The sequence below is a fragment of the Alcanivorax sp. IL2 genome (genome assembly GCF_047495475.1).
Lineage (GTDB): Bacteria > Pseudomonadota > Gammaproteobacteria > Pseudomonadales > Alcanivoracaceae > Alcanivorax.
This window is the reverse complement of sequence record NZ_CP179932.1, coordinates 2108482-2165177: the sequence shown is the minus strand read 5'-3', so window position 1 is coordinate 2165177 and position 56696 is coordinate 2108482. Positions and strand designations below refer to the sequence as shown.

Genomic DNA, 56696 nt, shown 5'->3' with positions numbered 1-56696 from the left:
GTAGAAGCAGAAAAAGTCCCCACCGCTACCCAACGCATCGAGACGCTGGTGGTGGACCAACCGGTACGATCCGGCCAGCAGGTCTACAGCCGTGGCGATTTGATCGTGCTGGCCCCGGTGAGCACCGGCGCCGAGCTGATGGCGGAAGGCAACATCCATGTCTACAGCAAACTGCGTGGCCGCGCCTTGGCCGGCGTCCGCGGGGACTGCAGCGCACGTATTTTCTGCCAGCAACTGAATGCCGAACTGGTATCCATTGCCGGCCATTACCGGGTAGCCGAAGATCTGCCCGAAGCGCACCGCAACCGGGCTGTCTATCTGTCCCTGGAAGGTGACGCCATGCAATTTACCGCGCTGAGCTAGCGCCACAGAAAGACGAAGGTAAGGAGAAAGAGCGTGACGAAGATTGTGGTCGTGACATCCGGCAAGGGTGGCGTCGGCAAAACCACCACCAGTGCAGCGCTGGCCACCGGCCTTGCCCTGCGCGGTTTCAAAACCACTGTCATTGATTTCGATGTGGGCCTGCGCAACCTGGACCTGATCATGGGTTGTGAACGCCGCGTGGTTTATGACCTGGTGAACGTGATCAGTGGCGATGCCAACATCAAACAGGCGCTGATCAAGGACAAGAAGGTGGACAACCTGTTCATCCTTCCCGCGTCCCAGACCCGTGACAAGGACGCCCTGACCACCGAAGGTGTGGAAGGCGTGCTCAACGCCCTGCGCGATGACATGAAGATGGACTACATCATCTGCGACAGCCCGGCCGGCATCGAGAAAGGCGCCCTGATGGCCGCCTACTTCGCCGACGAAGCCGTGGTAGTGACCAACCCGGAAGTCTCCAGTGTGCGTGACTCCGACCGCATCATCGGCATTCTGGCCAGCAAGACCCGCCATGCCGAACAAGGTGACGGGGATATCCCCGCCCGCCTGCTGCTCACCCGCTACTCTCCGGAGCGCGTGGAGAACGGCCAGATGCTGTCCGTGGAGGATGTGCAGGAAATTCTCGCCATCGAATTGCTCGGCGTGATTCCCGAATCCCAGGCGGTACTGAACGCCAGTAACGCCGGCAGCCCGGTAATTCTGGATATCGATTCCGATGCCGGTCAGGCGTACAGCGATGCGGTAGCCCGCTTCCTGGGCGACCAGCTGCCCCATCGTTTCGTCAACGTTAACAAGAAAGGTCTGTTCGGCCGTCTTTTTGGAGGCTAAGGGATGAGCATCTTCAGTTACCTGCTTCCCAAGAAGCAGAGCTCCGCATCAGTGGCCAAGGAACGCCTGCAGATCATTGTGGCCCGCGAACGCTCCACGCGTGGCGGTCCGGATTATCTGCCGCAGCTGCAGCAAGAGCTGCTGATGGTAGTACGCAAGTATGTTCCCGTGGGGGAAGACGCCGTGAATGTGCAGGTGGATCGTGATTCCGGCTGCGAAATTCTCGAGCTGAACATCACCCTGCCGGAAGAAGAAGCCCAGCAGCAGTACTGAGCTGGCACCAGGAGCCGCCGCCGGGCGGCTCTTTTCTTTCCATTCCCCGGAAAATCTACGAACGTCCCGCTGCTGCGCGATCCGTGACATCAACAAAGCCGCTGTAAACGTGCGGGGTGACGAGCTACAGCAGCCAGCCTATTCCGGCAGCACCTGCCATTCCGGTTCATCAAACTCCCCGATCACCGTCACCTCGCATACCTTGGCATGCTTGGCCAGGATCGCTTTCACCTTTTCACTGCGGCTGTCGTCCTTGGCATCCCGGTGGGCCTTGCTATCCCAGTGGGCAATGGCCAGCACCTTGTCCGGTTCGCCGATCTTGCGGTGCAGGTAGGTGCCCCGGGCGCCCGGCGTCTGCTGAATGATTTCACTGGCTTCCACCCAGCCCTGAGCATATTCCTCTACGGTAAAGCCCGGCTTCACCCGCACTTCGAAGATAAATTTCATGGCTGTTCTCCCTGTCGGTAAAACTGCGCCAGCAGCCGGTACAGATCCGGCCAGTCCCGGTGCAACGATTCTGGCGCCTCAAAAAAGGCTTCGCTGCAAACCGCAAAGAACTCACCCGGCCCGGTCAGTGCATAGGGATCAATAGACAAGGGCCTGTGCTGCTCATAATCATCGAACAGCCGATCCCAGGCCGCCGTGAAGGTCTCGTGCCACTGGCGCGGATTCATACCTGGATGCAGCGGCGGTGCGCCATTGGCACCGTTGCGTCGCATATCGAGTTTGTGGCTCATCTCGTGGATCACCACGTTACTGCCCTGCCCGGCTTCAAGCACCGATTCCCATGACAGTATTACCGGGCCCTGATGCCACGCCTCACCAGCCAGCACCGGACTGCTGGCATGCACCACGCCATCCTCAGTCTGCCAGGGCCGATTGGGAATGAAATCGCCCTCATAGAGAATTACCGTATACCAGCCGTCATACCAGTCCAGCCCCAGTTCCAGAATTGGCACACAGGCCATAGTGGCGATACGCAGACACATGGCGTCGGTAATGGCGAAGCTGTTCCCCGGCGCCACACTCTTGCGCGCCAGAAAGCGAAAGCTCAGATCCCGCAGGCGGGCGCGTTCGTCACCCTGGTACCGCTGCAACACCGGCCAGTCGCCCACCGCCGCATCCCACTCTGCTTCGGTATACCCCATCTTCTTGACCCGGCGCGTGTCACGCCAGTTTCGCCAGGCTGCAAACATTGTTACCTCAATTCATAAAGCCACACCCTGTTCGAGCGGCCAGGTATATCACCATCGTTCTCGTACTTGGCAATCTTCAAGTCGCGAGTAACGAGTCGAAAGTAGCGAAAAGATCAGAGCCCGCATTGTTATATGCCTTTCGCTCCTTTCAACCTGCGACTCGTAACTTGCTAATCCGTGTCCACTTTGACCTGATAGATGTCGCCTGAACAGTCGTTACCCGGCACAGGCCCTGTGCTACCATCGCCAGCTCTTTTGCCAAGCGAATCCTGTTCAGTGCCTGTTAGCCAAGCTCACAAAGCCGATCTGCTGCTTCTGGTGGTCACCCTGCTGGCCGCCATCAGCTGGATGTTCTCGCGGGAGGCGGTGTTGGCGATGCCACCACTGCTGTTCATGTCCCTGCGCTTCCTGCTGGCCGCAAGCCTTCTGGCCATGGTCGCCCACCGCCAGCTACGTCGGCTCAGCGCCCGGCAACTATTCCGTTGCGTCCGGGTAGGCGCCGTATTCGGCATCGCCATGAGCTGCTGGGTCATGGGGCTGGCCATGGCCGAACATGTGGGCGAAGGAGCCTTTCTCACCAGCCTGGGCGTGGTTCTGGTACCCGTGATTGCCCGGCTGATCTTTGCCGAACCAGTACCCGGCAGTACCTGGCTGGCTTTACCGGTGGCGGCTGCGGGCCTGGCCTTGCTGTCCCTGGAGCAAGGACTGCATCTGGAGGCGGGACAGCTGTTCTTCGTGGCAGCCGCCACCATCTTCGCGCTCTATTTCAACCTTAACACCCGGGCCGCCAATACCATTTCCACCACTGACCGCAACGGCAACCCCATTGAGCACCCGCGCATCCCCGCCCTGGCCCTGACCACGGTGGTGCTGGCGGTGGTCGGTGTGCTGACGGGCAGCCTGTCCGCCCTCTTCGAGCCCTGGGGCGAGGCCGCGGCAAACGCCACCTTCGAGTTGGCAATCTGGGTCATCCTCAGCGCCACCGTGGGTACCGCCCTGCGCTTTCTTGTGCAAACCTATGCGCAAAGCCTGTCACTGCACAGCCACGGCGTTGTCATCATGGTCCTCGAACCCATGTGGACCGCCCTGATGGCGGCCGCCTGGTTCGGCGAGCAGATGACGCTGATGCAGCTGGCCGGTTGCGCCCTGATTTTCCTGTCACTGCTGGTCAATCGCTGGCGGGCAGTGAGAAGCCTGCTCAAACAGGCTCTGTCACGCGTTTCCACTCACCATTAAGTTGCTCACTCCCGACGAAAAGGATGTCTTATGGGACCCGATATTCTCTCCCTGATCCCGGCCATTGCCCCCGGCACTCTGGTGGCCATTACCGCCTTTGTGCTCGCCGGAATATTCATGCAGCGTGCCCGCACTGCGGCCATGCTCGTGATGATCGCCGGCCTGCTCACCCTGCTGCAGAATGGCTGGATCATCTTCAACCAGACCGTGTTGCTGGAATGGATGTTTGATGACGTGATCAGCTCGGATACCTACTCACTCATCGCAACCGCCGCCTACAACCTGTTCTATCTTGTCATCAGCGCCCTGCTGCTGTTTGCTGCCTTTGCCGGTCGCCAGTCTCTCGGCGCACCCGCATCCACCGCTCCTCAGGCCGAGCCCCGTCCCGAAGGTAATCTCCCGGCCCATCGAGGCGGGCTGGTGCTGACCTTCGGCCTGCTAGGCATCCTGCTGTTTGCGCCGCTGGGCATCGTCGCCTGGATACTGGGCAACAAGGATCTCCACGCCATGGGCAGCGGGCACATGGACCCGTCAGGGGAAGGCATGACCACCGCCGGCAAGGTGCTTGGCATCATTGCCACTGTCCTGATGGCGGTGGGTTTGCTGGTGGCCATGGCTGTGATCAGCATTATTGCCGTCAACTTCCGGGCCTTCTGATTCCTGCCGCCCGGGCCTTGCCCGTAAGGCCCAGGCAAAACGCTCGGGTCGGTTTCCATAAACCATCGCGGTAATGCCTCTGCCATACGCCGTATGCACATTTGTGTATCGCGCTGTGACCCAGTTCCTTCTCTCCATCCCCAGTTGGCGCACCATTTGTTTCTGGCAGGAAATCACCGTTTATCATTTGCACTGCCATCGCAATACCGGTTACTGGTATTGCCTGAGCGTTCAGCCCTGATAACCAATAACAAAACGATGGGACAATGAGAGCAATCAACCAGGCTGTTTTCTGCCTTCTAGGCACACTGCTAATCCCCAGTCTGCAGGCGGCACCTGCTGACTGCCGGGCAGATTCGTCACGCCCCCTGGTTCTCTCCAGCCAGGACCAGCAATTGCTGGAGATACTGGGAGGACATGCCAGTAACAGCCACACCCCTACCCTGATCCGCTACAACGACCAGACTCCTGGCATCAACCAGCCAATTCTGGGCAACTATGCCCGTCTGCGCCTGGCAGCCATGGCTCTGCGCGATGGCGATACCGAATTCGCCCGGCAGCAATTGAATCAGGTGGAACAGAACAGCCCCGCAGCGGTGGATGCGGCACTGCTATTGGCGGAAAGCTATCGACGGGACGGGGACCGCGAACGGGCAAGGACCTGGTTCGTGCGCATTGCCGCGCGTTTCCCCGGTAACCCCAGAGCCGTCTCCGGGCTGGTACTGGCCGGCGATGACTGGCGCAAGCAAGGGGCTGTTGAGCAAGCCCTGCCAGTCTACAACCTGGCCCTGAACAAGGTGGCGGAAAACATGAAGGCGCTGCAAACCCTGGCCGACGACCCGGATCGCCTTTACCGCTCGCTGACCAACAGTGTTGCCGGCAACAGCACCACCGTGATGGACCAGCTGGTACTGGCTATGATCCGCGACCGCGACAGCCAGGTTCTGGATGCCACCGGCAAGCTGATCAATGCCAGCAATGTGCGCAAATGCCTTCGTGAGGAGGAAAAAACCTTACATAACGCCATCCAGCACGCCACCGCCCGGGACCTCTCAAATGGCGCCTTTCGCACTGCCGCCAACATGGAAAAAGCCGCTACCGAACAGGAAATTGCGGACCTGCAGCGGGTTCTGGCCAATGCCCCGGATGCGGAAGACTTCCGGGCCCGTCTGACGGACGCCCGGGATCGACTGAAACGTATTGAAGACCGCCTGGAAAGACTGGGCAGCACGGCCCTGCCGCCGGCACTGGAAAAACGAAAGAAACAGATGCAGGAGGACAAACAGCGGGTAGAAACGGAGATTGAGGATGCCAGGCAGCAGGTGCGCCAGGCCTTGAAAGCCCAGCTACCTGAGCTACAACGGTTTTACCGCAACCTGGCCGGGGAAGCGCAGCTGGGCAAGGCCCAACTGCTGCAGGCAAGGGGGTGAATCATCAGCCCGGAATGCGGTTTTAGCCCTTGTGGCTTTTCAGCAGGCTGTCCACCTTGTCGATGTACTTCTGCTTGGCGTCGTCCGCAGACATGCCCTTGAGCTTGGCCCAGGCGTCATACTTGGCCCGGCCCACCATATCCAGCATGCCCGGACGTTTGCCACTCACATCGCCAGCACTACCCTGTTTGAAGTGGGCATACAGAAACAACAGATCATCGTTGCCGGGCTTGCGATCCAGGGTTTTCACATCTTTTTGGGCTTGTTCAAAACGGGCAGTATCGGTCATGATGCTTCCTGTTGGTTGTGATCATTATTGAATATCGCGACAGGCTTTATTCGCGATCAGGCTGTCAAAATACTGCGCTGTCACAGCCTGCGAATCAAGGAGCCTCTGGATAACTCCTTGCATGCTCAGTCTTTCAGGCTGGCCTGCAATCTAGGCGCAATGTTGAAGGTGTGTGTCGACCCATCAAGACATTGCAACAACGAGTGCGGGCCAGCCTGGGAGACCCGAAGGGCGCGGCTTGAAGGGCCCATCTGCTGCGCTTTGTCGCTAGGAAAGGGAACCCACCCTGCCCGTCGCGACAAAACACAACAGCTGCACCCTTCAGGCCACGCTGAGCACGCAAGGAGTTATTCAGAGGCTCCTCAAACGGAATAATAATCAGGTAACGCCATGCCCGCAGCATCGGAAGCAGCGATCAGCAAAAACCAGGAAGGCGTCCTGCGCAACGCGCTCGACAGCCTTCTGGTCACCTTTGATGGAGAATTGGAAGCCCGCTACCGGGAACATGCTCATCGGCGCGCCCGGGACCTGATAAGCCATTCGGTCTATCTTCTCGGGCTGTTGTACCTGGTGGTGGTGCTGCCGGTAATGCTGCTGGTAGATACCGCTGAGATGGTCGCCTGGCGCAATTACGGGGTCTATCCCATCGCGGTGTCACTGCTGGCTCTGTGGTGCAGCACCCGGCTGTCCTGGCTCACAGCCCACACCATCGGCGTCATGTATCTGGCCCTCGGCATTGCCCTGGCCGGCACTCTGCTCGGCGCCATCCGCTTTCACGATCTTTTTCCCGGGCAGATTTCCGCCTTTGAAACCATCTATATCCTGATTATCGGTTTTTCCATCTTGCGCTTGCCGCCGCGGCAGACGCTCATCAGTTGCCTTTGTGCCCTGGCGGTAACCCTGCTTGCTGCCCTGTTTCAACAACTGCCTCTGCCTCTGCTATCCATGCTGCTGTACTTCGTCATTCCGCTGATTATCTGTGCGCTCAATGGCTACATTCTGGATATCAGTGCCCGCCGCAATTTTGCCAACAATCTGCTGCTGGAAAGTGAATCCTCGCAGCTGGCCCGCTGGCGGGAACAGGCAGAAAAGGACACCCTGCGCCAACAGCAGCTCAACCTGTTTCTGGAACGGATTGCCGGCAACCTGACACCGGCGCAGCTTCTCGAGCGGGTGCTCGGTTATCTAATCGAACAGATCGGCGCGAAAGCCGGCGCCGCCTACACCCTGGAAGAGCAGGAACTGGTCCGGCAGGCTGGCTGGGGGCTCAATGCCAGCGCCTCGGAACGCCGCAAAGTCCCCCAGGATGAAACCCTGCTCGGCGCAGCCCTGAACCAGAAACTGCTGATACAACAGCATAGTGTCCCGGCAGGCTATCTGGATCTGGAAGTCGGCGAAGGCAAACGCAAACCCGCCACCCTGCTACTGTGGCCAATACATCAGGGAGAGTTTGCGTTGGGTATCGTGGAAGTGGCCGGCTCTCAGCCGTTTTCGACCGCCGACGAGGCCCTGCTCAACGAGTTGCACCGCCCACTGGCCTTTGCCTTGCAATCGGCCCAGCGCCGCCAACAGTTTCTCAGCCGCCTGGACGAGCAGGACAACGTCGCTCAGGCCTGATTTTTTTGCCGAAGCTCCCGCAACGGGGCGGACAAGCGCTCCGGGCGGCGCGGCACGATATCCGCCAGTGCCTGCACAATCCTGGCCATGTCCTGCTCCATGTCTCCGCTGGGCATGAAGCTGCCAACAATGCGAACCTGACGCCGCTGGTAACAGAAACCGATCACCACAATGGGGATCTGCATCTGTTCGGCTATCCGGTAAAAGCCGGTTTTCCAGCGCTCGGCACCCTCCCGCGTGCCCTCTGGCGCGAGACCCAACCAGAAAGGTTTGTCGCGCATCACCGTCGTCGTTTGGTCCACCACATCGTCCGCGCTGTCACGGTTAACCGGTATTCCGCCCAACCAGACCATCAAGCGTCCCAGACGACCTTCGAACAGGGTGTGTTTCGCCATGAACTTCACATGGATTCGCAGGCACTGAATCGCACTGATACCCACCACACCATCCATATTGGAGGTGTGCGGCGCTACCGCCAGAACCGCGCGCTCCACATTGGGCAGCGTGCCGACGATCCGCCATCCCATGGCCGAAAGAATCACCCGGCCCAGGCCGGCCAGCAGCCAGTGCCCACGCCGTGGCACTCTTTCACCCAGGGTTCTTGCCTTGATCGGCGGTAGTTCTGTTTTCATGCAAATACCGTAAATGTCTGGCGGCTCAGCGCCACCGCTTTGCCTTCCCCATCCCAGATTGTCGCCTGACTCTGGCCGTAACCGTCACTACTCTGGTCCGTCTTTACCCGATACTGCCACAGGGTATCCGCAGGGCGCGACAGCGGATCGTCAAGCAGCTCCATGGTCCAGGTCAATGAGCTGGCCGGGGCCGGCTTCTTCAACATGGGGAGCACCGATGGCGGCCAGGTATCGACCAGCGCGATCAACGCCGCCGTGCTCATGGCCTGCGGTGGCGAGCGAAAGCCCATATAGCCACTGAAATCGGGCACTTCGCTACCACTGAAAGGGGGCATACCATCGGCATAACGCATCTGGAAGTGCTGCAGAAAATCCGGCGTCAGACCGGCAATGAAGGGCAGCTCGATACAACGGTCCGGCGCTGGCATGGCCGGTGCTGCCGGCGGCGCCACGATCACCCGGGACTCCCGGGCCGCACCCAGGCTCACCAGCATGGCGGCCACCACCTGCCCTTCCTGGCGAGCTGACACGATGGCCTGCATCACCGATTTTCCTTCCCGGAACACCTCACTGTGTAGACTGATCGGCCCCGGCGCCATGGGCGCCACAAAGGACAGGGAAAAACTGCGCAACGTTCTGCCCGCGGCGACGGTTTTCTGCAGGTGATCAAACAACACGGCACCTACCAGCCCACCAAACAGGGCACGACCCTGGCCCCAACCTTCCGGCATCATGCCATTCCCTTGGCCATCCACCGTGGCCAGGATCTCGTCAAAATTCATTTCCGTCTCCCGTCAGCGAATGCCTTTAATAACACTGCAACCGCATGGGTGAAAGCCATTAACCCGTCATTGGCCAAGCCGGCTACGACATCCTGCTGGAATTTGTCCAAATAACCGGCAAAAGTGGTGATTTGGCCATGCGCGAACTGGCCCTTCCCGGTAGCATAGGCGCCTGTTTTTTCAGTTCCGCCAGTACGGAGTAATCGGCATGACCTGGTTGAAATCCCGACGTCTGCACTATCTGTTGGCCATGACAGCGCTCTTCTTCAGCCTGATGGTCATCCTGCGGGCTATTTTCTATTTTGGCTTCTCCGAGGTACCGGGTAACCCGGATTATGAAACCGGCGCCATTCTCAGCGCCCTGGGTATCGGCCTGCGCTTTGATCTGCGTCTGGCCCTGCTGATGATGCTTCCTCTGGCTGCACTGGCCTATCTGCCACGCTTCAATCTGCTTAACAGCCGCCTGATGCGTCTCCTTGCCCATGGCTATCTGATCGTTGCGCTGGCGCTGCTTGGTCTCACCTATATTCTCGACTTTGGCCACTACGCCTATCTCGGTGAACGGCTGAACGTTACCGCCCTGCGCTTCCTGCAAGACACCCGGGATTCCACCCTGATGGTATGGGAAAGCTACCCGGTGATCTGGATTACCCTTGGCCTGGTTGCCGGCGTGGCCGGCAGTTACTGGCTCGCTCGTATCGCCGAACGCAAACTGCTGCAACGGACGGCTGCCGGCATCTCCGGATTCCAGGCCACCGTCGGTTTTCTGATCTGCTTCACCCTGTTCTTCTTTGCCATTCTTGGCCGGGTCAGCAACATCAATATCCTTAACCCCATTCCGCTGCGCTGGAGTGAAGCCTTTGTGTCCGGCGACCGGGCCATCGGCGCCCTGGGTTTGAACCCGGTCCTCTACTTTCGCGACACCCTGCTGATTCCCGTGTCCCCTTTCGACAAGGAACAGGTCGCCGAGTATTACCCGCTCATTGCTGATCATCTCGGCATTCCCGAGGATCAGCGTCAGGATCTCAATTTCGTACGAACGGTGGAGGTGCAGAGTCACAAGCTTGACCATGAGCGCCCGCCGAATGTGGTCTTTGTGATGCTGGAATCTCTGGGTGCAAGCCGTGTCAGCAGCTACGGCTTACCGGTGGAAAGCAGCCCCAATCTGGACCAGCTGGGACGTGATGGCTGGCGCTTCGAAAATTTCTATGTGCCCGTGACTGGCACCGCCAAGACGATCTGGGCCACCTTTACCGGCATCCCTGATGTGGCTCCCACCGAAAGCGCCAGCCGCAACCCGCTGACCAGCCACCAACGCACGGTGCTGAATGAATTCGAGGGCTACCGGAATTTCTATTTCATTGGCGGCAATGCCGGCTGGGCCAACCTGGACGGTCTGGTGCAACAAACCATCGATGGCTTGGAGCTGTATCAGGAAGGTGACTGGCAATCGCCGGACGTGGACGTATGGGGCATTTCCGATCTGAACCTGTTCCGCGAATCCAACCAGATTCTCGCCGACCTGCCGGATGATCAGCCGTTCTTTGCCTTCATCCAGACCGCCGGTAACCACCGGCCTTTCACCATCCCGGACAATAACGGTGATTTCCAGCCACGCACGGACCTGTCCGATGAGGAGTTGGCCGAATACGGCTTCCGCAGCGCCGCCCAGTTCAACGCGGTACGGCTGCTGGATTACAACGTGGGCGAGTACATGAAATGGGCTCGGGAAAGCGATTATTTCGACAACACCATCTTTGTGTTCTTTGGTGATCACAGCAACCGCATCACCACCCTGCCCCACATGCCGGCCATGGATCAGCTGGGGCTGGAAAGTAACCATGTGCCGCACATCATTTATGCACCCCGCTACCTGAAACCCAGAGTGATTGATGAATCGGTCGGCCTGGTCGATGTGCTACCCACCGTTGCCGGTATGCTGGGACTCAACTACCGCAACACCACCCTGGGCCGGGATTTCCAGATTCCTGCCCCGGAAGGGGATCGCGCCAGTTTTGTGGTGCTGCGAGAAGGGCCTACCCCCATCTACGGCATGGTCACGAAAAACTTTCTGGTGCGAATCAATGCCAATGGCAACAACGCCACCCTGCATGATCTGCACAGCGACACCCCCAAACAAGACGTGGCTGCAGAGCACCCGGAAGTCTTCGAACGGCTGCTCAAACTGGCTCGCGGGCAATACGAAACCGCTCGCTACATGTTCTACGACAACGTGGACGAGTAATCCGCAGGCCCTTGTCCGCTACCCATAACGCCCTCAGACTGAGGGCGTTATCATTTATGGGCTAAACCGAGTGCAACCACGGGAAACCACCGACACCGTCATCATCGGCGCTGGCGTCATTGGCCTGGCCATCGCCCGTGAACTTGCACCCTCCAGATCTGTTGTGCTGCTCGAGCAGGAAAGCCGTTTTGGCGAACATCTTTCTTCCCGCAACAGCGAAGTCATCCACGCCGGTCTCTACTATCCGCCAGATTCCCTGAAAGCTCGCCTGTGCCTGCGTGGCAACGCCCTGCTGTACCAGTACTGCCAGGAACAACAGATTCCCTATCAACAGTGCGGCAAGCTGATCGTCGCCTCACAGGGCCAGCAAGAGGCGCTGGACAATCTGTACCGTAACGCGATGGAGAGTGGCGCCACAGGACTGCATCGGTGCAACCCGTCATGGCTGCGTCAGCAGGAGCCATGGTTACAGGCCAGTGAAGCCCTGCTCAGCGAGCACAGCGGCATCCTTAATAGCCACGCCTTCCTTTCAAGACTGGCTCAGGAAGCGGAGGGCCAGCATGCCCTGCTCTGTTATCGGCACCGGGTGCAGCGGATTGACTGTGGGCCAGGGGATTTCCTGCTGCAGGTAGAAAGTGACGACACAACCTTTGAACTCCGTTGCCAGCACTTGATCAATGCCGCAGGCCTCCATGCCGTTCCCTTGCTGAAAGACTGCAACGGCTTTCCCGCAGAAAAGATTCCCGAACAGCGGCTGGCCCGAGGCAACTATTTTTCCCTCAGCGGGGGCAGCCCCACCCGGAGGCTGATCTACCCGCTACCGGAAGCAGACGGATTGGGTATTCACCTCACCGTGGACCTGGCCGGCCATGCCCGCTTCGGCCCGGATGTGGAATGGATCAAGCACAGGGATTACCAGGTCAATACCGCCCGGCTACCGCAATTCGAAGAAGCGATACGACGCTACTGGCCAAGCCTGAATACAGACAGACTCACCCCTGCCTACGCCGGCATCCGCCCCAAGCTGTTTATGGAAGGAGAGCCCTATCGGGATTTTCTGATACAGGGAGAGAAGGAGCACGGCATCAAAGGGATGATCAACCTGCTGGGCATTGAATCTCCGGGGCTGACAGCGGCACTGGCCATTGCGGAAGATATCGCCAACCACGGTTAAGTTTACGTAGGGTGCCACTGAGCCCAAGCGAACGGCACCATTCAAACGCCGGATCGGTGCAGTTCGCCTTGGGCTCAGTAGCACCCTACGCTCACTTTGAACTTTTAACTTCTTCTACCGATGACGCCCCATTACCCTTCCCGCCAAACGTGTCACCCAGCTAGCAGGTAATACCCGCACCAAAGAGACCATGATTCGATACAAGGCACCGGGAACCACCACCGCTTTCCCACTGGCCAGCGCCTTCAGCCCGACCGCTGCCACTACGTCCGCGGGCATCATCGCTTTTTCCAGATCCGGATCCATCCGCTCACGGGCGATGGACGAAAACTCGGTGCGGGTGCCGCCGGGGCACAGTGCCGTCACCACAATGCCCGCTGGCTTGAGTTCTTCGTGGAGAGCACGACTCAGATGCAGCACACAGGCCTTGCTGGCTGCATAGGTGGCCATGCCCGGGATCGGAAACCAGGCAGACACCGAGCTCACATTGAGCACCCAACCCTGGCCCCGTTGCGCCATGGGCGCGGCAAACCGCTGAGTCAGCGCCAGCAGGCTTCGTACGTTTACATCGACCATGCCCAGCTGATCCGCTACCGGCAGCGACAACAGCGGCTTCTGGAAACCAAAACCCGCATTGTTGATGAGAATATCCACCTGCCGCCCGGCTGCCTGCGTCTGGGCATACACCGCCTCGGCCGCTTGCGGCTCAGCCAGATCGGCGGTGATCACATCAACGGTGACCGCCGCCAACTCCCCGGCAAGGGAATCGAGTCGCTCGGTGCGCCGCGCCACCAGAATCAGGTTGCAGCCCACGGCAGCCAGTTGCCTCGCCATCTGTTCGCCGATGCCACTGGAGGCGCCGGTAATTAACGCGGTTTTTCCCGAAAACATTATTTGCTCCAGCTTTCAGCTTTGGTCGTCCTGATGAGGTTCAAGGCACCTGCAGGAACGTAGCGTAGCGGAGTAACGCCCGCCAGGGCGGCCCGCAGGGTGAGCGCAGCGAATAATTCCCTTCCAGGGGACGAACCTCGCGAAGCGAGGCGACCGAAGGGAGTGATTTCCAATTCCCGAGTGACAGAGACAGATACGTTTTTGGTATCTGAACCGTTTTCCTCGCTGTCGCTCGGTTCGTCCCTCAAGAGGAACTCCTACAGCGGCTTCGTAGGAATTCATCATTTCGCGGAACGTTTGGGTCTTCCCCACGCCATTAAGCGTAGTTTGTACCCCAAAAACAAAAAACCCGGCACAAGGCCGGGTTTTTTGTTGGTGCGGGAAGCAGGCTTTTTACAGCTTGCCGTCCAGCTCCGGTACTGCTTCGAACAGGTCAGCCACCAGGCCGTAGTCCGCCACCTGGAAGATGGGGGCTTCTTCGTCCTTGTTGATAGCAACGATGACCTTGGAGTCTTTCATGCCGGCCAGATGCTGAATGGCACCGGAGATGCCCACAGCAACGTACAGGTTCGGCGCAACGATTTTACCGGTCTGACCGACCTGCATGTCGTTGGGTACGAAACCTGCGTCAACGGCAGCACGGGATGCACCCACGCCAGCGCCCAGCTTGTCAGCCAGCTTGTACAGGATTTCAAAGTTCTCACCGTTACCCATGCCACGACCACCGGAGATAACGATCTCGGCAGAGGTCAGCTCGGGACGATCAGACTTGGCCAGCTCTTCACCCACGAAGGAGGAAATGCCAGCGTCTTTGACAACGTCCAGGCTCTCAACAGAAGCGGAACCGCCTTCTGCTGCAACGCCATCGAAGGAAGTACCACGTACGGTGATGACTTTCTTCGCATCGCCACACTTAACGGTGGCAATGGCGTTACCGGCGTAGATCGGACGCTTGAAGGTATCAGCGTCAACCACGTCGGAGATTTCGGAAATCTGGGCCACGTCCAGCAGAGCCGCCGCGCGGGGCGCGAAGTTCTTGCCGGTGGTGGTGGCAGCAGCCAGGATGTGGCTGTAATCGGCACCAACTTCGGCAACCAGATCGCCAATGTTTTCGGCCAGCTGATGCTCGTAAGCATCGTTGTCAGCGCACAGTACCTTGGAAACGCCATCAATCTTGGCAGCTTCTTCAGCAACAGCGCCACAGCCTTTACCGGCTACCAGCACAGTGATGTCGCCGCCGATCTCTTTGGCAGCAGCAACCACACTCAGGGTGACCTTGTTGAGCGCGGCGTTATCGTGTTCGGCGTAAACTAATACACTCATCAGATCACCTTCGCTTCGTTCTTCAGTTTCTCGACCAGCTCGTCAACGGAGCCAACGATGATGCCAGCCTGACGCTCGGCCGGGGCTTCCACACTGACAGTGGTCACACGCGGAGTCAGGTCAACGCCCAGATCAGCGGCTGTTTTGGTATCCAGCGGCTTCTTCTTGGCTTTCATGATATTTGGCAGAGACGCGTAACGCGGCTCGTTCAGGCGCAGGTCAGTGGTAACCACTGCCGGCAGGTTCAGCTCAACGGTCTGCAGGCCGCCGTCGATTTCACGGGTAACCTTCACTTTACCGTCGGCCACGTCCACTTCAGACGCGAAAGTGCCCTGCGGCATGCCGGTCAACGCAGCCAGCATCTGGCCGGTCTGGTTGTTGTCGCCGTCGATAGCCTGCTTGCCCAGAATAACCAGCTCAGGCTTCTCTTCGTCAACGATGGCTTTCAGCGCTTTGGCGATGCCCAGCGGCTGAACGTCTTCGTCGGTTTCTACCAGGATAGAGCGGTCAGCGCCCAGAGCCATGGCAGTACGCAGTTGTTCCTGAGCGGTCTTGGGACCGATGGAAACAGCAACGATTTCGGTAACCACACCCTTCTCTTTCAGACGTACCGCTTCTTCTACAGCGATTTCACAAAAGGGGTTCATGGCCATTTTGACATTGGCGAGATCAACACCAGTGTTGTCAGCCTTCACGCGAACCTTGACGTTGTAATCAACGACTCGCTTGATGGGTACAAGAACCTTCATAGGATCCTCGGAATGTTCCATTGGGTGACATGTAGAAGGAGGCGATAATTGACGCCGTTGCCGGGTCCACCCCCGCGAAAGAGCCGCTATCTTGAACGCTCGGCCAAAGCAGGTCAATAGGCCGAAAATCTGTAAGCGAATGATTTTGCTGCAAATAGAACAAATAAGGTGTCCACTTTTCGTGACTTTGCAGTCGGCCATTTCCTTGTAAATCAACCAGCTAGCAAGGGATAATCCGAACACCTGTTTGAAATGGTTGCAGTGCGCCGCCCCGCCGGATCAACACCCGGTAACAATGCAGCGGGCGTTGCGGCCAACCCAGGCAGTGGTGCGGTTTCGCCTATCTCTATATACTCCGCGCCACCCCAAGGCTGGCCCCAGGTGGCTGCTGAGAAAGGTTTTTCTGTGGCAGAGTGTTTCAGAACCCCTTTCTCAGTGGCTTCAGGGCCGAACACGCAATCGATAGCGAGGAGACAGGCTGTGGAACGCGAATCTATGGAAGTCGATGTAGTCATCGTCGGCGCCGGTCCTTCCGGTCTGGCAACCGCCTGCCGTCTGGGCCAGATCGCCCAGGAAACCGGTCAGGAAATCAGTGTGGTCGTGGTAGAGAAAGGCTCCGAAGTCGGTGCCCATATTCTCTCCGGTGCGGTGCTTGAGCCGCGCGCCCTGAACGAGCTGTTTCCCAACTGGCAGGAAATGGGCGCTCCGGTGAACACCAAGGTCACCGGCGACGAGATCTACTACCTCACCGGCCCGGAAAAGGCACAGAAAGTGCCGAACCTGTTCGTACCCAAGACCATGCACAACGAAGGGAACTACATCATTTCCCTGGGTAACCTGTGCCGCTGGCTGGCAGAACAGGCCGAAGGTCTGGGCATCGAGATCTTCCCCGGCTTTGCCGCCAGCGAAGTCCTCTACAACGAAGATGGTTCGGTGAAAGGTATCGCCACCGGCGATTCCGGCATCGGCCACGACGGCGAGCACAAGCCCAGCTATACCCCCGGCATGGAGCTTCACGCCAAGTACACCATCTTCTCTGAAGGTTGCCGTGGTCACCTGGGCAAACAGCTGCAGGAAAAATTCAACCTGCGCGAAGGTACCGACCCACAGCATTACGGGCTCGGCATCAAGGAACTGTGGGACATCGATCCGGCCAAGCACCAGGAAGGTCTGGTGGTTCACACCGCCGGCTGGCCGCTCACCGAGTCCGGCTCCCCGGGTGGTGCGTTCCTGTACCACATCGAGAACAACCAGGTTGCCCTGGGTCTGATCACCGACCTGGCCTACTCCAACCCGCATGTGTCTCCGTTCGACGAGATGCAGCGCTGGAAGACCAACCCGGAAATCAGCAAGCACCTGGAAGGCGGCAAGCGTGTGTCCTACGGCGCCCGTGCCATTTCCAAAGGTGGCCTGCAGTCTCTGCCGAGAATGACCTTCCCCGGTGGTCTGCTGGTGGGCTGTAACGCTGGCACCTTGAACTTCGCCAAGATCAAGGGCACCCACACCGCCATGAAGTCCGGCATGATTGCCGCCGAAATCCTGGCAGAAGCGTTGAAAGGCGGCCGTGGCAGCGACGAGCTGACCGAGTACAAGGACGCCTTCGACAAGAGCTGGGTACACGAAGAACTGCACGCTCAGCGCAACTTCGGCCCGGCCCAGCACAAGTTCGGTAACTTCATCGGCTCTGCCTTTGCCTTCGTGGACATCAACCTGTTCAACGGCAAACTGCCAATCACCATGCGTGACACCACTCCGGATCACGCCACGTTGAAGCCGGCAGATCAGAGCAAGAAGATCGACTACCCGAAACCGGACGGCAAGATCACCTTCGCCAAGCTGGACAGCGTATTCCTGTCCAACACCAACCACGAAGAAGATCAGCCGTGTCACCTGACGCTGAAAGACCCGAACGTACCGCTTGAGGTGAACCTGCCCAAGTGGGACGAGCCGGCCCAGCGTTACTGCCCGGCGGGTGTGTACGAAGTGGTTGAGGACGAGAACACTGGCGACAAGCGTTTCCAGATCAACGCCCAGAACTGCGTGCACTGCAAGACCTGCGACATCAAGGACCCAACCCAGAACATCAACTGGGTGGCTCCGGAAGGCACCGGCGGCCCCAATTACCCGAACATGTAATTGGCCGCACGGCTTCCGTGTTGCAAACAAAAAAGGCGCCTTCTCAGGCGCCTTTTTTGTGGATGGCAGGCAGGTAATTGAACCTTGTGGGCTTGAGGGAAGCGATGTTTCACATCGCGAAAGACCAGAGGCTGGGCAGCCCCTGGTCATACAAGCCCCACAAGGCACTGCCTACGAGTGGCAGACTCAGACCGGACGCTGCAGCCGCTGGATCACCCGGGCTCGCCGCTCCGCGCGATTCTTGCGCAGGCGATACCAGGCCAGACGAATGCGATAGTCCAGCTCATCCATCAATGCCAGCGACGGGATCGGCGGCATCGAAAGATCCGGCTTGCGGGACTGAATCCGCTGGGGAGCTTCCAGTGTCTGGGGGTCATTGCGTTTCATGGTCTCCTCCCTGTTCGAGAACGTTGTGGAGTGGCTGGGCTGTGATTGGCCTCCATGATGCAATCGGGTTTACTATCAGTAAATCGAAAAGATCTTTACCTATCGTTCAATTTTTCTGAAAGGTGAAACATGCCACCGGACAGCCCACTTCAGCCCCTGCTGGACACGGAAATCCTGCGCAGCTTCGTGGCCATCGCCGAGACCGAAAGCTTCACCCAGGCCGCCGCCGAAGTGTTCCGCACCCCCTCTGCCCTGAGCATGCAGATCAAGCGACTGGAACAACAGGTAGGCCAGCGTCTGTTCCTGCGCGAAGCCCGCCGGGTGAGTCTCACGGCCGAGGGCGAAGCCATGCTCGGCTATGCCCGACGCCTGCTGAAACTGAACCAGGAGGCCATCAGCCATTTCACCGCTCCGGAGCTGGAAGGCACGGTACGACTGGGTACCCCGGACGATATCGGCACCCGTATCCTGCCCCAGGTACTGACCCAGTTTTCCCGCTCCCATCCGGCGGTACAGGTGAATGTGATTGTCGGTCGCAGCGCCGACATGCTCAAGCAGCTGGATGCCGGCAAGCTGGATCTGATTATGGTCACCACCGGTAAGCAGGCCCGTCCGGCACGGGGGGAAGTAGTGCATAGCGAACCGCTGGTGTGGGCCGGCGCCCAGGGCGGCATCGCCGTCAGCCAGACTCCCCTGCCCCTGGCGCTGGCCAGCCAGGGCTGCCCCTGGCGCAAGGTGGCCCTGGAAGCCCTGGACCGCAGCGATCACCGCTACCGGGTTGCTTACACCAGCGAACACTGCGCCGGGCAGGAAGCCGCCATGCAGGCGGACCTGGCCATCGGCCCCTTCCCCCTCAGCCTGATCCAGCCTCCCCTGCAGCAACTGGGCGATGAATACCAGTTACCCGAACTGGGCGATTACCAGATCGCCATGCTTTATCGGGGTGAAGAAGGCTCTGCCACCCATGTGCTCGCCGGCCATGTGCGAGCGGTTTTTCGAGCACTACGGCTATAGCCGGTCAGAAAAAGCCACAATGATACAAATAATTAATTTTGTCTCATTGTTTGATGGCGCACTCCTCGCTAGCATGAAATGAAACAAGCGTATGAACCACCACGCTGACTGCGAGGACAGAAAAACAATGACAGCTCAAGCCAATCTGGAAAGCCGCCAGGCCCGACTGGAACACGACTGGCCCACTCCCCTCACCGCCAGGGAACTGGACCAGCAATTCCCCGGTATCTTCGATGGCGCGATGCTGTTGGCCGGTGGCGCCAACATCATCCTGCAACTGGCCCTGCCTGCGGTGGGCTATGGGGTGGCGGAAAGCCGGGTGGAAAGTGGCTCGATACTGCATCATCCGATCAAGCGCTCACGCACCACCTTCACCTACCTGGCCGTCGCCATGATGGGCACCAGTGAAGAGAAGCTGGCCTACCGCAGGGCAGTGAATCGCTCCCATGCCCAGGTACACTCCACCGAAGACTCACCGGTGAAATACAACGCCTTCGATGAAAACCTGCAGATGTGGGTCGCCGCCTGTCTCTACTGGGGTTTCGTGGACACTCACCAGAAACTGCATGGGCCAATGAGCCAGCAGGAACAGGAAACCTTTTACCAGCTGGCCCACCCGCTGGGGACCACGCTGCAAGTGCGGCAGGATACCTGGCCGAAAGACCTTGAGGCGTTTGACGCCTACTGGCAGGAAGGTCTGCAGAAGCTGCACATCGACGAGCGCATCCGCCAGTATCTGATGATGATTGCCGACCTGTCATTCCTCAGCTCGCCAACCCGGTTTCTGTTGGGGCATTTCAACCGGTTTGTGACCACCGGTTTCCTGCCAGCCGAGATTCGTGAGCAAATGCAGCTGGAATGGAATGACAAAAAACAGCGGCGTTTCGAGCGTACCGTGCGCACCATTGGCCGCATCAGTCTGCTGCTTCCGCGTGTGATCCGGCAGGCCCCCTACAACCTGGTGCTGTGGGATTTCCGCCGGCGCCTGAAGAAAGGCAAGCCGCTGGTTTAAGGGGCTTCGCGGATTAGAATGAAAGAGACCGCAAACCCCCACGGCTTTCCAAAACGTAGGGTGCACTGAGCCTAAGGCGAACTGCACCGGACCGGCGTTTGGTGGTGCAGTTCGCCTTAGGCTCAGTGCACCCTACGCAATCTGTGGCGCCGATCCCTTATGAAAAAATCGAGGAAACCTTTAGCGCCGTAAGCTCACGCCATTCACCCGGTTTCAAGGTGTCATCCAGCACCAGATTACCAATCGCCAGCCGATGCAGCGTCAGCACCTTGTTATCAAACCGCCCGAACATGCGCTTGATCTGATGATAGCGGCCTTCGCACAGCCACACGTCAGCCTCGAAACGGCTGCGGATCTTCAGCGTAGCCGGGCGCGTCGTAATGCCCTCGTACTCGAACCACATACCCTCGGCGAACGCAGCCACGTACTCTTCGGCTAACGGCTTCTCCACCGTCACCCGATAATGCTTACTCACCTGATTCTCCGGCAGACTCAACTGCCGGGACCAGTCGCCATCATTGGTCAGCAGCACCAGGCCGGTGGAATTGAAATCCAGCCGCCCGGCCAGATGCAGCCCTTCACGCTGATCCTCCGACAGCAGCTCCAGCACCGTAGGGTGATGATCATCACGGGTAGCGCTGACCACCGCGGCAGGCTTGTTGATCATCAGATAACGAGGCCGGTTTGCCTGCAGAATCTCACCATCGCAAACCACCACATCAAACGGGCCGATCCGTCGCTGTCGGTCACGCTCCACCTTGCCATTAACCTGCACGCGCCCGGCCGCCAGCGACAGCCGCAGATTACTGCGGCTGATTTGCAGGCGGTTGCTGAGAAAACGGTCCAGGCGGTGGTATCGGGAAGTCATGGCGGAATCATAGAGCGCGGCGCAGAGAATACAATCTCCCGCCCGCAGGAGTGGAAAGCCACATCGGCAAGCTACTGAAAGGTTTTGCCATCATGTTTCAGCCAGCCATCCACGTGGCGCCCTTGCGGATCATCGTGGGTCCAGTGGATCACCCCACCCCGCTCATTCCACTCGTACTCGCCGAAGAAGCTGACGCTCTCGCCCTCACGCAAGTCTGGAATCCGTGGCGCCAGATCGATGTTATGGGCGATCAGAAGGGTCTGGCCAGAGGCGAGCTCAAGAATGAATTTCTGGTGGCGGCTGCCTTCGTTATCATCCGGCAGTACCTTGACCACCCGACCGGCGCCTTCCACCTGGACATCGCTTTGCCGGTTTTCATAGGCCGCCTGAATAACCTGATCACCGGCAACCGCGGCCGATGTCGTTTGTGGCGCCTGAGTGGGAGCCTGGCTGACGGCGCTGTCGTCACGAAGGTTATCCAGCCCGTACAGTGCCAGCACTGTCACGGCTGCAGCGATAACCGGGACCATTTTTTTCATCGACTTCTCTCTGACCTGTTTATTCCCCCCTTTTTTACCACAAGCCATCCGCAATGCCAGACACCCCATACACAAAAAAAGGGGCAGCCCAGGCTGCCCCTTCCTTTTAGCCATCCACTCAACACACCGTCAGGCTTCCACGGTTTCCTCGGCATTCGCACACACAAAGTCATAATCCGTGGAGCGCACGTTGCGGGTTTCCAGCCAGTAGCGCCAGGTGGAGCCCGGCCACAGGGCGAAGTTCTTGCCATCGTCCTGTTGGTACCAGCTGGTGCAACCAGAGGTCCAGGTGGTGCCCTGCAGACGGCGCTGCACGTTGGCATTAAAGGCTTCCTGGGCTTTCGGTTTCACATCCAGATAATCCGCGCCTTCCTCACGCAGCAGCGCCATGCATTGCAGGATGTATTTCACCTGACACTCGATCATGAACAGAATCGAATTATGGCCCAGGCCCGTGTTCGGCCCCACCAGCATGTACAGGTTCGGGTAGCCACTCACGGTAACCCCGTAATGCGCTTCCGCGGACTTGGCCCAGTCCTTGTGCAGGTCATGGCCCGGCAAACCGGTGAGCGGGAAATCTTTCATGTAGATGCGCGGGTCCACCACAAAGCCGGTACCGAGAATGATGCAATCCGCGTCATGTTCTACCCCGTCGTCGGTGACCACGCTGTTGGCTTTCACCTCGCGGATCCCGGCGGTAACCAGCTCCACATTGTCGCGGTTGAACATGGGGTACCACTTGTTGGAAATCAGCACCCGCTTGCAGCCGAAGGTGTAATCCGGCGTCAGCTTTTTCACCAGGGCCTTGTCTTTCACTTGCAGGCGGATGAATTGCTTGCACAAGGCACCCAGCAGTTGCGCGGCCTTCGGGCTGGAGGCCGGTGCCACCCGTGATTCATTGCTCCAGTACAGCCGCGCCCGGTGCAGTTTGCGTAGTGCCGGGAAGCGCTTGAACAGGCGTTGTTGAATCCCCCAGTAACCGCGCTCATCCCGGGGAATTACCCAGGCTGCGCTGCGCTGGAACACGGACAATTTTTTCACCTTGGGCGCAATTTCCGGGCAGTACTGAATGGCGCTGCCACCGGTGCCGATGGACACCACCTTCTTGCCCACCAGATCATAGCCATGATCCCACTCGGCGGAATGCATCACCTTGCCCTTGAAGCGCTTGAGCCCTTTGATGTTGGGCACGTTCGGCACATGCAACGGGCCGGAGGCCAGCACAAAGTGGCGGCAATCGATGGTCATGCCCGAGGCGGTGCGTATCGTCCAACGCCCGGTGGTCTCATCGAAATGGGCTTCGTTCACTTCCTGGTTGAACTGGATAAAAGGCCGCAGCTTGTATTGCTCCACGGTATCGAGAATGTAGTTCTCGATTTCATCCCGGGGCGCATAACGTTTGCTCCAGTCCGCCTTGCCGGCGAACGAAAAGGAATACAGGTGCGACTGCACATCGCAGGCCGCCCCCGGATAGCCATTGAAGTACCAGGCCCCGCCCACTTCCGCAGCCTTTTCCAGGATCACAAAATCCTCGTTGCCCGCTTCACGCAATTTAATCGCCATGCAAAGCCCGCCTAAACCGGCGCCCACGATGGCCACATCCACGGAAATCGTCTTTGCTGAAATCTTCGCTTTACTGGTCATGTCCCTGTCCTCCTCAGGCGGCTTTCAGCCGGTTCACATCGAAGGCCGCCACTTCGTCCATCAGTGCCTCGGCCTGGTCCAGGAATTCCCGGTTGTCATGCATCCAGGGGTGAAAGCCGGGGCGGAAGAAATCCAGCCAGTCCGGCAGTGCCCGGCGCAGCACGCCCGGGCGCCCCACCGTCAGGTTCAAAACTTTCCACCAGCCCTTCAGGTTCAGCAGGCCGCCGCCCTTCGCCACCATCACCGTGTAGAACGGCAGGTACAGGCTCCAGAACAACGCATTGGCCAACAGAAAGGCGCCCACACGCAGGCCATAGGCCTTGATGCCCTTGCCCACCACCTGCTCGAAGGCATCGAAGCACACCGCCTTGTGCTCGGTTTCCTCAATGGCATGCCAGCGCCAGATCGCCGAGTAATGCGGGTCCACCCCTTCCATCAATTCGGTATTGCGCAGCAGCATGTCCCCCAGCACGGCGGTCAGATGCTCCAGTGCCACCGTGGCAGCCAGTTGCAAGGAACGCGGCGCCTTCTTCACCAGCTCCAGCAACCGCACCACCACCGCATCCATGGCCTCGATAGGCATACCCTCGGCCACCAGTGCTTCGTTGTATTCCTCATGCTCGCGGGTGTGGAAACCCTCCTGGCCGATAAAGGCCGAGACTTGTTCCTTCAGGTGCGGGTCGGTGATTTCCTGGCGATAGTTGCGCACGCTCTGGATAAAGAAGCGCTCCCCCGCCGGAAAGAAAATCGACAGGGTGTTATAGAACTGGGAGATATGCAGCCCGCCCGGATTCCAGCTCAATGCCTTACCGGCGGGCAGCCCGAATTTGAGATTCCGGCGTACCGGATCAACCTGAATTGTCATTGTCATGCCCCTTGAACAGATCGGATTGATCGGATGCTAGGGCCAGGTGGATGACAGGCTCAATGGTTACATTGGTTAATGTTATGGTTTGTTGATATGGGTCAAATCAGGCGGGCCGAAGAATACAAAGCAGCAAATACCGTCTACTTAACGACAGGAAAAATATCGCATACATCACCTCAATCAGACCGCATACCCGCAGCGTATTGACCCTTCGCTCCCAGGCTGAGATCGTCGAGGCCACACCAAACCATCAGGAAAACAACAACATGCGTTTGATTGGATTACTGCTGGCCCTGCTCGCTGTGGGCTGGCTGGTCATGACTCAACTGAAAAGCACACCGACCCCAACCGTCGACGGTGCCGGCACCACCGTCAAGGCACCTCGAAATGCGGAAGAGCTGAAGGCCTTCGAAGACCAGGTGAATCGCTTGTCGGATAAGCAGAACGCCAAGACCCGGGAGGCGCTGGAGCAGATCCAGTAGGAGCGCCGCTTGAGGCGCGAACCGACAAGCCCTACGGCAACGTCTGCATCCGATAAAACGCCAACCCTGAATCTGATCAGCCGTTGGACCGTTGCGAAAGGAACACCCAGCCAAAGAACAGCATGAAGGCCAGATCATTGAGCCCGTAGATGCTGTAGAAAACCCCGGCAAACAGATCCTGCTCATACACCGCGCCAAGGCTATGGTTCGACATCCACAGCCCCCACACCACCACATACACCAGCTTCTCGATGGCAAAGGCCGCTGCCAGCCAGCGGATATTGCCCTGGATAAACGCCGCCCCCAGATAGGCCAGCCCCCACACCATGATCATCAGCAACCCGAAGTTGGACATGACCACCGGATCAGCCTGATTGATGGCGTCATTGGTGAAGGCTCGGGAGAAAAGCAGGACGCCGCCGATATTCATCAATGCGGCGGCGATAAAACCGTTTCTGACCAGGTTGGTGTTCATTGTCTCTCCACTGTTTTTGAGGATTATTCTGATTTCATTGGAATTGACCGACGAACAATAAAATCTCATTTATGCGTCAGCTTGGGAAGCTGCTGTAGGAGCGCCTCTCGAGGCGCGAACAGCCTGACCGCCAAGAGTCGATGGGCTCTGTGAAATGCACTGGCAAGACCTTACTGTCTAGCTGCCAATGTCCACTGCAACGAAATGTTGAGCCTCATGACTTCAGCCCGGCAATTGGTTTAATCGACACTGCCAATTCGTATTCCGCCAATGCAACATCTGGCAAGCCCGCACAGGCGAGCCGAAGATCTTCACTAATGTTCTTTGCGACGATCACGCCTCTGACGCTCTGACCTTCGTCAGCTTGATTGATCTTGATCCAGTTCACGTAGCGAAGGAGCTGGCCGACTACCCGATCATAGCCCTTCGATACCTTGAGCTCGATCACGACGTAATTCCCAGATGAATCAACAGCTAGTAGATCGATGAAACGGCCGCCGACTGGAAATTCCACACCAGTGATACCTTCATCGGTGTACAGAGTAAGGCCTGGCTCAAGAAGTTGAAGATTCCTAGCAAGGAAATCTCGAAGGTCGTGCTCATAAGCAAACTGACCAGTTCCCTCTGAAGTGGCTTCAGCTGGCTCTTCACTGGCCGGGGTGGATTCTGAGATCGGCGTTGGGTCTCTTCCTAGTTCGTATAGGCGAAAAGTGCTGCTATCGATCTTGAAGAAATGATCATCCGACCCATCTGGCCGAACGCTATATTGCAGTCTGGTCGGCACATTGGTCGAGAGACGGACCAAGTGTGCAGCGACAGTGCCCTGTTTAATCTTTGGATAATTTTCAGCGAACCATTGGACAGCTTGTTCCCGGGTGAAAGTATCACCTGGAGAAAGCTTAAGGGCGGGGATCATTTCCTGCATGAGAATTCGGACAGGCTTGTCGTACATCGCTGGCATTTAATTCTCTCCTTATGACGCCCAACCCAACGTCACCATGCACGCGCTATTCGCATGCATGGTCTTGTTACGTAGTTGCACCGAACAAGGCCGCATAGACTTCGTCGACATATTCAAATTTTCTGAATTTACCCTTTGGAAGGACTCTGATATTCGGCCTTTCAGCCTTAAATCCGTCCTGATCGCCCTTGCTATGCTTTGCGACTTTGAGCCCGTCAAGGGCTGGAAGTCGTTCGCCTGGCTGTGCCCCAAAGAAGAGGAATGGACCAAGCTCTAACGTATCTTCGTTAAAGTAAACCCAGAGAACACACCCAGATGGCTTATCAGAAAGTCTTGTATGGACTTTCTGGTTAGCTGTTCTACCGCCAATGTATGAGGCTTTTAGTTGTATATGCCTTACTATTCCATTGTCTTCTGCTATTACATCGTAGCCAGCATTATCGACTTCTGGGCTGGCCACCTCTAGCGTGCAATTAGAACTCTTCCAAGAGAGCTTTAGTAGCTCCCCAATAAAAAGATGCTCTATGAGCTTTTCTCGAAATGATGAGTTCTCAGTGTGATTCATTTACTCTTTCCATGTAACGCCCGCCATAAACGGCTGAGTAAAACGAGATCCGGCGACCGCAGGGAGCATATTTGATGGCTTTGTTAGCTACTCTTTCGGGTCCAGACGCAAATACCAGATACAACTTCATGGCTTTCATCCTCATAGAACGCGCTGTGTCCTTCCAGCTTTGTACCGTTGTTCTTAAGCATTAGCGTGTATGTGCCCCTATCAAGGCTTCTCCTGTCTACGGAGTGATAGTTTGCGGTTAGAATTAAATTTTTAAAGCTTCCGGAAATTTCGTAAGTTTTTCCTTGATCAGGCCCTTCAACGATAGCTACAACGCCGTCGACCCTATGCGCGACTCTTTTCAGAGTAATTATTTCTTTTAGCTCCAGTCCGGGGTATACGCCTTCCCAGACACCCTCTAGCTTGGCGTCTTTGTATATGCGTTCTTCATACCAAGGTTCTATCGCGCTGACCCAAATCTTTTGGATTACTACGACAATAAACGTGGTAAATAGGCCCGATATTATGCCTATTGCTACCGCTTCTAGTGGCAATGCTATTCCTCCATGTAGCTAACAGGTACTAGGAAGCCGGCTGGAATATCCAATAAACACGCCGGCTTCATATCACATTTATCAAATTTATATACCGACCGATAAAAGCAGAAATCTCAGCGGGTTACAACGGCGGTCTTTTCGGGCAATTGTGATATGAGGAAGGCGGTATTTTCTGGTAGGCGCTGGGAGTAATTTTTTCCCACCTGTTTAAGCACAGCTGACTGACGTGAGTACGATTTTGGCGGGGGTGTTCGCGGCTCAAGCGCCGCTCCTACGGTGCGCGTAGGCGCGAAGGCAGGCAGGGCTAGTGGCCCTGCCCTGGTGGGTATCAGCCTTTATTCTTCCAATCCAGGCTATACAGGTCGTGGCGGCGATCGCGCAGGTTGGTCACCGACCCTTCCCGGTGCAGCAGTTTCAGTTTTTCCAGGTCCACGTCCGCAAACATCAGCATTTCGGTATTGGGTACCGACTCACTGATGATGGCATCGTGGGGGAAGTAGAAATCGCTGGGGGAAAACACCGAGGACTGGGCGTACTGGATGTCCACGGCATCGACCCGTGGCAGGTTGCCCACGGAGCCGGCGATGGCCACGTAGCATTCGTTTTCGATGGCGCGGGCCTGGGCGCAGTGGCGCACGCGCAGGTAGCCGTTTTTGGTGTCGGTCCAGAATGGGACGAAGAGGATGTCCATCTTCTCGTCGGCCAGGACGCGGCCCAGTTCGGGGAATTCCACGTCGTAGCAGATCAGGATGCCCACGCGGCCGGCATCGGTGTCGAATACCTGCAGCTTGTTGCCACCCTGGATGACCCAGTCGCGACGTTCGTGGGGGGTGATGTGGATCTTGTATTGGGCTTCCACGGAGCCGTCGCGGCGCATCAGGTAGGCCACGTTGTAGACTTTTTCGTCTTCGATGACGGGCATGGAGCCGCCAACGATGTTGATGTTGTAGCTCACCGCCATGTCGGCCAGGGCATCGCGCACTTCGTCGGTGAAGCTGGCCAGGAAGCGCACCGCTTCCACGGAGTTCAGTTCCGGGCGTAGGCCCATGAGGGGGGCGCTGAAGAACTCCGGTAGCACGGCGAAGTCGGCGCGATAATCCGATAGCGCATCGATGAAGAATTCCACCTGGTTGAGCAGGTCCTGCACGTCGCGGGCGGCGCGCATGCGGCGCTGCACCACGCCCACGCGCACCACGGTACGGCGCGGCCATTCGGCGTCGTCGTCCTCTGGTTCGTAGAGGATGTTGTCCCACTCCAGCAGGGTGGCGTAGCCGTGGGAGTCTTCGTCTTCCGGCAGGTAGGCTTTCATGAGACGTTTCACGTCGAAGCCGTTGGAGAGCTGGAACGACAGGATAGGATCGTAGATGGCGCGGGCTTCTACCTGCTCGATGTATTCGGTGACCGGCATCTGGTCGGAATAGTTGGTATAGCCGGGCAGTCGGCCACCGGCAAGGATGGCGCGCAGGTTTTCCTCGCGGCACAGTTCCTTGCGGGCTTCATAGAGCCGACGGCCCAGGCGGTAGCCCCGGTATTCCTTGTCCACGAACACATCCAGACCGTAGAGCGCATCGCCCTTCTTGTCGTGGGACTGCACCTTGTCGTCGGTGATCAGGTCTTCGTAGCGATGCGGGTTGGAGAACCGGTCGTATTTCACCTTGATGGTCAGCGCGGTGGCCACCAGCTCGCCGTTGTCTTCGATCACCAACTGCCCGTCCGGGAAAATGCGGATCAGGGTCTTGATGGTCTCTTCCGGCCAGGCACCGCCGATGTCGTGGTAGACCTGGTTCATGAGAAGCGCCAGCGCGGGGTAATCCTCTTCGGTGAGGGTGCGCAGACGCAGGCGAGTGGTTTCTTCTGCCATAACAGCTCCTTGATATATACGGCGCAGCTTATTGGTTCCCGAAGGAAAAGGAAGCATTGTCCGGGCATCTGCGAACCCGAAAGCTTGTCGCACCCTTATTCGCTTCGCTCACCCTACGGGCCAGCCTGCGGCTGTTCTGCGCTTCGCTGGTCCCTGTCCCTCTCCCCTCAAGGGAGAGGGGACCTGTCTTAAAGTTTTTGAGCCAGTATCAGCGCAGTGTATGCGGATAGACCTGTTTCTGTCTTACGCATTAAGCGGCGGAAAGGGAATCAGCCAGCTCATGTCCCGATTCTGCAACGCATGCATGCCGCTGGGATAGAGCGCCACGCCGTCCGGACGGATAAATATCACGCCACCGCCGTTGAGACCCACATAGCCGGATTGATGCTCGTTCACAAAGCCGCAGTCATCCTGCCAGTCCGGTTGCAGGGAGGGTGGAATGGTTTCATAGCCGATGACACCATTGGCCAGGGGGTCGTCGATGGCCACGCGGTCGCGGTACAGGCCCACGGCATCCTCCCCCACCAGCAGTACCATGCCCTGGTGAAAATGCAGCAGTGTGACATTGCCGCGCCGGGGCAACGGGAGGTTTTCCTGTAGGTCGATAATGGTATCCATGAAACAAATAATCCTGACTAATCGGACGGATAAATGGCTGAAAACATTGTAGTACTTACCGGCGCGGGAATCTCGGCGGAATCCGGTATCAAGACATTCCGCGCCGCAGACGGGCTGTGGGAGAACCACCGGGTGGAAGATGTGGCCACGCCAGAGGCGTTTTTGCGCGATGCCACCCTGGTGCAGACCTTCTACAACAAACGCCGTGAACAGCTGCTCAGCGGCGCGATCAAGCCCAATGCGGCCCATCAGGCGCTGGCGAAGCTGGAACAGGCCTTTCCCGCCGGCCAGGTGCTGCTGGTGACCCAGAACATCGACAACCTGCACGAACGGGCCGGCAGCCGCAACCTGATTCACATGCACGGCGAATTGCTCAAGGGCCGCTGCCAGGCCTCCGGCGGCCTGGTGGAGGTGACCGGCGAGCTGACCCCGACCCTGCCCTGCCCGCTCTGCGGCGCCAAGGGCTGCCTGCGCCCCCATGTGGTGTGGTTCGGGGAAATGCCCCTGGAAATGGAGCGCATCTACCAGGCCCTGGCCCGCTGCGACCGCTTTATCAGCATCGGCACCAGCGGCAATGTGTACCCGGCAGCGGGCTTTGTGGAAGAAGCTAACCGCCACGGGGCGCATACGGTGGAGCTGAACCTGGAGCCTTCGCAACGGCTCACCGCCTTTGCCGAGCACAAGCATGGGCTGGCCACGGAGCTGGTGCCTGCGTATGTGGAAGCGTTGATCAAAACATTATAGCTACGAGCTGCTAGCTTCTAGCTGCGAGAACAACCCGTTCACTGCCAGGCATGGGGGCTCGGCCTGAACGCGGGCACTGACTATGCATAACCCAGGCGCTACCTCGCGCCTAGTCGCTAGCAGCTCGTAGCTAGTAGCTGGTGGTCGTCCTTCATTGCCCCACCCTATGACACAGACAGGCCCCGTGATATTTCTATAACCGCCTGATTGGGCTAGACTGCTTCACCTCTACAAAAGGAGTGTCAGCCAGAGCCGCCCGCCATAGAACGGGGCCCGGGGCCTCCAGCAACGACAGGTAGTAAAGACCATCATGACCGATAAACAGGTAGACGATCTCAATATCGCTTCACAGGAAGTGTTGATCACCCCCAATGCGCTGAAGGCAGAGCTGCCGCTTTCCGACAATGCCCTGCAGACCGTGATTGAGGGCCGCGAGACGATCCGTAATATCCTCGACCGCAAGGACCACCGTCTGTTCGTGGTGATTGGCCCCTGCTCTATCCATGACACCAAGGCGGCCATGGAGTACGCGCAGAAGCTGAAGGCGCTGGCCGAGGAAGTGAAGGACACCATCTACCTGGTGCTGCGCGTCTATTTTGAAAAGCCCCGTACCACGGTGGGCTGGAAGGGGCTGATCAATGACCCCTACATGAACGATTCCTTCAAGGTGCAGGACGGCCTGCACATTGCCCGCAAACTGCTGCTGGATGTGGCCGAGCTGGGCCTGCCAAGCGCCACTGAGGCGCTGGACCCCACCACCCCACAGTACGTGCAGGACTTGATCGCCTGGAACGCCATCGGCGCCCGTACCACCGAGAGCCAGACCCACCGGGAAATGTCCTCCGGTCTGTCCAGCCCGGTGGGCTTCAAGAACGGCACCGACGGCAGCCTGGATGTGGCGGTGAATGCCATGCTCAGCGTGAAGCACCCGCACCGTTTCCTGGGCATCGATCCGGAAGGCCGCGTGGCGCTGACCACCACCAAGGGCAACCAGTACGGCCACGTGGTTCTGCGTGGCGGCGGCGGCAAGCCGAACTATGATTCCGTTTCCGTGGCGCTGGCTGAGCAAGCGCTGGAGAAAGCCGGCGTCTCCACCAACATCATGGTGGATTGCTCCCATTCCAACTCCAACAAGGACCCGAGCCTGCAGCCGCTGGTGATGGAGAACATTTCCAACCAGATTCTGGAAGGCAACCAGTCCATTGTTGGCTTGATGGTGGAATCGCATCTGAAATTCGGTAACCAGAAGCTCCCGGCGAATCTGGACGACCTGGAATACGGCGTGTCGATTACCGATGGCTGTATCGCCTGGGACACTACCGAGAAAGCCATTCGCGACATGGCCGACAAGCTGCGCGACGTACTGCCCAAGCGCAACGGCTGATCGCTGGTTGATACGAAAAAGCCGCCTTGATGGCGGCTTTTTTTGTGTCCAGGGTTTTGATCCTCTGTAGGAGCCAGCCTGCTGGCGATCTGCTGGTGTTGCGCATCGATCGCCAGCAGGCTGGCTCCTACAGTTGGTTTTTCCATAAAACGGTTCCCTTCAATCTGCCCCCTGACCGTCGCCACCGACCGCGTAGGGTGCACTGAGCCTAAGGCGAACTGCACCGATCCGGCGTTTGATGGTGCAGTTCGCCTTAGGCTCAGTGCACCCTTCGCTTGGTAATCCGTCGGTGTTTGCGACCATAAAAAAAGCCCGGCGCGAAGGCCGGGCTTTTTTATGTTGCGGTACTGAGTAGATGCTTAGAGCAAGCCACCCAGCAGGCTGTCGAACAGATCCGTCAGGGCGTTGCCGGATTCCAGAGAGATGCCCTCTCCAGTTTCCTGGTTCGCCAGACAAGCCAGACCCAGAGTCAGCGACAGATTGCCTTCGTCATTAAAGGCACTCAGCAGCGGACAGCCGGGCAGCAGACCGATCTGCTCGGAGTTGAGTAGCTCCACGTTGTCCAGGGACTCGATGAAGCACTGAGTCGGATCCACGGTACCGGTTCCGGAGGTTTCCGGGCACACCTGATCGGTGAGCGGGTTGGGCTCGCTCAGCGGGCCCAACAGCTCTTCCAGAGCGGCAAGGCCGGCACCGGCTTCGGTCAGACAGTCAGTGGGCGTGGTGGGACCAATCGCACCAGCAGCGGTTTCCGGGCAGAACTGCTCCAGCAGCGGGGCCAGCGGGTTGTCACCACCGCCGCCACCGGGCAGACCACCACCGGCCGCTTCCATGAAGCAGGCTGCCGGATCAATCGGCGCGTTGGCCGCCGCTTCCGGGCACAGCGCCTCGGTCAGTGGGTTGGGACCCAACAGCAGCTCTTCCACGTTGCCGAAGCTGTTACCGGCTTCGGTCAGGCAGTCGATCGGCGTGGTCGGGCCCAGATCCGCATCAGAGGTGTTGGGGCAGAACTGCTCCAGCACTGGACCCAGCGGGTTGCCATCGGCACCCGGCAGACCACCGCCACCCGGCGCAAAACCTCCGGCCGCTTCCATGAAGCAGGCTGCGGGATCAATCGGGCTGTTCGCCGCTGCTTCCGGGCACAGTTGCTCGGTCAGCGGGTTGGAACCCAGCAGCAAGTCCTGCACGTCGCCGAAGTTACCACCGGCTTCGGTCAGACAGTCGATGGGGGTGGTCGGACCCAGGTCGGCTTCAGACGTCGCCGGGCAGAACTGGTCCAGTACCGGCTCCAGCGGGTTGCCGTCGGCACCCGGCAGACCACCGCCACCCGGGGCAAAGCCACCGGCTGCTTCTTCGAAGCAGGCAGCAGGATCAATCGGGCTGTTCGCCGCCGCTTCCGGGCACAGTTGCTCGGTCAGCGGGTTGGAACCCAGCAGCAGGTCCTGCACGTCACCGAAGTTACCACCGGCTTCGGTCAGGCAGTCGATGGGGGTCGTCGGACCCAGGTCGGCTCCAGAGGTTTCCGGGCAGAACTGCGCCAGTACCGGCTCCAGCGGATTGCCGTCGGCACCTGGCAGACCACCACCACCCGGGGCAAAGCCACCGGCGGCTTCTTCGAAGCAGGCTGCGGGATCAATCGGGCTGTTAGCCGCCGCTTCCGGGCACAGTTGCTCGGTCAGCGGGTTGGAGCCCAGCAGCAGGTCCTGTACGTCGCCGAAGTTACCACCGGCTTCGGTCAGACAGTCGATCGGAGTCGTCGGACCCAGGTCGGCCATGGAGGTTTCCGGGCAGAACTGCGCCAGTACCGGCTCCAGCGGGTTGCCATCGGCACCTGGCAGACCACCGCCACCCGGGGCAAAGCCGCCGGCTGCTTCTTCGAAGCAGGCTGCGGGATCAATCGGGCTGTTAGCCGCCGCTTCCGGGCACAGTTGTTCTGTCAGCGGGTTGGAACCCAGCAGCAGGTCCTGTACGTCGCCGAAGTTACCACCGGCTTCAGTCAGACAGTCGATCGGAGTCGTCGGACCCAGGTCGGCTTCAGAGGTTTCCGGGCAGAACTGTGCCAGTACCGGCTCCAGCGGGTTGCCGTCAGCACCTGGCAGACCACCGCCACCCGGGGCAAAGCCACCGGCTGCTTCTTCGAAGCAGGCTGCGGGATCAATCGGGCTGTTCGCCGCTGCTTCCGGGCACAGTTGCTCGGTCAGCGGGTTGGAACCCAGCAGCAGGTCTTGCACGTCGCCGAAGTTACCACCGGCTTCAGTCAGGCAGTCGATCGGAGTCGTCGGACCCAGGTCGGCTTCAGAGGTTTCCGGGCAGAACTGCGCCAGTACCGGCTCCAGCGGGTTGCCATCGGCACCCGGCAGACCACCGCCACCCGGGGCAAAGCCACCGGCGGCTTCTTCAAAGCAAGCAGCGGGATCGATCGGGCTGTTGGCAGCCGCTTCCGGGCACAGTTGCTCGGTCAGCGGGTTGGAGCCCAGCAGCAGGTCTTGCACGTCGCCGAAATTACCACCGGCTTCGGTCAGACAGTCGATCGGGGTCGTCGGGCCCAGGTCGGCCATGGAGGTTTCCGGGCAGAACTGCGCGAGTACCGGCTCCAGCGGGTTGCCGTCGGCACCTGGCAGACCACCGCCACCCGGGGCAAAGCCACCGGCTGCTTCAGAGAAACAGGCTGCGGGATCAATCGGGCTGTTAGCCGCCGCTTCCGGGCACAGTTGTTCTGTCAGCGGGTTGGAACCCAGCAGCAGGTCCTGTACGTCCTGGAAGTTACCGCCAGCTTCCGCCAGGCAGTCGATCGGGGTGGATGGGCCAAGGTCCGCCATGGCGGTTTCCGGGCAGAACTGCTCAAGGGCAGGCGCGAACGGATTGCTACCGCCGTCGCCGCCACCGCCGCCATCACCACCACCTGGAATGCCACCGCCCATCAGGGCTTCAGCAAAACACTGGGGCGGATCAATGCGACCATCCGCATTATCTTCAGGACAAATCTGCTCGGTCAGCGGATTGCTGGCGGTGAGCATGTTGTAGATGTCCATGTAGGCACGGCTGGCTTCGTTGAGACAGTTGACTGGCGTTTCCGGGCCCAGCTCCTGTTCGCCGGTTTCCGGGCAAAGCTGCGCAAGTAGCTGGTCAGAACCGGGCAGACCGCCATCGCCACCGGGCAAGTCGCCACCGCCGCCAACGGCTTCGGTAAAGCAGGCCGCGGGATCAATCGGGCTATTCGCCGCCGCTTCCGGACACAGTTGCTCGGTCAGCGGGTTGGAGCCACCGATCATGTCGCCGATGTTCTGGAAGTTACCGGCCGCTTCCTGCAGACAGGCCGCCGGGAAGGTGGCGCTACCGTCAAAGGAGCTGTCGGTATCGTAGATGAAATCCTGATCCAGCATTTCACCATTGAACGTCAGGGTGGCATCAAATACCTGTGCCGCTTCCGGGCAGAATTGCTGTACTACCGGATTCAGCGACAGCTCGTAGCCGGTATCTTCCTCGGCAGCGTCTTCGCTTTCATCCAGACAGGCTTCCGGGTCAATGGAACCGCCCTCCCCTGCATCACCGGACGCACCAGGACACAAGGCATCGGTCAGCTCGTTCTGATCGTCGATGATCTCTGCGATTTCTGGAGGCAGGGCGCGCGCGGCCGGGCCAGAGTCGGCAGGCGCTGAGCTGCTGCCTCCACCGCCACAGGCCGTCAGCAGTGCCGCCAGGGCGCTGCTGCCTACCAGAAGTTTGAGTTGATTAGCCAAGATGAACCCCTCCATCGTACTTTGTCGTTATGGTCTCCGAGCGGAGACTGGCATCAGCGACTATGGAAGGGATGTGCAATCTGCTGTAGAGCAAGGAAGTTGGCCAACTGTAATCAAGCGTAGCCAGCGTTACGGAACCGTGTCTGAACTCAGGTCAGGGCTACTTTTGATAACAATTTACACTTTGCCTGCGGAATCCAGCCTGCCGACCACCGTTGCCCGCGCGCGGACATGACTGTCTCGATCACGATCGTTGAGATGGCCATGCACAAAGGCCCCGATTTCCTGCAACGCCAGGCCGGCCTCGGGGAGCCAGGCGGCCAGGGCATGAAACACATGGGGCATACGTTCCCAGACCTGCAATTGGCAATCCACGCCCGCCTTTTCTGCCTGCCCGGCAATACGGATCGCATCACTGTAGAGCAGCTCGGTGCTGCCCACCTGCACCAGCAACGGCGGCAGGCCGGTGAAGTCGGCAAATACCGGTGAAATCATCGGGGACGCGGGATCGTAACCCTGACTGTATGACGCGGAGACAAAGTTCAGCGCCCCCAGGGGAATCAGGGGTTCTTTGTCTGCATTGTCACGGATGCTGTCACCGGAGCAGGACAGGTCACCCCAGGGGCTGATCAGCACCGCCGATGAGGGTAACGGCAGTTTCAGTTCCCGTAACCGCAGCATGGTAACCAGCGCCAGGTTGCCGCCGGCGGAATCTCCGGCAAAGACGATATGCTCACTGCTGTAGCCGGTATCCAGCAATGCCTTGTAAGCGCGCACCGCATCTTCCAGTGGCGCCGGGTAGGCCCAGTCCGGCGGTTGTCGGTAATCCAGCGCCAGCACCTTGGCGCGACAGTAATGGCTGAGCCGCCAGGTAACGGCTCGATGGGAACGGGGCGAACCGAAAAAATAGGCACCGCCGTGGAAGTACAACACCACCCGGTTGCTACGTACGCGCCGCCCGGTGATCAACCATTCGCCGGGCACCCCGCCCACCTGGGCCCGTGAGATATGCACGTCGGACGGCACCGGCAATGCCAACGTGACAGCATCGAAACCGAGCTGGGAAAACTTCATGAAACGGCGGGAAAATTTCAGCCGGCTGATAACCGGTTTCACCATGCCCTTGGCCACCGCGTTGATGACCCTGCCCTGCCAGCTCAATGCTGGATAATCTGTCTTGTTGCTCGTCATGGCTTGCGTCACATCGAAACCGATGCTTCGAGACTAAGCGCTGATAGTGATAGGGACAAGGTGACAGGAAAGCGGGAAATGTAGAAACGTGCGAAACAGATCTGCATCGCCTTCCATTTTTATTTTTGTTGTACCACTTAATTTGCCAGCAGCCTCTCTGCGCGACGAGTATCCGTTCGCCATGCAAGCATAGCTCCTACAAAAAAATCGGCGATCAATGTGTAGGGTGGGTTAGCCGCAGGCGTAACCCACCATGGCCAGATTGGGAATTGGTGGGTTACGCCTGCGGCTAACCCACCCTACGTTTCGATCACTGATTGGAGAATGCTCAAACGCTGCAGGTTTCCAGCAGGCCGCGTAGTTCCGGAATGCAGGAGCCGCAGTTGGTGCCTGCCTGGCAGCCTTTGCCGATGGCTTCCACGCTGTCGGCGCCCGCTTCTACGGCGGCTTCGATAGTTTTCTGGCGGACCTGGAAGCAACTGCAGATCACCGGCCCCAAGTCCGGGCCGGCATCCACCGGTTGGCCAGCGAGCAATGCCAGGTGCTGGGTTTCTGCTTCATCAGCAAAACAGTTTGCCAGCCATTCCACATCGCACAGCGGCAGCTCTTCGCCGATGGCCAGCCAGGCCAGCAATCGGCCCTCACTGTCCAGGGCGGCGCGACGAAAATGTCCGCTGGCGGGATCGTTCAGTGCCAACCACTGAGCGGCTTCGGGCATCCAGTCGTGAAGCTGTTGTTCGGTTAGGTCCGCATCGCCGGCCAGCCGATAGCGCTGTACCTGGCCCGTCTGCAAAAAAGCATCAACGGGAACTCGGGCCCAGTACTCCACGGCGGGCGGGGGTGCCGCCGTGAACAACCAGCCATGCCAGCGGGGTTGCCAGTCGCTGACGTTGACCGGCGTGTGTTTGAACGCCGGCTGGCCGGAATGCGGATCCAGACGTGCCGGTACCAGGGCATCCACCCGGGCACGGCGAGAAAACTGATCGGTCCAGTGCATGGGCATGAAAGCGGTACCGGGCCGTTGCCCGCTATCGCTGGTTACCCGCACCAGGGCGTCACCGACCTTGCTGGAAAGGCGCACGAAACCACCCTCCTTCAATCGGTAACGCTCAATATCCTTGGGGTGCAAGGCGGCAAAGGGTTCGCTCAGGTGGGCAAACAGGCGACCGGCACGGCCGGTGCGCGTCATGGTGTGCCACTGGTCACGAATACGGCCGCTGTTGAGAATGATCGGGAAGGCATCGCCGATCTGGCGGACTTTGGGATTCTCGCAGGCGACAAAACGGCCACGGCCATTGGCTGTGGCGAAGTGTCCGTCAGCAAAGCAGCGAGGGTCCCCTTGCAGCGGCCACTGTTGTGGATGCCACTGCTCATACTGGTCGGCGCTCAGGTCCGCAGCCGCGGTCATATCCAGCCGCTTGCCAAATCTGCCCGCCAATGCGGTGAGCGCCGAGTACTCGGCAAAAATCTCGTGTTCGTGCTGATAGGGAAACGCGTAGTCGTAGCCCATGCGCCGAGCCACTTCGGTGACAATCCACCAGTCCGCCTTGGCGTCGCCCGGGGCTTTCACAAAAGGACGCTGGCGGGATACGCACCGTTCGGAGTTGGTGACCATGCCGGATTTTTCCCCCCAGCCCAGGGCCGGCAGGCGAATATCGGCACAGGCCAGGGTATCGCCGCTGGCCACGCAGTCGGACACCACCACGGTGTCGCAGGCCATCAGCGCATGGCGTACCCGATCGGCTTCCGGCAGGGAATCCACCGGGTTGGTGGCCATGATCCACACCGCTTTTACCTGACCGCTTTCCACCGCATTGAACAGGTCCACGGCGGTGAGACCATTTTCAGTTGCCAACGTCTCGGTCTGCCAGAAATCCGCCACCGCGGCATGGTGTTCCGGGTTATCGATATCCAGGTGCACGGCAAGCTGGTTGGCAAGCCCCCCCACTTCGCGACCGCCCATGGCGTTGGGCTGGCCGGTGATGGAAAACGGGCTGGCACCGGGCTTGCCCACCCGCCCCGTGGCCAAGTGGGCGTTGATAATGGCATTGCCCTGATCGGAGCCGTTGCGAGCCTGGTTAACGCCCTGGGAAAACACGGTAACGGTACGCTCGCAAGCGGCAAACCAGTGATAAAAGGTGGTCAGATCGACCTGGCTGACACCCATCTGCTCGGCCAGTGCGTGCCAGTCATTTCCCTGCTTGCGCGCTGTGTGCAAGGTGCTATCAAAACCTTCGGTGTGCGCGTCGATGTAATCCTGGTCCAGGGCGTTGTGGTCATCCAACCAGGTGAGCAGGCCATTAAACAGGGGTACGTCCTGCCCCGGGCGAATGGCAAGATGCAGATCGGCCAGATCACAGGTGGCGGTGCGACGGGGATCAATCACCACCACTTTCATGTCCGGGCGCGCTTGTTTGGCGGCGGCGATGCGCTGATAAACGATGGGGTGCGCCCAGGCGGTGTTGGAGCCAGTGAGAATCACCAGGTCCGCCAGCTCCAGATCTTCATAACAGCCGGGCACCACGTCTTCGCCAAACGCGCGCTTGTGGGCCACCACCGCGCTACTCATGCACAGGCGGGAGTTGGTATCGATATTGGCGCTGCCGATAAACCCTTTCATGAGTTTATTGGCCACGTAATAGTCTTCGGTGAGCAACTGGCCGGACACATAGAATGCCACCGCATCCGGGCCGTGTTCATCAACGATACGACGGAAACGGTCGGCCACTTCATCCAGGGCACGATCCCAGGGCACCACTTGCCCATTCACTTCCGGCTGCAACAGGCGATCCTGATCGCCCAGGGTTTCCAGTACCGAGGAGCCTTTCACACACAGGCGCCCGGCATTGGCCGGGTGCTGCTTGTCACCCTGCAGTTCGATGCCATCGGTTTTAATGCCACAGCCGACGCCACAGTAAGGACAGGTGGTGCAAATACTCATGCGGCAATTTCCTCCTGCTTGTCGCCGCCATCGCCGGGCAGGTTGCAGAAGGCCTCACCCAGTAACAGGGTGGCGCGTACCGCACTGATGTCGGTCTGGTTCCGCCACAGGGTTTCGTAGAAAGGGGCTTCGGCCACGTCGCCATACAGCACCATGCCGACGATGCGGTTGTCGCGAATTTGCAGGCGACGATAACCACCGGGCAACGCCAGCTGCAGGGTGTCCCCCTCTCCGGAGAAATCCCCGAAGGACACCAGATCAATACCGGAAATTTTCAAGCGGGTGGCACTGTCCGCATACAGGTAACGGCGATGACCCAGCTCGGCAAGGTGGCTGGCACACACGGATGCCTGCTCATACAAGGGTGCAACCAGGCCGAAGGTGCGTTGGCGATGCTCTACGCATTCGCCGATGGCGTAGATGGCCGGGTCGAAGGTTTGCAGGGTATCGTCCACGCGGATGCCCTGGTTAACGGTGAGGCCAGCCCGGGCGGCCAGCTCGGCGCGGGGCACAATGCCCACTGCCTGCACCACATAATCCGCGGGCAAGCGCTGACCATCGGCAAGGTGGACGGCCGCAACCGCGCCCTGGCCGTTGTCTTCGATGGACTGCGTGCGCGCCTGCATGACAAATTTCAGGCCCCTGGCTTCCAGATCCTGTTGCAGGCGATGGCCTGCCGCTTCATCCAGTTGCTGGTTAAGCAGGTGCCCACGGCTGTGCACCAGCGTCACATCGTGGCCCTGTTTCACCAGCGCATCGGCCGCTTCCAGCCCTAAAAAGCCGCCGCCCACCACCACTACCCGGGCTGCCGGCAGCGACAATAATGTCCTGACGTCATGCAGATCACGAAAGCTCATGACGCCCTTCAGTGCCACACCGTCCACCGGCAACTGACGCGGTGCCGCGCCGGTGGCCAACAGCAGACGATCATACTCAAGCACATGCCCCGCCGCCGTGATCACCTGGCGGCGATGACGATGAATCTCCACCACCGGGGAACCGGTAATCAGACGTATACTCCGCTCGCGATACCACTGGTGGGGATAGGTGGTGATGGTCTTTTCATCCGTGCCACCACAAAGCAGTGGCGACAGCATGACCCGGTTGTAACCGGCAAAGGGCTCCTCCCCCACCACCGTGATCTGATACAGATCCGGTGCCAGGCTGGTGAGCTCTTCCAGCAGGCGGCACGCCGCCATGCCGTTACCAATTACCACCAGTCGCTTCATTACTACATCGCCTTTGCGGTATTCAGGCCGGGACGGCCAGTTTGATCACGTCGTCTTCCACCTGTACCGGATAGACCGTGAGGGAAACGGCTTCGTCTTCCAGACACTGGCCCGTTTCCAGATCGAAATGCTGCTTGTAGATTGGCGACGCCACCACACGCTTATCACCCACCGACCCGAGAATGCCCCGGCTCAGCACGTTGGCCTGGCTGAACGGGTCGCGGTTATCCAGGGCATACAGGCTGCCATCGCGGGTGCGAAACAGAGCTGCCTGGCGACCGGGCAGGCGTACGCCTACCCCGGTGCCCGGTAATACGTCATCAAGCTTGCACACGGCTTGCCATTGCACGGCAACGGAACTGTTCATGCTCATGCCTCCTCGACCAGTTCGATACGTTCATGTTCAAAGGCCGGACGACGCTGGCCGCGCTCGCGCACGTATTTCAGGTTGTCGTCGGCGCTGTTGTCGTTGACGAAATGCTTGAAGCGTTTCACTGCTTCGTCGTCTTCGATGGTGGTCTTCCACTCACACTGGTAGGTGTCGATCACGTGTGCCATTTCCGCTTCCAGCTCGGCACCGATGCCCAGGGAATCCTCCAGAATCACCTGCTTCAGGTAATCCAGGCCACCTTCCAGGTTTTCCAGCCAGACGCTGGTGCGCTGCAGACGATCCGCCGTCTTGATGTAGAACATCAGGAAGCGGTCGACGGTCTTGATCAGCTCTTCATCGGTCAGATCAGATGCAAACAGATCCGCATGGCGCGGGCGCATGCCGCCGTTGCCACAGACATACAGGTTCCAGCCTTTCTCGGTGGCGATCACACCCACGTCCTTGCTCTGCGCTTCAGCACATTCACGGGTACAACCACTCACGGCCATCTTGATCTTGTGCGGGCTGCGCAGGCCCTTGTAACGCTCTTCCACCTGGATGGCGGTACCCACCGAATCTTTCACCCCGTAGCGGCACCAGGTGGAACCCACACAGGATTTCACGGTACGCAGGGACTTGCCGTAGGCGTGGCCGGTTTCAAAGCCGGCATCCACCAGGGTGCGCCAGATATCCGGCAGCTGCTCAACGCGAGCACCGAACAGATCCACCCGTTGGCCACCGGTGATCTTGGTATAGAGGTCGTACTTCTTGGCCACTTCGCCCAGCACGATGAGCTTGTCCGGGGTGATTTCACCGCCGGCCACACGGGGCACCACGGAATAGGTGCCGTCGCGCTGCAGGTTACCGAGGAAGTAATCGTTGGTGTCCTGAAGGCCCGCGTGGGGCTTGTTCAGCACATAATCGTTCCAGCAGGACGCAAACACCGAAGCCGCGGTGGGCTTACAGATATCACAGCCTTCGCCGCTGCCGTGTTTTTCCAGCAGCTCATCAAAGGTGGTGATCTGCCCTACCCGTACCAGGTGATAGATTTCCTGGCGGGAATACGGGAAGTGTTCGCAGAGGTGGTTGTTCACTTCCACGCCACGTTTTTCCAGTTCGCTGTCCAGCACCTGTTTCACCAGCGCCGAACAACCCCCGCAGGTGGCGGACGCCTTGGTGCAGGATTTCAGATCGCCCACGGTCATGGCGCCATCATCAATGGCGGCACACAGATCACCCTTGGAGACGTTATTACAGGAACAGATCTGGGCAGTGTCCGGCAGCGCATCGGCACCCAGCAGGGGCGCACCATCGGAAACCGGCGCCACCAGTGCCGCTGGACCACCGGGCAGGTCCATCTCGTTCAGGCACAGCTGCAGCAGGTTGCCGTAGTCGTTGGCGTCCCCCACCAGAACCGCGCCCAGCAGTTTCTTGCCGCACTCACTGATCACCGCCTTCTTGTAGATGCCGGCGGTTTGATCCATGAACACGGTACTGCGTGAACCCGGAGTGTTGCCGTGGGCATCACCGATGGACGCCACGTCCACGCCCATGAGCTTCAGCTTGGTGCTCATGTCGGCACCGGTGAACTGTTGCTCAAACTTACCCATCAGGTGCTCGGCGGCGATCTCCGCCATCTGGTAACCCGGCGCCACCAGACCGAAGATGCGACCTTCCCACAGCGCCACTTCACCGATGGCATAAATGCTGTCATCGGAGGTGACACAGTGGTTGTTCACCACGACGCCGCCACGCTCGCCCAGCTCCAGCTCACAGGCACGGGCCAGTTCGTCCTGGGGACGGATGCCGGCGGAGAACACGATCACATCGGTTTCCAGGTAATTGTCTTCACCGAAGTTCATCCGGTGTTTGCAGGTTTCACCGTCCACAATGTCTTTGGTGCCGGTGCTGGTGTGTACGGTGACACCCAGTTCCTGAATCTTGTCCTTGAGCAGGCCGCCACCAAAGTCGTCCACCTGGACAGCCATCAGACGCGGGGCAAACTCCACCACATGGGTTTGCAGGCCCAGGTCATGCAATGCCTTGGCTGCCTCCAGGCCCAACAGCCCGCCCCCCACAACGGTGCCCACTTTGCCGCCTTTACTGGCAGCGATCATGGCATCCAGATCATCGATGGTGCGGTACACGAAACAGTTATCACGATCGTTACCGGGTATCGGCGGCACGAACGGATAAGACCCGGTGGCCAATACCAACTTGTCATAGCTGAGCGTTTCACCCGTGTTGGTGGTGACGGTGCGTGCACCACGATCAATGACATCCGCCTTGGTATTCAGCTTCAAGGTAATGTCGTGCGCGGCGAAGAACCCTTCAGGCACCAGCGACAGGTCGTCGGCGGTCTTGCCGGAAAAGTAGCTGGTTAGCCCCACGCGGTCATAGGCCGGCAGTGACTCGGCGCACAGTACGGTAATGTCGAAGTGCTCGCGGCCACCCTGGGCCACCAGCGACTCTAGATAACGTTGGCCCACCATGCCGTGGCCAATAAGTAGAAGTTGTTGCTTTGCCATAAGGCTCACCCTCGCGGTGCATAACTGACACCCATCACTGAGCAAGGCCTGTGCCAACTTGCTAACTCATTATTTTTAATGGATTTATTTTATTTTTTGGGCAATAACCACAGAAACCCTGCTTTCTTTTAATGCGTTCGTGCACGAGAAAAATGCATTTTTTCGTGCACCGAGATGACCCATAAACGCTCCCGATTTGCGCACAGTTATTGCTCTCCCCCCGGTTAATTCACTTTTAATTCATTGAAAACAGACACTTAGCAAGGTGGCACAGGAGTTGCTCAGATCAGCCTGTCGTTAACCGCCCATGCATGGAGAAGTCATGAGCGATCAAAAGCTGAATCTGTTGAATCTTTCCGCGCCACGCATCCGCCTGTTACACCTGAGCTGGCTGGCGTTCTTTATTACCTTTGTTGTGTGGTTTTCCCATGCGCCATTAATGGGGCATCTGCGGGACGCCTTCGACCTGACTCCCGAACAAATTAAGGCGCTGCTGATTCTCAACGTGGCGTTGACCATTCCAGCCCGGGTGGTGATCGGTTCCCTGGTCGATCGCTTTGGACCCCGGTTGGTGTTTGGCTCTCTGCTGATGCTGGCCGCTCTGCCCTGCTGGGCATTTGCTCTTTCCACTACCTATGAACAGCTGGCGGTGACCCGCCTGTTGATGGGCTTTGTGGGTGCCGGTTTCGTGGTGGGCATACGCCTGATCAGCGAATGGTTTCCGGCCCGGGAAGTCGGTCTGGCGGAAGGCGTCTATGGTGGCTGGGGCAACTTCGGCTCTGCCGCCGCGGCAATTACCCTGCCTTCCCTGGCTCTCTTTTATGGTGGCGATGACGGCTGGCGCTGGGCCATTGCCACCACCGGTGCCGTTTCCTTTCTCTACGGGATTTTCTTCCTGTGGCGGGCACGCAACACGCCCCAGGGCGCGTCCTATTTCAAGCCCAAGAAAGCCAGCGCGCTGGAAGTGAGCACCAAGAAAGACCTGTTCTTCTACCTGGCCATGAGCCTGCCCCTGTATATCGCGCTGCTGGTGATCGTCTGGCGCCTGGGGCCCACCAACCTGAATCTGTTCGGCCAAACCACACAGATTCTGTTGGCCGCACTGATTATCAGCCTGGCAGTAGTACAGCTTGGCCAGGCCTGGCGGGTAAACCGTGAACACCTGAAGGAGGGAGTTCCCGAGCACGACCGCTACAGTTTCAAACAGGTAGCCATTCTGGATCTGGCGTATATGGTGACGTTCGGCTCCGAGCTGGCGGTGGTTTCCATGCTGCCATTGTTCTTTACCGATACCTTTACCCTGTCAGCAGTTACTGGCGGTCTGCTGGCCTCCGGCTATGCCTTTATGAATCTGGTGGCTCGTCCCGGTGGTGGCTGGGTATCCGACAAGTTCGGGCGCAAGAAATCCTTGGCCATTCTGCTCTGCGGTCTGATGGTGGGCTACGGCCTGATGAGTCAGATCGGCAGCAGCTGGCCCATTGCCCTGGCGGTGATTGCCACCATGTGTTGTTCCTTCTTTGTGCAGGCTGGTGAAGGTGCCGTGTTTGCCACCGTACCGCTGATCAAGCGTCGCCTTACCGGTCAGATCGCCGGCATGGTAGGCGCCTACGGGAATGCCGGTGCGGTGATCTTCCTCACCGTGCTGACCTTTGTGGACCCGTCCACTTTCTTCCTGGTGATTGCCGCCAGCGCTGCCGTGGCCCTGGCCGCCGTGCAGTTCCTGGATGAACCCAAAGGGCACATTGCGGAAATCGACGAGAAAGGCGACGTTCAGCTCATCGAGGTGGGCTGAGTGTTATCGGCAGGTCATACACAGGAGTTTTGATAATGGATGTTGCCAACGTCACGGCCGAGGCACCGGCCATTGCCCCCGAGCCGGACCTGCACCCGCAGGTCCGCATCGGCCAGTACAGTGATGCCGGGCCCAAACTGCACAACCAGGATGCGCTGGCCATGCAGATTCCTGATGGCCCATTGCTGCGTACCAAGGGCATTGTCGCCGCCCTGGCCGATGGCTTGTCCAGCGCCGGTGCGGCACGGGAAGCCGCGGAATCCTGTGTACTCGGCTTTATCAATGACTACTATGCAACGCCATCATTGTGGAGTGTGCCCCGCTCCGCGCAGCGGGTACTGGAAGCCCTGAACCGCTGGCTGTGCCGGCAGACCCTGGCCGGGGAAAGCCACCTGTGCACCCTCTCCCTGCTGATCCTGCGCTCGCGTACCGCACACCTTTTCCAGGTGGGCGATTCGCGTATCTGGCGACTGCGTAATGACCGTCTGGAATGCCTGACCCGTGACCACAGCCGCATGATCGGGGACAACCGCCAGGTTCTCACCCGGGTCATGGGCGGCGATACCCGTCTGGATGTGGATTACAGCAGCAGCGACTTGCAGGTAGGCGATGTGTTCCTGCTTACCAGTGATGGCGTGCATGGTTTCCTGTCCCGTTCACGCATGCAGGGCATCGTGCGTGCCAGTGGCCAGCCGGAAGTGGCTGCCCGCAGCCTGGTGGAAGCGGCCCTGGCCAGCGGTAGCGATGACAACCTGAGCTGTCAGGTGCTGCAGGTGGATGGCCTGCCCGACGCCAGCGCCGACGAAGCCCTGCGCCAGCGCGGCAGCCTGCCACTGCCCCCGCCGCTGAGCCCGGGAATTCGTGTCGACGGTTTCACCATAAAACGGGAGCTGTATGCCAGTGTGCGCAGCCACCTGTATCTGGTGGAAGATGAAAGCGGCAAGCAGTCGGTGCTCAAAACACCGTCGGTGAATCTGGAAGACGACCGGGATGCCCTGGAGCGGTTTGTCATGGAGGGCTGGGTAGGCCAACGCCTGCGCAATGCCCACCTGCTGCGCACCCTGCCCCTGCCGGACAACCCCAGCTGCCTCTATCAGCATCTGGAGTTCATCGACGGTGTGACGCTGCAACAATGGCTGAAAGAACACCCGGATGTGGCGGTGGAAGAAAAACTGTATCTGGCCGATCAGTTACTTAACGGTATCCGTGCCCTGCACCGTGCCGATGTGATTCACGGCGACCTGAAGCCGGATAACATCATGGTGGATACCGACGGTCTGGTCCGCATCGTGGATTTCGGCAGTTGCCATTGCCGCGGCATGGAGCAACACAATGCGGGTATCCCCCTGGGCACGCGGGATTACAGCGCCCCGGAACTGCTGGATGGCGCCGCCCCCAGCGAACAGAGCGACCTGTTTTCCGCCGCAGTGTTCATCCATGAAATGCTCACCGGATCGCTACCCTGGCAGGGCCGCTACGAAAAATCCGCCCATCGCCCCCTACCACCCTTGCAAGGTCACAATGCTTTCGTGCCGCTGTGGATCAACAACGTGCTGCAGCTCGCCCTGCAACATCAACCCAAACAACGCTTCAGCGACGCTGCCGAATTCCGCGACGCCCTACGCCGCCCAGTACGCAGCCGCAAACCGGCGGTCGACAACGATGTCCGGCAGCTACGTATCTGGAAAGGGATCAGTATTGTGCTTGTGGTGTTGTTGTTGATTAGCGTGGCAGGAGGGTTTTAGTGAACAGTTAACAGTGAATAGTTAACAGCGACGCGATCAGCTTAATAGGGTTTGCAACGCATGAGGCCGCGCTCAGTATCTGGGCGCGGCCTCATGCGTTTTTGTTGCGGCTACGTTTCTCGCGCAACTATTCACTGTTAACTGTTAACTGTTCACTCTCCCAGAGCGCCCAACTCAAAACGCCGACCATTACTCTCCACAAACAGCTTTCCCTCTTCCTCAAACGCCCAATCCACCAGTTGGTAAAACGCAGAGCGACCGATCAGGGCTTCCAGGTTTTCGCGGACTAGCAGATACGGTGACGGTTCGCCGGTTTGCGGGTCGGTTTCTACGCGTAGGGGGTGGTTGTCGCCGGCCACTACGTGGCTACCCACATTGGTGGTGAAGACCAGTTTGGTGACCCCGCCCTCTTCCAGGCGCTGCACTTCCACCGCCACAAAAGGAGCATCGTCCACCTGGATGCGCAGCTTTTCCACCGGGGTGATCAGGAAGTAGTCATCGCCTTCGCGCAGCAAAATGGTGGAGAACAACGCCACCATGCGTTCGCGCTGGATGGGGGAATTCTGGTAGTACCAAGTGCCATCCCGGGCGATGCGCATGTCGATATCCGCATGGCGCTCCGGCTTCCATTGATGCACTGGCGGCAGGCCGCTTTCATCCTTGCCTGCCTTTTCCAGCAGCGCCAGCAGTTCCTCCGCCTGTTTCATCGTGGCCCCCGTTGCCCCTTGTTGCCCATGCGAATGCCGATCTCGATCAGGAAATCCAGGAAGTCATCCTTGTCGTCGATCAGCTTCTGGTAGAACGGGGATTCCATCAGTGCCACCGCACCATGGGCCAGCGCCCAGGCGGAGCAGATGTGATAGATCGGGTCCACGTCTTCCAGTGAGCCTTCGGCAATACGTGCCTTGACGATATCGGTGAGGCGGGCAAAGTTGGCTTCGCGAATGCGATGCAGCTTGTCCACCAGTTCCGGCAGGGCATGGTCCTTAATCACCTTGTTCTCAAGGCGATCGAACAACTGGTAACGCTTGGGATCACTGATCCGGAAACGGAAATACTCCCGTGCCAGCCGCTCCTTGTCATCGCCGCCGGAGATGGTCTGGAATACCTCGGCCAGATCCTCCTCATAACGGAGCATCAACAGCAGATAAATCTCGTTCTTGGTCTCGAAATGCTTGTAGATGGTGCCCTTGCCGATACCGACCCGGTCAGCAATCATTTCCACGGTCACACGGTCCTCGCCCTCTTCCAGGAACAGCTCAAGGGCTGCATCCAGAATCTGGCGCTCCCGTTGACGAAATTCCTGCGCCTTGCGCGTGGCTTTTTCCAGGTCACCCATCTATTTCTCCTTCGAACCCGCCATACCAGACGTAAAGACGGCTTAACTGCCGCAATTCTAACGTATTCCCTTTTTATAAACACAGGCTTGTATTGATGGAAATCCCTCAGGGGGTAGCATAGCGTCATGACTTACCCGCCCAGCATGGAGACATCATGGCTCACCCGGAATTTCCCCACCGTGAAGACCTGCTTTACCTCAACCACGCTGCGGTGGCGCCCTGGCCTGCCCGTAGCCGCGATGCGGTGGCGGAATTCGCTCGCCAGAATTGTGAGATCGGTGCCCGTGATTACCCCCATTGGCTGAAAGTGGAACAACGCCTGCGCGAGCGACTTTCCTGGCTGATTGGCGGGGTCAATATCGATGAAATCGCCCTGCTGAAAAACACCTCAGAGGGTTTGTCGGTGATTGCCCAGGGCATTGACTGGCAGCCCGGCGACCAAATCGTGATCAGCGATCAGGAGTTCCCGTCCAACCGTATCCCCTGGGAAGCGCTGGCGGATCAGGGCGTGGAAGTGATCGCCGTAAGCCTGGATACGCCGCAACCGGAACAGTCAGTGATTGAGGCACTGGGACCGCGAACACGGCTGGTGTCCCTGTCCGCGGTGCAATACGGCACCGGCCTGCTGATGGACATGGCGCCCATCGGCGCCGCCTGCCGGGAGCGGGACATCCTTTTCTGTGTGGACGCCATCCAGATCCTCGGCGCCCTGCCCTTTTCGGCGGAACAGGCCAAGGCGGATTTTGTGGTGGCCGACGGCCACAAGTGGATGCTGGGCCCGGAGGGGCTGGCATTGTTCTACTGCCGCCAGGCAGTACAGGACAAACTGACCCTGCGCCAGCACGGCTGGCATATGGTGGCCAATGCTGGCAACTACACCACCACCGACTGGCAAGTGGCCGATAATGCCCGTCGTTTCGAATGCGGCAGCCCCAATATGCTCGGAGCCCATGCCCTGGAGGCATCCCTGTCCCTGCTGGAGGAGGAAGGCATGATCCAGGTGGCCGAGGCCCTGCAGGATCGGGTCCAGCGACTGATCGACGGTCTGCGGGACCGGGGTGCCACCCTGCTCAGCCCCGTGGACCGCCAATGCCGGGCCGGGATTGTCACCTTTACCCTGCCCGGTGAAACGCCAGCAGACACCTTCCAGCGCTTGCGACAGGCCGGCGTGGTTTGTGCGGAACGCGGTGGCGGGGTCCGTTTTTCACCACATTTCTATACCGACTATTCGGTCATCGACCGGGCCCTGAGCCTGTTGTAAGCTCCAGAACCTCGTTTCCCGCACATGGAGTGCCCATGAGTCGTCAACTGGCCTTTTATCAATGGATCTGCCGCCGCCTGCAGCGAGACGAGCCGTTCAGTGGCCAGCCCAGTGCCGACCTAGACAGCCTGCGCACCGTACTCAAGCCCTGTGATGTGCTGCTGGTGGCCGGCCATAGCAGTGTGGACCGCACCTTCAAGGTAATCGGCGACAGCCGCTTTGCCCGGGCGGTGCTCTATATCGGTCGACTTCATGACGTGGCTGACCCGGCCCTGCGTGCCTTGCTGGGGGATTACACCCCCTGCGAACCGGATACCCAACTGGTGATTGATGCGCGCCTGGAACGGGGCCTGATCGTGGAACCGTTGTCTGCCCTGGAAGGCCGACAGATACGTGTCTGCCGGGCCCAGGGACTGAGTGACAATGAAGCCCAGGACGTATTGCGCTATGCCATTAGCCGAATCGGCGCCGGTGGCAGCCAGTCCTGGGTGGCGCTGGCGTTATTGACCCTGATGCCATGGCGATGGCTACCGCTACGCTGGCGCGTCAACCTGTTCCGGCGCTGGGCCGGGGAGTTGGCCCGGGCACTGACTGGCACCGTCGTTGCCGATGCGTTCAGTTTCGTACAGTTCCCGGTGCTGCCGCTGGTGAAGGAAAACGGCTCCGGTAGCCGCCTGCTTCGACTACAGCCACGAGCCATTACCGCCGCAGATTTCGATCACTCGCCCTACTTCGAGATTATCAAGGCGCCGTTCCAGCTCGCGGAAGTCCCCAAGGGCATGGATGCGGTGCCCTGGAAAGGCAATCAGGGCGCGCTGGCGCCGGAGCGCCATTTGTCACTGGTGGAGCCGTCGAGCGGCAACCAGGGCTAGGCCCAGCAGCGCCAGGAACGACAAGCTGCCTCCCCCGCCACCACCACTGTCAGTCCCTGCCGTCGTGCCGCCACCGCTGCTGGCGCTACGGGCTTGAGCGGGGCGGGTATACGCTTTGCTGTCGCCGGTAGGAAAGTCACCGTTATCGGTCCACACCTGCACGGTCATGGGGTCATAACCCTCACCGGAAAGCAGCAATTGCTGGGCCACAAACTGCTCCGGCCCCAGATCCCCAAGACCGCACTGAATGTTACGACTGCCACTGCAGTTGCCCGGCAGCTCAACGGTTTCCCACCCTGCAGGCAGGGTGAAGCCCAGACGCACCCGTGCCGCTGTCTGATGAGTCGCCGCATTGCGCACCAGGGCACTGACGCGTACATGGCCATCACTGCCGCGGTTGGTGGTCAGGCTGAGCACCACATCCGGCTCGTTACTGAATACCAGATTGAACGCTTCGCTGCGCAGGCTGAAGTAATCGTAAGAGTCGCTGATCGGGCTGACTCGCACCTGATCCGCCCAGCGGGACGAAGCCTTCAGAGTCACGGCATAGGTGGCACTGGTCTGTCCCAGCGCCAGGAACAGACTGTTCCGACAATCGGTGTAGCCGGTATAGGTCCGGCAGGACAGGCCCGGGACTGACACAGACAGACCGGCCTGGTGCTCGATACGCAGGCCCACATTGCGGGCGTCATTGCGGGTACTGGTGTTGGCAATGCGCGGATACAGGGTCACCGCACTGGACGTGTTGCGGTACTGATCACCGTTGAGGCCTTCGGTCTGTAGGTCCACCAGTCCGCCGGAGGTAGTCTCTTCCAGCCAGGGCAGGTATCGATCCACGCGGCTATAGACCGCCGGCACACCATCGGTGGCACAGGTTTCATGGCCGTAGCTGGTCACCCCCACCAGCCATTGCTGGTCATCCTTGCGATAAACCAGCGGCCCGCCGCTATCGCCACGGCAGGAATCCTGCTTCTGACCCTGGGGGTTCATTTCACCGGCACAAATCTGGTTGCCAGTGAGATTACTCCACTGGCTGGCGCAATAGTCCGGCGACACGAAGTCCAGATCCGCTTTCTGCAAGGTCTCGGTCAGGGCAAAGCCATCCGGGGTGGTGGAACCCCAGCCCAGTACCTGCAGAGCTTCATCGTGGTTGCCCACCGCCAGCTCGGTAACAATGTGAGGCTTGGCCATATCCAGTGGCGTGAAGCGGCTCGGCGCCGCCAGCTTGAGCAGGGCCAAATCATTATGGAAGTGGGTGGCATTGTAGGCGGGATGCACCTGCAGTTCGGTTACCGCCAGTTGCTCCGGCGCTTGTGTACTAGTGCGATTAACACTGCCCAGGGAGACAAACAGCATGTCCGCCTCGACACTGGCCACACAGTGGGCAGCAGTCAGCACCCAACGGGGAGCAATCAGAGTGCCGCCACAGAGCGTCGCCGTATAATTGGGATTGCCGGACCGGCTGATTTCCACCTCGGCCATCCACGGCCGCACCTGTGTGACATCCTGTCCCCCGATAACCCGGGGTTGGGCTTCCAACGCCGATACCGTCTGAACCAGACCCGCCCCCAGCAGCAGGGCCACCATCAAACGATACATAAAATTACCCTCAGTTAGCGTTTCGTTACGCAACGGATACTAACTAAGGATTTCGGCTTATACCTGTGACCTGGTTCTGATATTAGAACGATGGCACATTGGTGCCAGAAAATAATTAAAAATGACTGCCAAGTCCGGGCATTTTGTCGCTATTTTTGTCGTTTTTGACGACATATAGCGTCATATTGCGCGTAGTTTTACTGCATATTTTTTATCATGCAAAACGCTTAATATAAAAGCAAGCTTTTACAACATTCACACCGCATTGTCCGACTGACTTATCAGTCGGTACTGTCGTCCTGCAGGTCTTCAGTGTCTTCTTCCTCATCCGGTGCCGGCAGGCTGCGGCGAGCCTTGGCACCCAGATCTTTCAACTGATGGGCCTGGCGAAGCAGGTTGCCATTACCGCTGGTAAGACGCTTGCGGGTCTGCTCCCAGGACGATGTTGCCTTGGCCAGCTTGTCACCCACGTCTTCCAGGGATTCCGTGACCAACGACACCTGATCACAGATTTTGCCGGCACGGGCGGCGATATCCAGGGCATTGCGGTTCTGGTACTCGTAGCGCCAGATGTTCTGGATGGTGCGCAACGTGACCAGCAAGGTGGTTGGGCTGACCAACACGATGTTGCGGGCAAAGGCATCGGTATAGAGGCTGGAGTCCTGCTCCATGGCCACCATGAAGGCGCCTTCGATGGGAATGAAAAGCAGCACGAAGTCCAGGCTGCGAATCCCTTCCAGGCCACTGTAATCCTTGATGTCCAGGCCCTTGATATGACTGCGCAGGGACATCAGGTGATCGCGCAGGGCCTGCTCCCGCTCTTCGCTGGTGGACGCCGATGACAGGCGCTCATAGGCCACCAGAGACACCTTGGCATCGATCACCACGTCCTTGTTCTCGGGCAAATGAACAATGGCATCAGGCAGGCGTCGCTGGCCGCTTTCGTCTTTCAGGGTGACCTGGGTTTCATACTCGCGCCCACGGGTCAGCCCGGAGGATTCCAGCACCCGCTCGAGGATCATTTCCCCCCAGTTACCCTGGGTTTTCACCTGCCCTTTAAGGGCATCGGTAAGGTTACGGGCATCCTCGTGCATCTGCTGGTTAAGGCTGCGCAACTGGCCCAGCTGCTCGATCAGGGAAGCCTGGGCCCGGGTCTCGTCACTGTGGATCTGATCGACCCTGCGGCGGAAGTCCGCCAGTTGCTCGCGGAACGGCTTGAGCATGCCGTCCAGCCCTTGCTGTTGCTGTTCCTGCAGCTGCTTGCCCCGCTGCTCGAAAATCCGTGCGGACAGGTTTTCGAATTCCTGCTTGAGCTGTTCACGGCTCTTCTCGGCAAAGGTCAGTTTCTCTTCCTGGCCGGCCAACCGCTCTTCCAGCCGTGCCTTGTCCGAGGCCAGCTGCTGCAAACGGGACTCACTGTCCTGCAAACGGCGCTGGCTGGTTTCAAGCTGCTCTCGCAGCAGCGGCACCTGGGCCAGCGGCTCAGACAGAGCCTGCTTCTGGGCCACCAGCTCCGCTTCCCGTCCAGTGCTACGACGACGCTCGAATAACAGCACCAACAGCGCCGCAAAGACTGCACCACCAAGGACAGCCAGCCCCAGCATCAAATTCGGATTCATGGTTGCGCCTTGTTGAAGAGGGTAAAGAAATTGTCGCGGGTAATGCGCGCCAGTTCAGCGACCTCAACCCCCTTTAGCTCCGCCACACATTCAGCCACCTGGGCCACATAGCGAGGCTCATTGGGCTTGCCCCGGAACGGTACCGGCGCCAACCAGGGGGAATCGGTTTCGATCAGCAGCCGTTCCAGTGGCAGAGCCTTGACGGTGTCACGCAGGGTTTGCGCATTGCGGAACGTGATAATGCCGGAGATGGAAATATAGAACCCCATATCGATGGCCTGCTGCGCCATGTCCAGGTCTTCGGTAAAGCAATGCAGTACGCCACGCACCTGCCCCTGACCATGCTCTCTGAGCAACGCCAACGTATCGTCCTTGGCACCACGGGTATGGATCACCAACGGCAGCCCGGTCTCTCGGGCTGCATGGATATGGGCAATGAAATATCGCTGCTGCCACTCCCGCTGCTCTTTGGCGTAGAAGTAATCCAGCCCGGTCTCGCCAATGGCGACCACTTTCGGGTGCGATGCCCTTTCTACCAACTCACTGACCTGGGGTTCGCGGGATTCCTTGTAGAGCGGATGTACGCCGACACTGGCATAAACATGGTCATGCTGCTCGGCCAGTGCCTGCACATCGGGAAAGGTTTCCAGGTCCACGCCAATGCACAGCATGTGGCTCACGCCTGCCTCGGCGGTGGCGGCCATCATGGCATCAAAGTCCCCGTTATGGGCGTCCAGATTGAGGCGATCCAGGTGGCAGTGGGAATCCACAAAAGCGACGTCAGACATTCAATGCTCCAGCATGACAAACGCGGGCATTGTAGCAGGCATCACGGTGGATGTTTTACCACAGAGGGCACAGAGCTCACTGAGTAAAAGCACTAGGACCGGAAAGATTCTGTCGTGCAATCCCACGCCGTCAGCTTCCACCGCCACAGATCATAACGACCAAGAAAATGCTTCTTCCTCAGTGAGCTCTGTGGCCTCTGTGGTAAAAGCCTGTCACATGGTATGGGTAGGACGATCGGATTCCAGGGAACCGGCCAGATGGTTTTCGATGGTGACCCGGGCAGTGTCGTCCTGGTCGGAGAACTGCACGCCGATTCCGGCACTGCGATTGCCCTGGGCCCCTTTCGGGGTGATCCAGACCACCTTGCCGGCCACCGGGATCTTGTCGGATTCATCCATGATGTTGAGCAACAGGAAGATTTCCTCGCCCAGCTTGTATTGCTTGTCGGTGGGAATGAACAGGCCGCCATTGGTGATGAAGGGCATGTAAGCGGAATAGAGTACCGCCTTGTCCTTGATGGAAAGCGACAGGATGCCGCTGCGGCCGCCGGGCATTTTCATAGGGGAGAGCCTCGTGTGACATACCGGCTTGTCCCCATGCCCGTCAGCGCATGGCACAGCCAGTAAGACTTTATTATTAATAGCGTAAAGATTAGTGGGCTGCCGCCGCAGCGTCAACGCCCACCAGCACCAGCAGCCACTGTTCGTAGAGCAGATCCTTGTTGGGGTTGGCACCGGACATCAATGCCCGTCGCCCTTCCAGTACCCGCTGGGCAGCGCGCAGCAGGCGCGCCGGCGGCACGGCACGGGACAGTCGGGTCAGCAAGGGCGCCAGTGATGCATCGGCGCTTTGCTGTCCGGAATAGGCCTGATTGAGGCAGCGGGACAACCAGCCATAGATCACCCCGGCCATTTCCGTGGGATCATGCTTTGACAGCATGGGGGACGCCTGAGCAACCGATTGACGCCCTTCCGCCACCGACACCAGCACCTCCAGCAAACGGGCTCGATCGGCAAACCACTCCGCCTGCTCCAGGTCCAGGGCTCGCAGAGGCGCCCCCTGAGCCGCATCCAGCAACGAGCGGGCACTCTCCCCTACCTGGCCCTGTAACCACTCCAGAGCCTGCTCCTGGGGCGGCAGAGGCAGAATTCGCTGCTGACAGCGGCTGCGAATCGTCGGCAGCAACAGGGTCGGCTGATCGCAGACCAGCAACAGCAACGTCTGCCCACCGGGTTCTTCCAGGGTCTTGAGCAGAGCATTCTGGGCGTTGCGGTTGAGCGCTTCCGCTGGCGCGACAATCGCCACGCGGTAGCCGCTGTACTGGGCAGTACGGGTGGCGAAGCCCACCAGCTTGCGCACCTGATCGATCTTGATGGCCCGACTCTTGTCTTCCGGGCTGAGCCGGTGCAGATCCGGGTGGGTGCCTGCGGTACTCAACTGGCAGCCCTGACACTGACCACAGGGCAGACCACCGGCAGGTTTGTCACACAGCAATGTCTGCGCCAGTGACTCTGCCAGCCGCAGCTTGCCGATCCCTTTCGCGCCAGTGATCAGCAACGCATGGGGAAGGCGCCCCTGCTGATGCTGATCAAACAGCTGGGCCATAGTGTCCTGATGCCAGGGACACGGTACCTGGATACGTGCGCGCTCTACGACCATGTGAGCATTTCCTCCAGCAGTGGCTGTAGCTGGGCACGGACCTGCTCCAGATCGCATGAGGCATCCAGCACCCGAAAGCGGCCCGGTTCGTTGCCGGCCCGCTGCTGATAACACTGGCGAATCCGCTCGAAGAACGCCCGGTCTTCCTGCTCAATGCGGTCCAGCGCCGCCCGTTTGCCGGCACGGGCCATGCCCACGTCCACCGGCACATC

Annotated in this window: 52 protein-coding genes (2 of these 52 only partly in view); 19 read left to right on the top strand and 33 right to left on the bottom strand. The window is 59.1% G+C overall.

What is annotated here, in order from left to right; genetic code table 11:
* The 3 genes in view from minC to minE are tightly spaced (at most 33 nt apart) and all read left to right on the top strand, a layout consistent with a single transcriptional unit that may run on beyond the window.
* Window positions 1-363: the 3' end of a septum site-determining protein MinC gene (gene minC / locus ACMG4N_RS10125; RefSeq protein ID WP_414431531.1), read on the top strand. The gene continues 363 nt to the left of window position 1, outside the view; only the last 363 of its 726 coding nucleotides appear in the window; the start codon falls outside the window, past its left edge; it ends in the stop codon at window positions 361-363.
* A gap of 33 nt (window positions 364-396) precedes the next feature.
* Window positions 397-1212, top strand: coding sequence for a septum site-determining protein MinD (minD, locus tag ACMG4N_RS10120; RefSeq protein WP_035244695.1), 816 nt, complete (start codon window positions 397-399; stop codon window positions 1210-1212).
* Window positions 1213-1215: 3 nt separating this feature from the next.
* Window positions 1216-1485, top strand: a complete 270-nt coding sequence (minE, locus tag ACMG4N_RS10115) for a cell division topological specificity factor MinE (RefSeq protein WP_335625872.1) — start codon at window positions 1216-1218, stop codon at window positions 1483-1485.
* Between the two features lie 138 nt (window positions 1486-1623).
* Here minE and ACMG4N_RS10110 read toward each other — a convergent pair whose 3' ends face one another.
* On the bottom strand, window positions 1624-1932 hold the full coding sequence (locus ACMG4N_RS10110) for an antibiotic biosynthesis monooxygenase family protein (RefSeq protein WP_035244699.1): 309 nt from the start codon (window positions 1930-1932) through the stop codon (window positions 1624-1626).
* Window positions 1929-2681: a zinc-dependent peptidase gene (locus tag ACMG4N_RS10105; RefSeq protein ID WP_414431530.1), complete on the bottom strand. Its 753-nt coding sequence runs from the start codon at window positions 2679-2681 to the stop codon at window positions 1929-1931. Before ACMG4N_RS10105 ends, ACMG4N_RS10110 begins: the two co-directional genes overlap by 4 nt.
* 276 nt (window positions 2682-2957) lie before the next feature.
* Here ACMG4N_RS10105 and ACMG4N_RS10100 point away from each other — a divergent pair, with 276 nt between their 5' ends.
* The 3 genes from ACMG4N_RS10100 (at window position 2958) to ACMG4N_RS10090 (ending at window position 6004) form a co-directional block, all read left to right on the top strand.
* A complete protein-coding gene (locus tag ACMG4N_RS10100) occupies window positions 2958-3917 on the top strand; it encodes a DMT family transporter (RefSeq protein ID WP_414431529.1) in 960 nt (319 codons plus the stop codon).
* Window positions 3918-3947: 30 nt separating this feature from the next.
* Window positions 3948-4574: a hypothetical protein gene (locus ACMG4N_RS10095; RefSeq protein ID WP_335625875.1), complete on the top strand. Its 627-nt coding sequence runs from the start codon at window positions 3948-3950 to the stop codon at window positions 4572-4574.
* A gap of 266 nt (window positions 4575-4840) precedes the next feature.
* Entirely contained in the window at window positions 4841-6004 is a 1164-nt protein-coding gene (locus ACMG4N_RS10090; RefSeq protein ID WP_335625876.1) for a tetratricopeptide repeat protein, read from the top strand.
* A gap of 22 nt (window positions 6005-6026) precedes the next feature.
* Here ACMG4N_RS10090 and ACMG4N_RS10085 read toward each other — a convergent pair whose 3' ends face one another.
* Window positions 6027-6293 (bottom strand): acyl-CoA-binding protein, encoded by a 267-nt coding sequence (locus ACMG4N_RS10085; protein WP_035244705.1) that lies wholly within the window; start codon window positions 6291-6293, stop codon window positions 6027-6029.
* A 390-nt stretch (window positions 6294-6683) separates the two neighbouring features.
* Between ACMG4N_RS10085 and ACMG4N_RS10080 the strand changes: the two genes are divergently transcribed.
* The gene (locus ACMG4N_RS10080; protein WP_414431528.1) at window positions 6684-7910 is read left to right on the top strand and encodes a GAF domain-containing protein; all 1227 of its coding nucleotides are present in this window, start codon (window positions 6684-6686) and stop codon (window positions 7908-7910) included.
* Here the strand turns inward: ACMG4N_RS10080 and ACMG4N_RS10075 are convergent.
* A complete protein-coding gene (locus ACMG4N_RS10075) occupies window positions 7901-8542 on the bottom strand; it encodes a 1-acyl-sn-glycerol-3-phosphate acyltransferase (RefSeq protein ID WP_335625878.1) in 642 nt (213 codons plus the stop codon). The genes ACMG4N_RS10080 and ACMG4N_RS10075 overlap by 10 nt on opposite strands.
* Window positions 8539-9324 carry an acyl-CoA thioesterase gene (locus ACMG4N_RS10070; protein WP_414431525.1) on the bottom strand — a complete coding sequence of 262 codons (786 nt, stop codon included), beginning with the start codon at window positions 9322-9324 and terminating at the stop codon, window positions 8539-8541. The genes ACMG4N_RS10075 and ACMG4N_RS10070 overlap by 4 nt, the downstream gene beginning before the upstream one ends.
* Before the next feature lie 208 nt (window positions 9325-9532).
* On the opposite strand from ACMG4N_RS10070, the gene ACMG4N_RS10065 reads away from it, so the two are divergent.
* Both ACMG4N_RS10065 and ACMG4N_RS10060 read left to right on the top strand, forming a co-directional pair.
* Window positions 9533-11569 (top strand): LTA synthase family protein, encoded by a 2037-nt coding sequence (locus ACMG4N_RS10065; RefSeq protein WP_414431524.1) that lies wholly within the window; start codon window positions 9533-9535, stop codon window positions 11567-11569.
* 70 nt (window positions 11570-11639) lie between these two features.
* On the top strand, window positions 11640-12743 hold the full coding sequence (locus ACMG4N_RS10060) for an NAD(P)/FAD-dependent oxidoreductase (RefSeq protein ID WP_414431522.1): 1104 nt from the start codon (window positions 11640-11642) through the stop codon (window positions 12741-12743).
* A gap of 114 nt (window positions 12744-12857) precedes the next feature.
* Here the strand turns inward: ACMG4N_RS10060 and ACMG4N_RS10055 are convergent, their stop codons facing one another.
* The 3 genes from ACMG4N_RS10055 to ACMG4N_RS10045 form a co-directional block, all read right to left on the bottom strand.
* Window positions 12858-13634 carry an SDR family NAD(P)-dependent oxidoreductase gene (locus tag ACMG4N_RS10055; protein WP_414431520.1) on the bottom strand — a complete coding sequence of 259 codons (777 nt, stop codon included), beginning with the start codon at window positions 13632-13634 and terminating at the stop codon, window positions 12858-12860.
* A 393-nt stretch (window positions 13635-14027) separates the two neighbouring features.
* Window positions 14028-14957, bottom strand: a complete 930-nt coding sequence (locus tag ACMG4N_RS10050) for an electron transfer flavoprotein subunit alpha/FixB family protein (RefSeq protein ID WP_335625883.1) — start codon at window positions 14955-14957, stop codon at window positions 14028-14030.
* Window positions 14957-15706, bottom strand: coding sequence for an electron transfer flavoprotein subunit beta/FixA family protein (locus ACMG4N_RS10045; RefSeq protein WP_035244876.1), 750 nt, complete (start codon window positions 15704-15706; stop codon window positions 14957-14959). Before ACMG4N_RS10045 ends, ACMG4N_RS10050 begins: the two co-directional genes overlap by 1 nt.
* 480 nt (window positions 15707-16186) lie before the next feature.
* Here ACMG4N_RS10045 and ACMG4N_RS10040 point away from each other — a divergent pair, with 480 nt between their 5' ends.
* Window positions 16187-17842 (top strand): electron transfer flavoprotein-ubiquinone oxidoreductase, encoded by a 1656-nt coding sequence (locus tag ACMG4N_RS10040; protein ID WP_297763125.1) that lies wholly within the window; start codon window positions 16187-16189, stop codon window positions 17840-17842.
* A gap of 186 nt (window positions 17843-18028) precedes the next feature.
* On the opposite strand, the gene ACMG4N_RS10035 is transcribed toward ACMG4N_RS10040, so the two are convergent.
* Window positions 18029-18229, bottom strand: coding sequence for a hypothetical protein (locus ACMG4N_RS10035; RefSeq protein ID WP_297763120.1), 201 nt, complete (start codon window positions 18227-18229; stop codon window positions 18029-18031).
* A gap of 129 nt (window positions 18230-18358) precedes the next feature.
* On the opposite strand from ACMG4N_RS10035, the gene ACMG4N_RS10030 reads away from it, so the two are divergent.
* Together ACMG4N_RS10030 and ACMG4N_RS10025 are read left to right on the top strand one after the other, a co-directional pair.
* A complete protein-coding gene (locus tag ACMG4N_RS10030) occupies window positions 18359-19243 on the top strand; it encodes a LysR substrate-binding domain-containing protein (RefSeq protein ID WP_335625886.1) in 885 nt (294 codons plus the stop codon).
* Between the two features lie 127 nt (window positions 19244-19370).
* Window positions 19371-20255: an oxygenase MpaB family protein gene (locus ACMG4N_RS10025; protein ID WP_414431517.1), complete on the top strand. Its 885-nt coding sequence runs from the start codon at window positions 19371-19373 to the stop codon at window positions 20253-20255.
* Window positions 20256-20412: 157 nt separating this feature from the next.
* On the opposite strand, the gene ACMG4N_RS10020 is transcribed toward ACMG4N_RS10025, so the two are convergent.
* From ACMG4N_RS10020 to ACMG4N_RS10005, 4 genes are all read right to left on the bottom strand, one after another.
* Window positions 20413-21123 carry a pseudouridine synthase gene (locus tag ACMG4N_RS10020; protein WP_414431515.1) on the bottom strand — a complete coding sequence of 237 codons (711 nt, stop codon included), beginning with the start codon at window positions 21121-21123 and terminating at the stop codon, window positions 20413-20415.
* Between the two features lie 71 nt (window positions 21124-21194).
* Window positions 21195-21662, bottom strand: coding sequence for a DUF3465 domain-containing protein (locus ACMG4N_RS10015; protein WP_414431514.1), 468 nt, complete (start codon window positions 21660-21662; stop codon window positions 21195-21197).
* A gap of 129 nt (window positions 21663-21791) precedes the next feature.
* Entirely contained in the window at window positions 21792-23306 is a 1515-nt protein-coding gene (locus ACMG4N_RS10010) for a flavin-containing monooxygenase (RefSeq protein WP_414431512.1), read from the bottom strand.
* A 13-nt stretch (window positions 23307-23319) separates the two neighbouring features.
* The gene (locus ACMG4N_RS10005; protein ID WP_414431511.1) at window positions 23320-24171 is read right to left on the bottom strand and encodes a metal-dependent hydrolase; all 852 of its coding nucleotides are present in this window, start codon (window positions 24169-24171) and stop codon (window positions 23320-23322) included.
* 269 nt (window positions 24172-24440) lie between these two features.
* On the opposite strand from ACMG4N_RS10005, the gene ACMG4N_RS10000 reads away from it, so the two are divergent.
* Window positions 24441-24656 (top strand): hypothetical protein, encoded by a 216-nt coding sequence (locus tag ACMG4N_RS10000; RefSeq protein ID WP_414431509.1) that lies wholly within the window; start codon window positions 24441-24443, stop codon window positions 24654-24656.
* A gap of 76 nt (window positions 24657-24732) precedes the next feature.
* Here ACMG4N_RS10000 and ACMG4N_RS09995 read toward each other — a convergent pair whose 3' ends face one another.
* From ACMG4N_RS09995 to ACMG4N_RS09970, 6 genes are all read right to left on the bottom strand, one after another.
* Window positions 24733-25131 (bottom strand): hypothetical protein, encoded by a 399-nt coding sequence (locus tag ACMG4N_RS09995; RefSeq protein ID WP_414431508.1) that lies wholly within the window; start codon window positions 25129-25131, stop codon window positions 24733-24735.
* Window positions 25132-25345: 214 nt separating this feature from the next.
* Window positions 25346-26092, bottom strand: coding sequence for an endonuclease NucS domain-containing protein (locus ACMG4N_RS09990; RefSeq protein ID WP_414431507.1), 747 nt, complete (start codon window positions 26090-26092; stop codon window positions 25346-25348).
* Between the two features lie 67 nt (window positions 26093-26159).
* Entirely contained in the window at window positions 26160-26657 is a 498-nt protein-coding gene (locus tag ACMG4N_RS09985) for a hypothetical protein (protein ID WP_414431506.1), read from the bottom strand.
* Between the two features lie 83 nt (window positions 26658-26740).
* Entirely contained in the window at window positions 26741-27199 is a 459-nt protein-coding gene (locus ACMG4N_RS09980) for a hypothetical protein (protein ID WP_414431504.1), read from the bottom strand.
* A gap of 331 nt (window positions 27200-27530) precedes the next feature.
* The gene (locus ACMG4N_RS09975) at window positions 27531-29063 is read right to left on the bottom strand and encodes a GNAT family N-acetyltransferase (RefSeq protein ID WP_414431503.1); all 1533 of its coding nucleotides are present in this window, start codon (window positions 29061-29063) and stop codon (window positions 27531-27533) included.
* 243 nt (window positions 29064-29306) lie between these two features.
* Window positions 29307-29681, bottom strand: coding sequence for a hypothetical protein (locus ACMG4N_RS09970; RefSeq protein ID WP_035244741.1), 375 nt, complete (start codon window positions 29679-29681; stop codon window positions 29307-29309).
* Window positions 29682-29714: 33 nt separating this feature from the next.
* On the opposite strand from ACMG4N_RS09970, the gene cobB reads away from it, so the two are divergent.
* Entirely contained in the window at window positions 29715-30425 is a 711-nt protein-coding gene (cobB, locus tag ACMG4N_RS09965) for a Sir2 family NAD+-dependent deacetylase (protein ID WP_414431501.1), read from the top strand.
* 310 nt (window positions 30426-30735) lie between these two features.
* Complete coding sequence (locus ACMG4N_RS09960; protein ID WP_297763079.1) at window positions 30736-31809, top strand: 3-deoxy-7-phosphoheptulonate synthase; 1074 nt, start codon at window positions 30736-30738, stop codon at window positions 31807-31809.
* 359 nt (window positions 31810-32168) lie between these two features.
* Here ACMG4N_RS09960 and ACMG4N_RS09955 read toward each other — a convergent pair whose 3' ends face one another.
* The 6 genes from ACMG4N_RS09955 to nirB form a co-directional block, all read right to left on the bottom strand.
* A complete protein-coding gene (locus ACMG4N_RS09955) occupies window positions 32169-35549 on the bottom strand; it encodes a hypothetical protein (protein ID WP_414431499.1) in 3381 nt (1126 codons plus the stop codon).
* Between the two features lie 177 nt (window positions 35550-35726).
* Window positions 35727-36740 carry an alpha/beta hydrolase gene (locus ACMG4N_RS09950; RefSeq protein WP_297763073.1) on the bottom strand — a complete coding sequence of 338 codons (1014 nt, stop codon included), beginning with the start codon at window positions 36738-36740 and terminating at the stop codon, window positions 35727-35729.
* Window positions 36741-37068: 328 nt separating this feature from the next.
* Complete coding sequence (locus ACMG4N_RS09945; RefSeq protein ID WP_414431497.1) at window positions 37069-39681, bottom strand: molybdopterin-dependent oxidoreductase; 2613 nt, start codon at window positions 39679-39681, stop codon at window positions 37069-37071.
* Window positions 39678-40910 (bottom strand): NAD(P)/FAD-dependent oxidoreductase, encoded by a 1233-nt coding sequence (locus ACMG4N_RS09940; protein WP_414431496.1) that lies wholly within the window; start codon window positions 40908-40910, stop codon window positions 39678-39680. Before ACMG4N_RS09940 ends, ACMG4N_RS09945 begins: the two co-directional genes overlap by 4 nt.
* A 22-nt stretch (window positions 40911-40932) precedes the next feature.
* Entirely contained in the window at window positions 40933-41277 is a 345-nt protein-coding gene (gene nirD / locus ACMG4N_RS09935) for a nitrite reductase small subunit NirD (RefSeq protein ID WP_414431494.1), read from the bottom strand.
* Between the two features lie 2 nt (window positions 41278-41279).
* Window positions 41280-43808, bottom strand: coding sequence for a nitrite reductase large subunit NirB (gene nirB / locus ACMG4N_RS09930; RefSeq protein WP_414431492.1), 2529 nt, complete (start codon window positions 43806-43808; stop codon window positions 41280-41282).
* A gap of 322 nt (window positions 43809-44130) precedes the next feature.
* On the opposite strand from nirB, the gene ACMG4N_RS09925 reads away from it, so the two are divergent.
* Both ACMG4N_RS09925 and ACMG4N_RS09920 read left to right on the top strand, forming a co-directional pair.
* Window positions 44131-45600, top strand: coding sequence for a NarK family nitrate/nitrite MFS transporter (locus ACMG4N_RS09925; protein WP_414431490.1), 1470 nt, complete (start codon window positions 44131-44133; stop codon window positions 45598-45600).
* Between the two features lie 35 nt (window positions 45601-45635).
* Window positions 45636-47345 (top strand): protein kinase domain-containing protein, encoded by a 1710-nt coding sequence (locus ACMG4N_RS09920; RefSeq protein WP_414431488.1) that lies wholly within the window; start codon window positions 45636-45638, stop codon window positions 47343-47345.
* A 152-nt stretch (window positions 47346-47497) separates the two neighbouring features.
* On the opposite strand, the gene ACMG4N_RS09915 is transcribed toward ACMG4N_RS09920, so the two are convergent.
* Complete coding sequence (locus ACMG4N_RS09915; protein ID WP_414431487.1) at window positions 47498-48052, bottom strand: DUF1285 domain-containing protein; 555 nt, start codon at window positions 48050-48052, stop codon at window positions 47498-47500.
* Window positions 48049-48684, bottom strand: a complete 636-nt coding sequence (locus tag ACMG4N_RS09910) for a TetR/AcrR family transcriptional regulator (RefSeq protein WP_290511076.1) — start codon at window positions 48682-48684, stop codon at window positions 48049-48051. Before ACMG4N_RS09910 ends, ACMG4N_RS09915 begins: the two co-directional genes overlap by 4 nt.
* A 155-nt stretch (window positions 48685-48839) precedes the next feature.
* Between ACMG4N_RS09910 and ACMG4N_RS09905 the strand changes: the two genes are divergently transcribed.
* Both ACMG4N_RS09905 and ACMG4N_RS09900 read left to right on the top strand, forming a co-directional pair.
* Complete coding sequence (locus tag ACMG4N_RS09905; RefSeq protein WP_414431485.1) at window positions 48840-49946, top strand: aminotransferase class V-fold PLP-dependent enzyme; 1107 nt, start codon at window positions 48840-48842, stop codon at window positions 49944-49946.
* Between the two features lie 35 nt (window positions 49947-49981).
* Window positions 49982-50818 (top strand): hypothetical protein, encoded by an 837-nt coding sequence (locus tag ACMG4N_RS09900; RefSeq protein ID WP_290498122.1) that lies wholly within the window; start codon window positions 49982-49984, stop codon window positions 50816-50818.
* On the opposite strand, the gene ACMG4N_RS09895 is transcribed toward ACMG4N_RS09900, so the two are convergent.
* The 6 genes from ACMG4N_RS09895 to tmk form a co-directional block, all read right to left on the bottom strand.
* Complete coding sequence (locus ACMG4N_RS09895; RefSeq protein ID WP_414431483.1) at window positions 50783-52417, bottom strand: S1 family peptidase; 1635 nt, start codon at window positions 52415-52417, stop codon at window positions 50783-50785. The genes ACMG4N_RS09900 and ACMG4N_RS09895 overlap by 36 nt on opposite strands.
* 281 nt (window positions 52418-52698) lie before the next feature.
* Window positions 52699-54036, bottom strand: a complete 1338-nt coding sequence (rmuC, locus tag ACMG4N_RS09890) for a DNA recombination protein RmuC (protein WP_414431482.1) — start codon at window positions 54034-54036, stop codon at window positions 52699-52701.
* On the bottom strand, window positions 54033-54824 hold the full coding sequence (locus ACMG4N_RS09885) for a TatD family hydrolase (RefSeq protein ID WP_290498116.1): 792 nt from the start codon (window positions 54822-54824) through the stop codon (window positions 54033-54035). Before ACMG4N_RS09885 ends, rmuC begins: the two co-directional genes overlap by 4 nt.
* A 213-nt stretch (window positions 54825-55037) precedes the next feature.
* Window positions 55038-55385: a PilZ domain-containing protein gene (locus tag ACMG4N_RS09880; protein WP_035247354.1), complete on the bottom strand. Its 348-nt coding sequence runs from the start codon at window positions 55383-55385 to the stop codon at window positions 55038-55040.
* 91 nt (window positions 55386-55476) lie between these two features.
* On the bottom strand, window positions 55477-56484 hold the full coding sequence (locus tag ACMG4N_RS09875; protein WP_414431480.1) for a DNA polymerase III subunit delta': 1008 nt from the start codon (window positions 56482-56484) through the stop codon (window positions 55477-55479).
* On the bottom strand, window positions 56475-56696 hold the 3' portion of the coding sequence (gene tmk / locus ACMG4N_RS09870) for a dTMP kinase (RefSeq protein ID WP_290498111.1). Its footprint extends 405 nt past the window's final position; 222 of the gene's 627 nt are visible here — the last part of the coding sequence; its start codon lies beyond the right edge, outside the window — the gene reads right to left on this strand; the stop codon is at window positions 56475-56477. The genes ACMG4N_RS09875 and tmk overlap by 10 nt, the downstream gene beginning before the upstream one ends.

Excerpts from the sequence above, each read along its gene's own strand:
- ACMG4N_RS10055 (WP_414431520.1), bottom strand. The coding sequence starts at position 13,634 with ATGTTTTCGGGAAAAACCGCGTTAATTACCGGCGCCTCCAGTGGCATC.
- minE (WP_335625872.1), top strand. The coding sequence starts at position 1,216 with ATGAGCATCTTCAGTTACCTGCTTCCCAAGAAGCAGAGCTCCGCATCA.
- ACMG4N_RS09975 (WP_414431503.1), bottom strand. The coding sequence starts at position 29,063 with ATGGCAGAAGAAACCACTCGCCTGCGTCTGCGCACCCTCACCGAAGAG.
- ACMG4N_RS10085 (WP_035244705.1), bottom strand. The coding sequence starts at position 6,293 with ATGACCGATACTGCCCGTTTTGAACAAGCCCAAAAAGATGTGAAAACC.
- ACMG4N_RS09900 (WP_290498122.1), top strand. The coding sequence starts at position 49,982 with ATGAGTCGTCAACTGGCCTTTTATCAATGGATCTGCCGCCGCCTGCAG.
- ACMG4N_RS10095 (WP_335625875.1), top strand. The coding sequence starts at position 3,948 with ATGGGACCCGATATTCTCTCCCTGATCCCGGCCATTGCCCCCGGCACT.
- ACMG4N_RS09990 (WP_414431507.1), bottom strand. The coding sequence starts at position 26,092 with ATGCCAGCGATGTACGACAAGCCTGTCCGAATTCTCATGCAGGAAATG.
- ACMG4N_RS10090 (WP_335625876.1), top strand. The coding sequence starts at position 4,841 with ATGAGAGCAATCAACCAGGCTGTTTTCTGCCTTCTAGGCACACTGCTA.
- ACMG4N_RS10105 (WP_414431530.1), bottom strand. The coding sequence starts at position 2,681 with ATGTTTGCAGCCTGGCGAAACTGGCGTGACACGCGCCGGGTCAAGAAG.
- ACMG4N_RS09885 (WP_290498116.1), bottom strand. The coding sequence starts at position 54,824 with ATGTCTGACGTCGCTTTTGTGGATTCCCACTGCCACCTGGATCGCCTC.
- ACMG4N_RS10065 (WP_414431524.1), top strand. The coding sequence starts at position 9,533 with ATGACCTGGTTGAAATCCCGACGTCTGCACTATCTGTTGGCCATGACA.
- ACMG4N_RS10005 (WP_414431511.1), bottom strand. The coding sequence starts at position 24,171 with ATGACAATTCAGGTTGATCCGGTACGCCGGAATCTCAAATTCGGGCTG.
- ACMG4N_RS09940 (WP_414431496.1), bottom strand. The coding sequence starts at position 40,910 with ATGAAGCGACTGGTGGTAATTGGTAACGGCATGGCGGCGTGCCGCCTG.
- ACMG4N_RS10045 (WP_035244876.1), bottom strand. The coding sequence starts at position 15,706 with ATGAAGGTTCTTGTACCCATCAAGCGAGTCGTTGATTACAACGTCAAG.
- ACMG4N_RS10020 (WP_414431515.1), bottom strand. The coding sequence starts at position 21,123 with ATGACTTCCCGATACCACCGCCTGGACCGTTTTCTCAGCAACCGCCTG.
- ACMG4N_RS10050 (WP_335625883.1), bottom strand. The coding sequence starts at position 14,957 with ATGAGTGTATTAGTTTACGCCGAACACGATAACGCCGCGCTCAACAAG.
- nirB (WP_414431492.1), bottom strand. The coding sequence starts at position 43,808 with ATGGCAAAGCAACAACTTCTACTTATTGGCCACGGCATGGTGGGCCAA.
- ACMG4N_RS09920 (WP_414431488.1), top strand. The coding sequence starts at position 45,636 with ATGGATGTTGCCAACGTCACGGCCGAGGCACCGGCCATTGCCCCCGAG.
- rmuC (WP_414431482.1), bottom strand. The coding sequence starts at position 54,036 with ATGAATCCGAATTTGATGCTGGGGCTGGCTGTCCTTGGTGGTGCAGTC.
- ACMG4N_RS09985 (WP_414431506.1), bottom strand. The coding sequence starts at position 26,657 with ATGAATCACACTGAGAACTCATCATTTCGAGAAAAGCTCATAGAGCAT.
- ACMG4N_RS10015 (WP_414431514.1), bottom strand. The coding sequence starts at position 21,662 with ATGAAAAAAATGGTCCCGGTTATCGCTGCAGCCGTGACAGTGCTGGCA.
- ACMG4N_RS09875 (WP_414431480.1), bottom strand. The coding sequence starts at position 56,484 with ATGGTCGTAGAGCGCGCACGTATCCAGGTACCGTGTCCCTGGCATCAG.
- nirD (WP_414431494.1), bottom strand. The coding sequence starts at position 41,277 with ATGAACAGTTCCGTTGCCGTGCAATGGCAAGCCGTGTGCAAGCTTGAT.
- ACMG4N_RS10025 (WP_414431517.1), top strand. The coding sequence starts at position 19,371 with ATGACAGCTCAAGCCAATCTGGAAAGCCGCCAGGCCCGACTGGAACAC.
- ACMG4N_RS09950 (WP_297763073.1), bottom strand. The coding sequence starts at position 36,740 with ATGACGAGCAACAAGACAGATTATCCAGCATTGAGCTGGCAGGGCAGG.
- ACMG4N_RS09905 (WP_414431485.1), top strand. The coding sequence starts at position 48,840 with ATGGCTCACCCGGAATTTCCCCACCGTGAAGACCTGCTTTACCTCAAC.
- ACMG4N_RS10035 (WP_297763120.1), bottom strand. The coding sequence starts at position 18,229 with ATGAAACGCAATGACCCCCAGACACTGGAAGCTCCCCAGCGGATTCAG.
- ACMG4N_RS09945 (WP_414431497.1), bottom strand. The coding sequence starts at position 39,681 with ATGAGTATTTGCACCACCTGTCCTTACTGTGGCGTCGGCTGTGGCATT.
- cobB (WP_414431501.1), top strand. The coding sequence starts at position 29,715 with ATGGCTGAAAACATTGTAGTACTTACCGGCGCGGGAATCTCGGCGGAA.
- ACMG4N_RS10075 (WP_335625878.1), bottom strand. The coding sequence starts at position 8,542 with ATGAAAACAGAACTACCGCCGATCAAGGCAAGAACCCTGGGTGAAAGA.
- ACMG4N_RS09895 (WP_414431483.1), bottom strand. The coding sequence starts at position 52,417 with ATGTATCGTTTGATGGTGGCCCTGCTGCTGGGGGCGGGTCTGGTTCAG.
- ACMG4N_RS10000 (WP_414431509.1), top strand. The coding sequence starts at position 24,441 with ATGCGTTTGATTGGATTACTGCTGGCCCTGCTCGCTGTGGGCTGGCTG.
- ACMG4N_RS10080 (WP_414431528.1), top strand. The coding sequence starts at position 6,684 with ATGCCCGCAGCATCGGAAGCAGCGATCAGCAAAAACCAGGAAGGCGTC.
- ACMG4N_RS10070 (WP_414431525.1), bottom strand. The coding sequence starts at position 9,324 with ATGAATTTTGACGAGATCCTGGCCACGGTGGATGGCCAAGGGAATGGC.
- ACMG4N_RS09960 (WP_297763079.1), top strand. The coding sequence starts at position 30,736 with ATGACCGATAAACAGGTAGACGATCTCAATATCGCTTCACAGGAAGTG.
- ACMG4N_RS09970 (WP_035244741.1), bottom strand. The coding sequence starts at position 29,681 with ATGGATACCATTATCGACCTACAGGAAAACCTCCCGTTGCCCCGGCGC.
- ACMG4N_RS10010 (WP_414431512.1), bottom strand. The coding sequence starts at position 23,306 with ATGACCAGTAAAGCGAAGATTTCAGCAAAGACGATTTCCGTGGATGTG.
- ACMG4N_RS09995 (WP_414431508.1), bottom strand. The coding sequence starts at position 25,131 with ATGAACACCAACCTGGTCAGAAACGGTTTTATCGCCGCCGCATTGATG.
- ACMG4N_RS09925 (WP_414431490.1), top strand. The coding sequence starts at position 44,131 with ATGAGCGATCAAAAGCTGAATCTGTTGAATCTTTCCGCGCCACGCATC.
- ACMG4N_RS10110 (WP_035244699.1), bottom strand. The coding sequence starts at position 1,932 with ATGAAATTTATCTTCGAAGTGCGGGTGAAGCCGGGCTTTACCGTAGAG.
- ACMG4N_RS09915 (WP_414431487.1), bottom strand. The coding sequence starts at position 48,052 with ATGAAACAGGCGGAGGAACTGCTGGCGCTGCTGGAAAAGGCAGGCAAG.
- ACMG4N_RS09910 (WP_290511076.1), bottom strand. The coding sequence starts at position 48,684 with ATGGGTGACCTGGAAAAAGCCACGCGCAAGGCGCAGGAATTTCGTCAA.
- ACMG4N_RS10030 (WP_335625886.1), top strand. The coding sequence starts at position 18,359 with ATGCCACCGGACAGCCCACTTCAGCCCCTGCTGGACACGGAAATCCTG.
- ACMG4N_RS09880 (WP_035247354.1), bottom strand. The coding sequence starts at position 55,385 with ATGAAAATGCCCGGCGGCCGCAGCGGCATCCTGTCGCTTTCCATCAAG.